Source organism: Barnesiella sp. An22 (assembly GCF_963931395.1).
GTDB classification, from domain to species: Bacteria; Bacteroidota; Bacteroidia; order Bacteroidales; family Barnesiellaceae; genus Barnesiella; species Barnesiella merdigallinarum.
This window is the reverse complement of sequence record NZ_OZ007014.1, coordinates 1,498,953-1,556,623: the sequence shown is the minus strand read 5'-3', so window position 1 is coordinate 1,556,623 and position 57,671 is coordinate 1,498,953. Positions and strand designations below refer to the sequence as shown.

41 protein-coding genes and 1 tRNA gene (1 of these 42 only partly in view) are annotated in these 57,671 nt (G+C 56.1%); 16 read left to right on the top strand and 26 right to left on the bottom strand.

Annotated elements, in window-relative coordinates; all coding sequences use genetic code 11:
• The 10 genes from ABGT88_RS06235 to ABGT88_RS06190 all read right to left on the bottom strand — a co-directional run.
• Positions 1-821, bottom strand: the 5' portion of a protein-coding gene (locus tag ABGT88_RS06235; protein ID WP_346701033.1) for an OstA-like protein. 784 nt of this gene lie to the left of the window's left edge; only the first 821 of its 1,605 coding nucleotides appear in the window; the start codon lies at positions 819-821; its stop codon lies beyond the left edge, outside the window.
• Between the two features lie 30 nt (positions 822-851).
• Positions 852-2,222: a peptidylprolyl isomerase gene (locus ABGT88_RS06230; protein ID WP_087407648.1), complete on the bottom strand. Its 1,371-nt coding sequence runs from the start codon at positions 2,220-2,222 to the stop codon at positions 852-854.
• Between the two features lie 12 nt (positions 2,223-2,234).
• Positions 2,235-3,125: a peptidylprolyl isomerase gene (locus tag ABGT88_RS06225; protein WP_087407649.1), complete on the bottom strand. Its 891-nt coding sequence runs from the start codon at positions 3,123-3,125 to the stop codon at positions 2,235-2,237.
• Between the two features lie 54 nt (positions 3,126-3,179).
• Entirely contained in the window at positions 3,180-5,120 is a 1,941-nt protein-coding gene (locus ABGT88_RS06220; RefSeq protein WP_346701031.1) for a peptidylprolyl isomerase, read from the bottom strand.
• Positions 5,121-5,270: 150 nt separating this feature from the next.
• Entirely contained in the window at positions 5,271-6,743 is a 1,473-nt protein-coding gene (gene guaB / locus ABGT88_RS06215; RefSeq protein WP_346701029.1) for an IMP dehydrogenase, read from the bottom strand.
• Positions 6,744-6,964: 221 nt separating this feature from the next.
• Positions 6,965-9,145, bottom strand: coding sequence for a DNA helicase RecQ (gene recQ / locus ABGT88_RS06210; protein ID WP_087407651.1), 2,181 nt, complete (start codon positions 9,143-9,145; stop codon positions 6,965-6,967).
• Positions 9,146-9,245: 100 nt separating this feature from the next.
• A complete protein-coding gene (gene clpX, locus ABGT88_RS06205; RefSeq protein WP_087407652.1) occupies positions 9,246-10,478 on the bottom strand; it encodes an ATP-dependent Clp protease ATP-binding subunit ClpX in 1,233 nt (410 codons plus the stop codon).
• Positions 10,465-11,160 carry an ATP-dependent Clp endopeptidase proteolytic subunit ClpP gene (gene clpP / locus ABGT88_RS06200; RefSeq protein WP_087407653.1) on the bottom strand — a complete coding sequence of 232 codons (696 nt, stop codon included), beginning with the start codon at positions 11,158-11,160 and terminating at the stop codon, positions 10,465-10,467. Before clpP ends, clpX begins: the two co-directional genes overlap by 14 nt.
• 331 nt (positions 11,161-11,491) lie before the next feature.
• On the bottom strand, positions 11,492-12,853 hold the full coding sequence (gene tig / locus ABGT88_RS06195) for a trigger factor (RefSeq protein WP_087407654.1): 1,362 nt from the start codon (positions 12,851-12,853) through the stop codon (positions 11,492-11,494).
• Between the two features lie 203 nt (positions 12,854-13,056).
• Positions 13,057-13,518: a hypothetical protein gene (locus tag ABGT88_RS06190; RefSeq protein WP_087407655.1), complete on the bottom strand. Its 462-nt coding sequence runs from the start codon at positions 13,516-13,518 to the stop codon at positions 13,057-13,059.
• Positions 13,519-13,991: 473 nt separating this feature from the next.
• Between ABGT88_RS06190 and ABGT88_RS06185 the strand changes: the two genes are divergently transcribed.
• The 12 genes from ABGT88_RS06185 (at position 13,992) to ABGT88_RS06130 (ending at position 28,537) form a co-directional block, all read left to right on the top strand.
• Positions 13,992-14,837 carry a prephenate dehydratase gene (locus tag ABGT88_RS06185; RefSeq protein ID WP_087407769.1) on the top strand — a complete coding sequence of 282 codons (846 nt, stop codon included), beginning with the start codon at positions 13,992-13,994 and terminating at the stop codon, positions 14,835-14,837.
• Positions 14,812-15,996, top strand: coding sequence for an aminotransferase class I/II-fold pyridoxal phosphate-dependent enzyme (locus tag ABGT88_RS06180; RefSeq protein WP_346701026.1), 1,185 nt, complete (start codon positions 14,812-14,814; stop codon positions 15,994-15,996). The genes ABGT88_RS06185 and ABGT88_RS06180 overlap by 26 nt, the downstream gene beginning before the upstream one ends.
• 13 nt (positions 15,997-16,009) lie before the next feature.
• Positions 16,010-17,074: a bifunctional 3-deoxy-7-phosphoheptulonate synthase/chorismate mutase type II gene (locus ABGT88_RS06175; RefSeq protein ID WP_346701024.1), complete on the top strand. Its 1,065-nt coding sequence runs from the start codon at positions 16,010-16,012 to the stop codon at positions 17,072-17,074.
• Between the two features lie 47 nt (positions 17,075-17,121).
• Complete coding sequence (locus tag ABGT88_RS06170) at positions 17,122-17,895, top strand: prephenate dehydrogenase/arogenate dehydrogenase family protein (protein WP_346701022.1); 774 nt, start codon at positions 17,122-17,124, stop codon at positions 17,893-17,895.
• Between the two features lie 269 nt (positions 17,896-18,164).
• Positions 18,165-18,344 (top strand): hypothetical protein, encoded by a 180-nt coding sequence (locus ABGT88_RS06165; RefSeq protein WP_087407659.1) that lies wholly within the window; start codon positions 18,165-18,167, stop codon positions 18,342-18,344.
• 27 nt (positions 18,345-18,371) lie between these two features.
• A complete protein-coding gene (dxs, locus tag ABGT88_RS06160) occupies positions 18,372-20,267 on the top strand; it encodes a 1-deoxy-D-xylulose-5-phosphate synthase (protein ID WP_346701020.1) in 1,896 nt (631 codons plus the stop codon).
• 26 nt (positions 20,268-20,293) lie between these two features.
• Entirely contained in the window at positions 20,294-21,628 is a 1,335-nt protein-coding gene (gene trkA / locus ABGT88_RS06155) for a Trk system potassium transporter TrkA (protein WP_087407770.1), read from the top strand.
• A gap of 11 nt (positions 21,629-21,639) precedes the next feature.
• Entirely contained in the window at positions 21,640-23,103 is a 1,464-nt protein-coding gene (locus tag ABGT88_RS06150; protein ID WP_258326980.1) for a TrkH family potassium uptake protein, read from the top strand.
• 385 nt (positions 23,104-23,488) lie between these two features.
• Positions 23,489-26,062, top strand: a complete 2,574-nt coding sequence (locus ABGT88_RS06145; RefSeq protein WP_346701018.1) for a DNA translocase FtsK — start codon at positions 23,489-23,491, stop codon at positions 26,060-26,062.
• Positions 26,059-26,697, top strand: a complete 639-nt coding sequence (locus ABGT88_RS06140; RefSeq protein WP_346701016.1) for a LolA-like putative outer membrane lipoprotein chaperone — start codon at positions 26,059-26,061, stop codon at positions 26,695-26,697. Before ABGT88_RS06145 ends, ABGT88_RS06140 begins: the two co-directional genes overlap by 4 nt.
• Before the next feature lie 23 nt (positions 26,698-26,720).
• Positions 26,721-27,668: a thioredoxin-disulfide reductase gene (gene trxB / locus ABGT88_RS06135; RefSeq protein WP_087407664.1), complete on the top strand. Its 948-nt coding sequence runs from the start codon at positions 26,721-26,723 to the stop codon at positions 27,666-27,668.
• 167 nt (positions 27,669-27,835) lie between these two features.
• Entirely contained in the window at positions 27,836-28,537 is a 702-nt protein-coding gene (locus ABGT88_RS06130; RefSeq protein WP_087407665.1) for a Crp/Fnr family transcriptional regulator, read from the top strand.
• A gap of 109 nt (positions 28,538-28,646) precedes the next feature.
• On the opposite strand, the gene ABGT88_RS06125 is transcribed toward ABGT88_RS06130, so the two are convergent.
• The 14 genes from ABGT88_RS06125 to tsaD all read right to left on the bottom strand — a co-directional run bounded on the left by ABGT88_RS06125 (position 28,647) and on the right by tsaD (position 44,551).
• A complete protein-coding gene (locus tag ABGT88_RS06125; RefSeq protein WP_346702833.1) occupies positions 28,647-30,818 on the bottom strand; it encodes a glycoside hydrolase family 3 C-terminal domain-containing protein in 2,172 nt (723 codons plus the stop codon).
• Positions 30,819-30,929: 111 nt separating this feature from the next.
• Positions 30,930-33,149, bottom strand: a complete 2,220-nt coding sequence (locus ABGT88_RS06120; protein WP_346701013.1) for a glycoside hydrolase family 3 C-terminal domain-containing protein — start codon at positions 33,147-33,149, stop codon at positions 30,930-30,932.
• Positions 33,150-33,337: 188 nt separating this feature from the next.
• Positions 33,338-34,357, bottom strand: a complete 1,020-nt coding sequence (locus ABGT88_RS06115) for an AMP-binding protein (RefSeq protein ID WP_087407668.1) — start codon at positions 34,355-34,357, stop codon at positions 33,338-33,340.
• On the bottom strand, positions 34,348-35,397 hold the full coding sequence (locus ABGT88_RS06110; RefSeq protein ID WP_346701011.1) for an o-succinylbenzoate synthase: 1,050 nt from the start codon (positions 35,395-35,397) through the stop codon (positions 34,348-34,350). Before ABGT88_RS06110 ends, ABGT88_RS06115 begins: the two co-directional genes overlap by 10 nt.
• Position 35,398: 1 nt before the next feature.
• Positions 35,399-36,223 carry a 1,4-dihydroxy-2-naphthoyl-CoA synthase gene (gene menB / locus ABGT88_RS06105; protein WP_087407670.1) on the bottom strand — a complete coding sequence of 275 codons (825 nt, stop codon included), beginning with the start codon at positions 36,221-36,223 and terminating at the stop codon, positions 35,399-35,401.
• Positions 36,224-36,256: 33 nt separating this feature from the next.
• Positions 36,257-37,942 carry a 2-succinyl-5-enolpyruvyl-6-hydroxy-3-cyclohexene-1-carboxylic-acid synthase gene (gene menD, locus ABGT88_RS06100; RefSeq protein WP_346701009.1) on the bottom strand — a complete coding sequence of 562 codons (1,686 nt, stop codon included), beginning with the start codon at positions 37,940-37,942 and terminating at the stop codon, positions 36,257-36,259.
• Positions 37,943-37,957: 15 nt separating this feature from the next.
• Positions 37,958-39,058, bottom strand: a complete 1,101-nt coding sequence (locus ABGT88_RS06095) for a chorismate-binding protein (RefSeq protein WP_346701007.1) — start codon at positions 39,056-39,058, stop codon at positions 37,958-37,960.
• 12 nt (positions 39,059-39,070) lie between these two features.
• Positions 39,071-40,381, bottom strand: a complete 1,311-nt coding sequence (gene rimO, locus ABGT88_RS06090; RefSeq protein WP_298663177.1) for a 30S ribosomal protein S12 methylthiotransferase RimO — start codon at positions 40,379-40,381, stop codon at positions 39,071-39,073.
• 77 nt (positions 40,382-40,458) lie between these two features.
• The gene (gene ftsY / locus ABGT88_RS06085; RefSeq protein WP_087407674.1) at positions 40,459-41,412 is read right to left on the bottom strand and encodes a signal recognition particle-docking protein FtsY; all 954 of its coding nucleotides are present in this window, start codon (positions 41,410-41,412) and stop codon (positions 40,459-40,461) included.
• A 131-nt stretch (positions 41,413-41,543) separates the two neighbouring features.
• Positions 41,544-41,696, bottom strand: coding sequence for a DUF4295 domain-containing protein (locus tag ABGT88_RS06080; RefSeq protein ID WP_087407675.1), 153 nt, complete (start codon positions 41,694-41,696; stop codon positions 41,544-41,546).
• 14 nt (positions 41,697-41,710) lie between these two features.
• Positions 41,711-41,899, bottom strand: a complete 189-nt coding sequence (rpmG, locus tag ABGT88_RS06075) for a 50S ribosomal protein L33 (RefSeq protein WP_008861764.1) — start codon at positions 41,897-41,899, stop codon at positions 41,711-41,713.
• Positions 41,900-41,902: 3 nt separating this feature from the next.
• Positions 41,903-42,157, bottom strand: a complete 255-nt coding sequence (gene rpmB, locus ABGT88_RS06070) for a 50S ribosomal protein L28 (RefSeq protein ID WP_087407676.1) — start codon at positions 42,155-42,157, stop codon at positions 41,903-41,905.
• Between the two features lie 121 nt (positions 42,158-42,278).
• Positions 42,279-43,520: a competence/damage-inducible protein A gene (locus tag ABGT88_RS06065; protein WP_258326987.1), complete on the bottom strand. Its 1,242-nt coding sequence runs from the start codon at positions 43,518-43,520 to the stop codon at positions 42,279-42,281.
• 11 nt (positions 43,521-43,531) lie between these two features.
• Positions 43,532-44,551, bottom strand: coding sequence for a tRNA (adenosine(37)-N6)-threonylcarbamoyltransferase complex transferase subunit TsaD (tsaD, locus tag ABGT88_RS06060; protein WP_087407678.1), 1,020 nt, complete (start codon positions 44,549-44,551; stop codon positions 43,532-43,534).
• 170 nt (positions 44,552-44,721) lie between these two features.
• On the opposite strand from tsaD, the gene ABGT88_RS06055 reads away from it, so the two are divergent.
• On the top strand, positions 44,722-49,404 hold the full coding sequence (locus ABGT88_RS06055; RefSeq protein WP_346701003.1) for a translocation/assembly module TamB domain-containing protein: 4,683 nt from the start codon (positions 44,722-44,724) through the stop codon (positions 49,402-49,404).
• Between the two features lie 53 nt (positions 49,405-49,457).
• Here the strand turns inward: ABGT88_RS06055 and ABGT88_RS06050 are convergent, their stop codons facing one another.
• Together ABGT88_RS06050 and ABGT88_RS06045 are read right to left on the bottom strand one after the other, a co-directional pair.
• Positions 49,458-51,386 carry an NAD(+) synthase gene (locus ABGT88_RS06050; protein WP_298663180.1) on the bottom strand — a complete coding sequence of 643 codons (1,929 nt, stop codon included), beginning with the start codon at positions 51,384-51,386 and terminating at the stop codon, positions 49,458-49,460.
• A gap of 248 nt (positions 51,387-51,634) precedes the next feature.
• Positions 51,635-53,542, bottom strand: coding sequence for a CocE/NonD family hydrolase (locus tag ABGT88_RS06045; RefSeq protein WP_346701000.1), 1,908 nt, complete (start codon positions 53,540-53,542; stop codon positions 51,635-51,637).
• A gap of 153 nt (positions 53,543-53,695) precedes the next feature.
• Between ABGT88_RS06045 and ABGT88_RS06040 the strand changes: the two genes are divergently transcribed.
• The 3 genes from ABGT88_RS06040 (at position 53,696) to ABGT88_RS06030 (ending at position 57,644) form a co-directional block, all read left to right on the top strand.
• Entirely contained in the window at positions 53,696-54,586 is an 891-nt protein-coding gene (locus ABGT88_RS06040; RefSeq protein ID WP_087407682.1) for an AraC family transcriptional regulator, read from the top strand.
• A 379-nt stretch (positions 54,587-54,965) separates the two neighbouring features.
• Positions 54,966-57,248: a carbohydrate binding domain-containing protein gene (locus ABGT88_RS06035; protein WP_346700998.1), complete on the top strand. Its 2,283-nt coding sequence runs from the start codon at positions 54,966-54,968 to the stop codon at positions 57,246-57,248.
• 319 nt (positions 57,249-57,567) lie between these two features.
• Positions 57,568-57,644: transfer RNA gene (locus ABGT88_RS06030), tRNA-Asp, on the top strand.
• The last annotated feature ends 27 nt before the right edge of the window (positions 57,645-57,671 follow it).

Sequence of the window (57,671 nt, the reverse complement as noted above, 5' to 3'; positions counted from 1 at the left end):
TTGAGCACCATGTTGCCAAAGACCTCGCCGAAGCCCGACCGGCGGTCGTAGTAGATGGTATCGCCCGTGAGGCTCTGCCCCTTCGAGGTGACCAGCGAGCGCTTCAGCAACATGGACTTGTCGGTCTCGGTGTTGTACCAGCCGGCGGTCGAATAGATGATGTTGCTGTCCGAGACGATGGTCGAAGGACCCACGATGTCGGCTATCTTGGTTTGGGTATTGTACTCGAGGGTATCGGAGTAGAGAGTGTACTTCTCGTTAATCAGCTGCACGTCGAAGTTGAAGACCGACTGCTTCGTGTCGGGCGAGTATTGTCCGTAGACCGACGAGAGTTCGTTTTGCGAGTCGACCAGCTTGCCCCCGTCGAAATAGTAGCCGATATTGGGTATCATCTCGTAGTTGAGACTATCGGTAAAGAGGGTCACGTCGCGGTTCTCCATGCGCACATTCTCGCGCAGGCGGGCTATCTGCTCGTTGCCGTTGTAGTAGAGCACATCGCCGTAGATAAAGAGGGTGTCGCCCTGCTCCATGTGCACGTTGCCGAAGGCATCGAGCGAGTTGTCCTTTTCATAAAAATAGGCACTGTCGCAATACATGTACATGCTGTCCTTGCGGAATACCACATTGCCCCGCAACACCCGGTAGTCGGCACTCTGCTCCTTGTCGAAGGTGAGTTCGTCGCTGTTGAGCAGATAGACCTTGTTAGGGTCGTCGCGCGGCGGCAAAGGCCGTTGCGGCGTAGTCGTAGCAGCCCACATACCAACAGCAAGCAGGCATAAAACACCTGCCAGCGTTTTATGCCTCTTACCTTGGTTATCCATATTTCTGTTCTTATCGTGCCCCATAGGCGCTTAATTCTTAATCCAACCGTCGTATTTAAATTCGCAGTTTCGCCACCCGTCCTTGATGCGGATGTAGGTTTCGTTCTGCTTCTTGGCCAGCCACTCGTTCAGGATTTCGGTTTTCTTCTTCTCCTCCACGATGGCCTTGAGGGTCTGATAGTCGTCCGACATGTTGGCCTTGTGTCCCTCGATGCGGCTCTTCAGTTTCACGATAGCCACCACCTCTTTGTTCTTACGCTCGTCGGTCATCACAAAGGGCTTCGAGATGTCGCCCACCTGCATGTCGGCCACCACCTTGGCGACATCCTGCGGGAGCTGCCCCATCTCGAACTTGGGGTTACCGGTCTGGGGATTCACCATCAACCCCTTGTTGTTGCGGGTATCCTTGTCTTGTGAAACAAATTGGGTAATCTCGTCGAACGAAAACTTCTTGTTGTCGACCAAGTCGGTACGGAGGGAGTCGAGACGTTCCAACGCATCGGTTATATCCTTTTCGGATACATGCGGACGCAGCAGAATGTGACGCACATTGATGCGGTCGCCCCGCTTCTCGATGAGCTGGATGATGTGGTAGCCGTACTCGGTCTCGACAATCTTCGACACCTTTTTCGGGTCGTTCAGGTTGAAGGCCACATCGGCAAACTCGGGCACCAGGTTACTCTTGCTCACAAAGCCCATCTCGCCGCCCATCATGGCTGTACCCCGGTCTTCGGAGTAGAGCACGGCCAGGGTCGAGAAGTCGCGTTCGCCGCGGTTCACCTGGTCGCTGAAGTCGCGCAACCGGGCCTTCACGTTGTCAATCTCCTGCTGGGGAACCTTGGGGTTGAGGGTAATAATCTGCACCTCGACCTGCAAGGGGATATAGGGGATACTGTCGGAGGGCAACTGGTTGTAGAAGCGACGCACCTCGGCGGGGGTAATCTTCACATCCTTGACCAGCGTGCGCTGTACCTCCTGCACCGTGCCCTGGTCGCGAATGATATTGGCCAGCTCTTCGCGAATCTCGGTAACGGGTTTCTTGAAATACTCCTCCATCTTCTCCTTGGAACCGATGTTGGCAATGAGGTAGTTGATACGGGCCTCGACCTGCTGGAAAACAGTGGCGTCGGGCACCGTAATGGTGTCGAGCTTGGCCTGGTGCAGGAAGAGTTTCTGCACGGCGAGCTGCTCGGGTATCACACAATAGGGATCGCCGTCGATACGCTGCCCGTCATATTGCATCTGGCGGTACTGCTCCTCGACCTCCGACTTGTAGATGGCCTCGTCGCCTACGACCCATACGACCTCGTCGATGACGTTGTCGTCGTCATCGGCAAAAACCGGCAGAGACACCGCTACTGCCAATACGAAAAACAAAAGCCAATCAGTAAGTTTACGCATAATTCAAAAATCTTATTTTATACTATCGTCTCGCAGAGATTGCTCTCGCGGATATAACCATTTTATTTCGCCCGATTTCTCGGCGTCGTTGTAGAGATTCTCCTCCAGTTCCCGGTTGAAGTCGAGCCGGTTGCTGTTGGCCAGAATCTCCTGTATCTGAGTCTTGGCAAAATCGTAGGGCATCACCTCGCCCGGAGCCTTGTACTCGGTAATGTTGAGCAGATACCAGTAGCCGTTCTTGTTGAACTCGAGCTTGCGGTGACTCTTCAAGAAGGTTTCGGGGTCGCCGAACTCGTAGGGGATATTGCTCACAATCTCTTCGAAGGGTACCCAACGATCGTAGAAGTAGTCGTAGATAACGACATTTTTCAAGGCATACTTCTCAATCTTCTCCACCCCGTCGGACTTGGGCGAACAATACCACTTTTTCAACTGCCCGATGTTGGGAGCATTCTCGGGGACCTTCAGAAAGAGACCTTTGAGAATAGCCTCGCGCAAGCGGAACATATCGGAGTTTTTCTCGTAATAGTCGAGCATCTCCTGCTCGTCGATCTCCTTGTCGGCCCGCTCGCTCAACAACCGCTTGCGGTACTCGAAGATGACCAGATCGCGACGGTATCGCTCGACCAGTGCGTCGATGCGCTCCAGGTCGGGCACATTCTTGCGAGCTACCTCGTAGAGCAGCTCGTCGTCGATCCAGCGGTGTATGTAACGCTCGGCAAACTCGGCACTATCGGCAGGCGAAAGTCCCTCGGGCATGGCCTCGACAACCTCGTGGCGCGACAGGATGGCATCGCCCACCTGCACCAGCGAATCTTCATCGGTCCGTAACCCACTTCGGCACGCCGTGAAAAGGCATGCCGAAAGGATTGCAGCGAATAGTGTTGTCGATACTTTATACATGTTGCCGAGCGCCGTGGTTAATCGTCTGCTAAAATACGACTAAATAACCACTTGCTATTGCTTGTTAACGGTTTTTAGAACATCTTCATTTATTTCTACCGGGTACTTCTTGTTGAGGTTTTCGACCCATACCTTCTCGAGATAGTTCTGATAATCGGCCGTCACCTGACCGCGTACGTCGGTATAAGCCTCGGGATATTTCTTCAACAGCTTGCCCGACACGAAGGCTACCGGCAGTTTCTCGTCGGCCTTGGCCGGAACGCCCTTGAATACCAGTTGGTCTACCCAACCATTCTCGCCCTCGACAAAGAGGCCGCGCTCTACCTTCACCCGGGTGAGCGAGTCGGTGTTGAACTCGCGGGTGAGTACCACGATTACCGAGTCGGCATCGAGTTTCTTCAACTGTTTCTTGATGGCCGTGGCGGTGGTATCGTCGCTACATTGGATAAGGAACCCTTTGTAGTGCGGTTTGTCCCATTTGTATTTTTTCTTGTTTTTCTTGAAGAACTTCTGCAGGCCTTCGGTATCTTGCGAAGCCTTCTCCCATACCTCACGGTTGCTCACTTCGAAGAGCAGCATGCCGTCGCGGTATTCGTTCATCAGGTTGCGGAAGTCGGGATATTTCTCCTCGAGACGGCTCTTCTCGTAATCGAGAATCTCGCGGTCGACCATGAAACCGACCATGGCCGAGATGTAGTCCGACACGTTGCGAGTCACGTCGCGACCCTTGGGCAAGAACTTGGCAAAGTCGGCTACGGTATAGGTGTGACCCTGGAACGAGAAGAGTTGGCTCTGGTCGTTGTGAATGGCTGCGATGTAAGACGAATCGACCTTACCCATCTCCTGGGCCAGCTTCATCAGTTTCTCCTGCTGAGCCTCGACCAGTGCGAAATTGTATTCGGTCTTCAACTTGGCCACCATGGCATTGCGAGCCATGCCGCCCCGCTCGTCGCGAGTCATCATGCGGGCAATCTCCGAACGCATCTGCTCAAAGGGCTTGATACCCCGCTTGTCGAGCAACTTGATGATGTGCCAGCCATAGGGCGAGAGCACGGGCTCGGAGATGTCGCCTTTGTTCTTGAGGGCAAAACCGGCATCTTCAAACTCTTTGACAAACTGACCGCTGCTTACCCAGGGCAACTCACCGCCGCGTACGGCCGTGCCTTTGTCCTCCGAGCGCTCCTTGGCCAGCGTGGCAAAGTCGGCCCCGGCCTTCAACTCGGCATAGATGGCACGAATCTCGGCCTCTTTCTGTTTCTTCACCTCGTCGGAGGCGTTGCGGGGAACCAGCACCATGATGTGTGCAAAGAGAAACTCACCGGGGTTGGGCCGGCGGCTGTGTACCTTGATGATGTGGTAGCCAAACTGGGTCTCCACCACGTCCGACACCTCGCCCGGCTGCAGGGCAAATGCGGCTTTCTCGAACGGATAGACGGTGCGGCCGCCACTGATGAATCCCAAATAGCCTTTGTTCTGGCGCGAACCGTCTTCGCTGTATTTCTCGGCCAGAGCACCGAAGTCCTGACCGTCTCTGATGCAGTTCAATATCGAGTCGGCTTTCTGCCGTGCGGCTGCACGCTCCTCGGGAGTGCGGGCATTGAGGCCGATAAGGATGTGGCTAACCTCTACATCCTCTTTCATGCGGTCGTAAGCCTCGCGGGCCAACTTCTCGTCGACCGACGAATCGATGAGATAGGGCTTGGCCAACTCGTCGCGATACCCGGCCAACTCTTTTTTGAAAGCGGCGGTCGTGTCGATGCCCAGAGCCTCGGCCTCGGCCACCTTGAGTTTATAGTTCTTAAATAGCGTAACGTATTCGTCGAGCGACTTCTGGTCGATTTGCTGCTGGCTGTTCTTGTTGTAGATATACTCGAACTCCGATTTGTGAATATCCTTGTTGTTTACTCTCATAATGACCGGGTCTACATCGGCAGCCAAGACCCAGGCCCAGGAATTACCGGCAAGCAAAGCCGCTACAAGCCATTTGTTTTTCATTGTGTTATGCGTTATGTTTTTATCGAGACCCTTGCGGGCTCAAGTTATCAAAAAAAATAATACACTATTTTAACGCTGCAACGATAGAAAAATTATATGGCAACCGCTAAAATAGTGTATCATTTTTTCGCAAAAATCTATTTCACTCCGTTATCCCCGGCTGTAATTGGGAGCCTCGCTGGTGATGGCCACGTCGTGGGGGTGACTCTCGGCTACACCGGCGTTGGTGATACGGGTAAATTTAGCGTTGTGCAGGGCTTCGATGTCCTTGGCACCGCAATAGCCCATACCGGCACGCAGACCGCCTACCATCTGGTAAACCACTTCGTAGAGCGAGCCTTTGAAGGGGACACGGGCGGCAATACCCTCGGGTACCAGCTTCTTGGTATCGGTTTCGTTGGCCTGGAAATAACGGTCTTTCGAACCCTTCTCCATGGCTTCGAGCGAACCCATGCCGCGGTACGACTTGTACTTACGGCCGTTGAAGATGATGGTCTCGCCCGGCGACTCTTCCACACCGGCCAGCATGCCACCCAGCATCACCGAGTAGGCTCCGGCGGCCAGCGCCTTGACAATATCACCCGAGTAACGGATGCCACCGTCGGCAATCAAGGGTACACCCGTACCTTTCAGAGCCTTGGCCACATCATATACGGCCGACAGCTGAGGCACACCCACACCGGCAATAACGCGGGTCGTACAGATGGAACCCGGACCGATACCGACTTTCACACCGTCGGCTCCGGCATCGACCAGGTAACGGGCGGCCTCGCCAGTGGCAATATTGCCCACAACGACATCGATGTCGGGATATTTGGCCTTAATATCTTTCAATACGCCAATAACACCTTTGGAGTGACCGTGTGCCGTATCGATGACGATAGCATCGGCACCGGCCTCGACCAGGGCGTCGACACGGGTCATCGAGTCGACGGTAACGCCCACTCCGGCAGCTACGCGCAGACGGCCCAGCTTGTCTTTGCAGGCAAACGGTTTGTCCTTGGCTTTGGTAATATCCTTGTAGGTTACCAGCCCTACGAGATGCCCCTCCTTGTCGACTACGGGCAACTTCTCTATTTTGTATTTCTGGAGGATGTCGGCAGCCTGTTGCAAGTCGGTCGACTGCGAGGTCGTAACCAGGTTGTCTTTGGTCATCACCTCGTCGACCAAACGGTCGAGATCGCGCTCAAACCGCAAGTCGCGGTTGGTAACGATACCCACCAGTATCTTGTTTTCGTTGACTACGGGGATACCACCGATGTGGTATTCGCTCATCATCGCCAATGCTTCGCGCACCGTAGAGCCGCAACGTATGGTCACGGGGTCGTAAATCATACCGTTCTCGGCACGTTTCACGGCGTGTACCTGCCGGGCCTGGGCCTCGATGCTCATGTTTTTATGAATCACGCCAATGCCGCCTTCGCGAGCGATAGCGATTGCCAACTGTGCTTCGGTAACGGTATCCATGGCCGCCGAAACTAAAGGAATATTTAATCGGATATTTCGTGAAAACTGTGTCGAGAGCTCGACTTCACGAGGGAGGACTTCGGAGTAAGCGGGGATTAACAATACATCGTCAAAGGTTAATCCGTCCATCACCACTTTTTCTGCAACAAATGACATAATGAAGTTCATTAGAATTTTATTGCATGCAAAGATAAAAATTTTTTGCAAGCTATTATAGAGCTTCGACAGATTTTTTTATTATTTATTGTTCGCTCCAAAGAGAGTCGGACAGGGTGCCCCGACCGCTCCCACCGACCGGCGCGAGCAGAGCCGGTACCGATACAGAAAGGGGCGGCCCGTGTATCGAGTCGCCCCTTTGTATCGTAACGCTGGTTATATCAATTTCCCATCTCGGAGAGGAACTTGATACGAATCAACCGTATCTCCTCCTCGCTGTATTCCATGCCAAACTCTTCGATGGCATCCTCGAGGCTGTCGCTCTCGCTCTCCTTGAAGTAGTTGAAAATGTCGTCGATGTGCTCGTCGTCCATAATCTCGCGCAGGAAGTAATCGATGTTAATCTTCGTGCCCGAGTAGACGATGGCCTCGATTTCGTCGAGCAGCTCGCTGAAGTCGAGCCCCTTCGACTCGGCCAGTTCGTCGAGGGCAATCTTGCGGTCGATGGCCTGGATAATCGAGACCTTCAGCTTCGACTTGTTGGCTACGGTGCGCACGCGCAGGTCTTCGGGACGCTCGATTTCGTTCTCCTCGACGTGAGCCTTGATGACCTTGATGAACTCCTCGCCGTATCGTTTGGCTTTGCCGGCACCCACACCCGGAATGTTCTGCAACTCCTCGAGGGTGATGGGATAGGTCGTGGCCATGGCTTCGAGCGACGGGTCCTGGAAGATGACGTAGGGCGGCAACTCGAGCCGCTTGGCAATCTTCTTGCGCAGGTCTTTGAGGATGGCGTACAGCTCGGGGTCTACCGCACAGGCGGCTCCGCCCTTCATGGGTACCTCTTCCTCCATCTCTTCGAAATCGACATCCTTCACAATCTTGAACGATACCGGATTCTTCAGGAATGCGTGTCCGGCTTTGGTCACCTTCAACAATCCATAGTTTTCAATATCCTTACTGATATAACCGGCTATCAATGCCTGACGGATTACGGCATTCCACGTACGCTCGTCTTCGCCCTGTCCGCTACCGAAGACCTCCAGGTCTTCGTGCTGATACGAGAGCACCTGGCTGGTCTCTTTGCCCAGCAGGACATCGATAACATATTCGGTTTTAAATTTCTCTTTCAGTGCAATGATAGTTTCAAGAACCGCACAAAGTTGATCTTTTGCTTCCACTTGTTTTTTAGGATTTAGGCAATTATCACAATTTCCGCAATTGTCTTCTTCATACTCCTCACCGAAGTAGTGCAGCAGAATCTTGCGGCGGCAGAGCGACGACTCGGCATAGGCTGCGGTTTCCAGCAGCAACTGTTTGCCTATCTCTTGCTCGGCCAGGGGTTTACCCTGCATGAACTTCTCGAGTTTCTGCAAGTCTTTGTTGATATAAAATGTTATACATTGGCCTTCACCTCCGTCACGACCGGCACGTCCCGTCTCCTGATAGTAGCCCTCGAGGCTCTTGGGTATATCGTAGTGTATGACATAGCGCACATCGGGTTTGTCGATGCCCATGCCAAAGGCTATCGTGGCGACGATTACGTCGATCTTTTCCAACAGGAATGCGTCCTGGTTTTGCGTACGGGTAGCCGAATCCATACCGGCATGGTAGGGCAACGCCCGTATCCCGTTCACCTGCAGTAGTTCGGCCAGCTCTTCCACCTTCTTGCGGCTCAGGCAATAGATGATGCCCGACTTCCCCTCCTGCGACTTGATATATTTGATTATATCCTTGTCGATATTCGCCGTCTTGGGGCGCACCTCGTAGTAGAGGTTGGGCCGGTTGAACGACGACTTGAAGACCGTGGCATCGAGCATGCCCAGGTTCTTCTGGATATCGTGCTGCACCTTGGGGGTGGCAGTGGCCGTGAGGGCGATAACGGGTTTTACCCCTATCTCGTTGATGATGGGTCGTATGCGGCGATACTCGGGACGGAAGTCGTGCCCCCACTCCGAGATACAGTGCGCCTCGTCGACAGCATAGAACGAGATGTTTACCTGACGCAAAAAGTCGATATTCTCTTCCTTGGTAAGCGACTCGGGTGCGACATACAGCAATTTGGTTTTTCCCGACAATATATCACTCTTGACCTGATCGATTGCCGCTTTGTTGAGCGAGGAGTTTATAAAGTGAGCCACACCGTCTTCGGCGCTGAAGTTGCGCATGGCATCGACCTGGTTTTTCATCAATGCAATCAAAGGCGAAATGACGACGGCCGTCCCGTCGAGAATCAGGGACGGTAGTTGATAACAAAGCGACTTACCTCCTCCGGTAGGCATCAATACAAAGGTGTCTTTCCCGGCGAGTAAATTTTTGATGATCGCTTCCTGATTTCCTTTGAAGGTATCGAATCCGAAATGCTTTTTCAGTTCCTCGGTCAAATTTACTTCTTTTGCCATACGGTTATTCTCTTTCTCGTTATTGGTTAGCCGATCTCTTATCGGTCTAACAAATTTATAAACAACTCTGCGTAATTACCAAATTTTAATGCTGCTTTTTTTATACGGCCAATAGTTTTGCTTTCTCTAATTTTTTCTCGGCATAGCTGCGGGTGATGTTCAGCTTCTTCTTCGCCGACGAGGGGGTCTCGTACATGGCATCCATCATCACCGTCTCGACAATCGAGCGCAGTCCGCGGGCTCCCAGTTTGAACTCGATGGCCTTGTCGACCACATAGTCGAGCATGTCGTCGTCGAAGGTGAGCTTCACGCCATCCATCTCGAACAGTTTGACATACTGCTTGATAATCGAGTTTTTGGGCTCGACCAGGATACGGCGCAGAGCGTCGCGATCGAGGGGATTCAGGTAGATGAGGATGGGCAGACGCCCGATAATCTCGGGGATGAGACCATACGACTTGAGGTCTTGCGGGGCAATGTACTGCAACAGGTTGTCGCGGTTGATGCGGTTGTTGCTGCCACCGCCGTTGAACCCTACCACGTGGGCATTGAGCCGCATGGCTATCTTGCGCTCGATACCGTCGAAGGCCCCGCCGCAGATGTAGAGGATGTTCTTGGTGTTGACCGGAATCATCTTCTGCTCGGGGTGCTTGCGCCCGCCTTGGGGCGGCACGTTCACGATAGAGCCTTCGAGCAGCTTGAGCAGCCCTTGCTGCACGCCCTCGCCGCTCACGTCGCGGGTAATCGAGGGGTTGTCGCTCTTGCGGGCTATCTTGTCGATTTCGTCGATAAAGACGATACCCCGCTCGGCAGCCTCCACGTCGTAGTCGGCCACTTGAAGCAGGCGGGTGAGAATGCTCTCTATATCTTCGCCCACGTAACCGGCCTCGGTGAGCACCGTGGCATCGACAATGGTAAAGGGCACCTTGAGCAGCCGGGCAATGGTCTTGGCCAGTAAGGTCTTGCCGGTACCCGTGGGGCCTACCATGATGATGTTCGACTTCTCTATCTCCACATCGTCGGCATCGTCGGTCGCATTCTGCATGATGCGCTTGTAGTGGTTGTAGACCGACACGGCCAGGTAGCGCTTGGCATCGTCCTGCCCGATGACGTACTGGTCGAGAAAGCTCTTTATCTCTTCGGGCTTGGGCAACTCCTCGCGCGAAATCGACCATTTCGAATTTTTCTTCCGCTTCTTGTGCAGATACTCTTCGGAAAGGAGGTAGGCCTGTTCGGCACACTCGTCACAGATGCAGCCGTCACGGCCGGGCATCAGCAACCGCACCTCGTTTTCACCTCGTCCGCAAAAACTACACTTCTCACCTTTCGCCATTGCTCAAATCGTTTTTCTTGGATTTAACCAATACCTCATCGATCATGCCATACTCTTTGGCCTCGATGGCAGTCATCCAGTAGTCACGGTCCGAATCTTTCTCTACCCGCTCGTAGGTGTTGCCCGAGTGGTCGGCGATAATGGTATAAAGTTCTTTCTTGAGTTTCTGTATTTCGCGAGCGGTAATCTCAATATCCGAGGCCTGACCCTGGGCGCCACCCATCGGCTGGTGAATCATCACCCGCGAGTGTTTCAGGGCAAAGCGTTTCCCCTTGGTACCGGCTACCAGCAGCACGGCTCCCATCGAGGCGGCCATACCGGTGCAGATAGTCGACACGTCGCAGCTGATAAACTGCATGGTGTCGTAGATGCCCAACCCGGCATAAACCGAACCACCCGGCGTATTGAAATAAATCGAGATGTCTTTACCGGGGTCGGCGGCATCGAGGTAGAGCAACTGCGCCTCTATGACATTCGAGGTATAATCGTCGATAGGTGTTCCCAGAAAGATCACACGATCCATCATCAAACGCGAGAACACGTCCATCTGAGTGACATTCAACTGACGCTCCTCCATAATGGTCGGAGAGAGGTAACTGCTGGTAAACTGTGCATACTGGTCCAAAGCCAGACCGTTCATGCCTAAATGCTTCACCGCATAATTTCTAAAATCGTTGGTCATGTTATACGTATTTAATTGTTTCTATCCCTATTTTCAATCCATGGTTGCGAAAGCCATAGCCAAAGTCAAACCGGGAAACAAAGATACTGTTTGACTTTGTCAAGACACATTCTATCTCATACAAAGATATAAACAAAAACAGTTATGCCCCAAATAAATTTGGGCGAGCCACCTGTTTTTTAGGACCTGCTTTCACAAAAAATAATATATACATCACAACCCGCCTGCCCCTCGAACCGGCAAAACTACCGGGCCGAGGTGACAAAAAGCCCCGAAAACAGAGGGTTCCGGGGCTTCGTGTGAATTTATATCGAATTACTATCGACTGGTCTTATTCTGCAGTTTCGAACAGCTTCTGGAAATTCTCCATCGATACCTCTTTGTGGTTGAGGGTTACCGATTCCTTGATAGCCGTTTGAATCTTCATCTCGGTAGCCTGGTTGATGAGACGCGAACGGGTATCCTTGTTCGAGAGCATCTCGTTGCCGTAGCGCTCGAGTACATCGTCGGGCACACCGGTCATGCCGTATTGGGCAAACTGGCTGGCGGCTACACGTTTGGCCATAGCCTTCAGGTCGTTGTCGTCGACATGAATATCGAATTGTTTTACGATTTGCTCCTTGATCAGTTGCCACTTCAAGTCGGGTACCATGCGCGAGTAGTCGTCGTCGATGGTCTCGGCCTTGCGCTCCTTGTCGGTAGCGAGCAACCAGCGTTTGAGGAATGCGTCGGGCAATTCGAAGTCGCCTACGGCTTTTTCGATGGCAGCACGCGAATCGAGCGAGAAGCGGTAGTCGCTCTCGGGAACCAGCTGGTGGGCAATCATCTCGCGGATTTTGGCCAGGTACTCTTCCTCGGTCTTCACGGTATCCTTACCGAAGATGCTGTCGAAGAACTCCTGATTCAACTCGGCGGGTTGCAGGTGGGTAATATCTGTCACTGTCATTTCGAAGTCGGATGTCACATTGGCAGCCTTCTCCTTGTCGGTATTGAGCATCGAAGCCAGTTCGGCTACCGAAGCGTTGCAGCTCTTCGAGGGGTTGAATACCACTTTGTCGCCCTTCTTCACGCCGGCAAACTTGGCCTTCTCGTCGTCGCTCTTGAAGTAGTTGGGCGAAACGATTGTGCTCTCTACCGTGATGCCGCCTTCGAGGGGAGTGCCGTCGCTCGAGAGCTCGACCATCGAACCCTTGATGAGGTCTTTCTCGTCGGTCGACTCGTCTACCGAAACCTGTTTGCCGAAGCGGGCACGGAACGATTCGTCCTGACGTTTTACCATATCGTCGTCGACCGTAATCGTGTAGTAGGGAACCGAAATCGACTTGTCTACCTTCACATTCAGTTCGGGGGCCAGAGCCACATCAAAACGGAAGGTGAAATCGTCCTGAGCATCCAGGTCGACCGTCATGTCTTCGGCCGTCATGGGCTCGCCCAGAATGTTGAGTTTGTTATCGCGGATATAATTGTACAAAGCCTCTGAAACCAAACGGTTGATCTCCTCTACCCGTACCGATTTGCCAAACATCTTCGTGAGGATGCTGAAGGGTACTTTCCCCTTTCTGAAACCGGGAATATTGGCTTTCTGCCCGTAGGCGCGAAGAGATTTATCAACTTTGTCCTGATAATCGGCTTTCGATATTTCAATCGAAATCACAGCGTTCAGGTTGTCGGTGTTTTGATGTGAAACGTTCATTCTTATGAATTTTATTAAATTAGACTCTTTACTGTTTTTACTCTCTATTGCCTACAAAAAGCGTGCAAATTTTGAGAGCGCAAAATTAGTGCTTATCTTTCGATAATCAAATTATTATTAAATTTTTTCTTTTTTCGGAACCGACAAACGAGGGGCTCCGAGGGTGCCCCTTCCCCCCTTCCGGTCGGTCGGGGACAGAGGTTCTACTTGGTATCGGCCATCAGCTGGTCGAAGAAATCGTCGAGTTCCTTGTCCATCTTTTCCCAGAAATCGTCGTGCAGATAGATATTCTCGTCGTCGATGGTAATGAGGTCGGCCACCGGCTCCATGTCGGCATTGACCAGCACCACCGAGAAGGGCGAAATAACATCCAGCGAGTGAATAGCCTGGCTCACCCGCTCATCGGCCAGTACCTTTCTCAAAAAGGCTATCAAGGCTGCATCCAGCTGGTCGCCATCGTGAGCCGTGCGCCACTCGTCGAGCTCATCGATGGTCGACTGGGCCAGCACGCCGTCACCGTCGTCGAAGACGGTAAAGAGTTGTTCGTCATACTTCACCTGCACATACATGTCGGTGAGCGACAGGGCCTCTGCACGGGCCTTCTCTACCGCTGCACAAAGGGTATCGCACAGGGTCGAGAAAAGTTTTTCTTCCGAAGCGTCCATAATCATTCTATTCGTTAAGTTGCGACAGTCGGCAACAGCCCTCCGAATCGAAGAGAAAGAGAGACTCTCCCCCACCCGACTTGGCCCTAATGCCTTCTATCTTTCACACAAAGGTAGTGAAAAAAGCAAGTATCGGCATCGACTCCATATCAAATTTTTCTTATTTCTTATATATGCCCGCACAATCATCGTGACGGCTACGATTCGAAAAGAATAAAAAAAATATCGTTTTATTCAAAAATTTATAGCGATTTGTTTGGAATCAAAAATGATTTCATTACATTTGCAACATCAAACTCGCAACAGAGAAACGATGAAGAACTTTGATTTTGCATATTACTTTTACTTTTATTTTTATTTTCGCCAAAATAAAAACGGGGTTTTATGCAATTAAGAGAATGTAAAACAGAACAACGACACGTATAGTAAAATCCCGTTCAACCACCGAACGGGATTTTTTTTATTTTCGACCTATGAAGAAGAGAGTCACCATACAAGGCATAGCCGGCTGTTACCACGAAGCCGCCGCCCGCGCCTACTTCGGCGAGGAGGAAATCGAGACCGTCGCTTGTGCCACCTTTGCCGAGATGTTCGACCGCATGGCACTCGACCACTCCCTGCTGGGCATCATCGCCATCGAGAATACCATCGCCGGCAGCCTGCTGCAAAACCACGAGTTGCTGCGCAAGAGCAATCTGAACATCGTGGGGGAATACAAGTTGCGCATCTCGCACGTACTGGCCGCTCTGCCGGGCGAGACCCTCGACGACATACGCGAGGTAAACTCGCACCCCATGGCCCTGATGCAGTGCGGCGAGTTTCTCAAGACCCACCCGCGCATGAAACTCGTCGAAAAGGACGACACGGCGGGCAGCGCCCAGGAGATAGCCCAGCACCACCTCACGGGGCATGCCGCCATCTGCGGCCGGCTGGCGGCCCAAATCTACGGTCTGAACATCCTGGCCGAGGGCATCGAGACCAACAAGCGCAACTTCACCCGGTTCCTGGTCGTGGCCGACCCGCTTTACAGCGACTGGCTCACCGCCGGCAAGCGCATCAACAAGGCGTCGCTCGTCTTCAGCCTGCCCCACACGCAAGGCAGCCTGTCGAAGGTGCTCACCATCCTCTCCTTCTACGACATCAACCTGTCGAAAATACAATCCATGCCCATCATCGGGCGAGAGTGGGAATACCGGTTTTACATCGACCTCACGTTCGACAACTTCACCCGCTACAAACAATCGCTCGACGCCATACGGCCGTTGACCAAGAACTTCAAAATACTCGGAGAATATGCAGAATTTGACAAACCCCTTTGACATACGGCCCGCCCACCGGGTAAACCAGGTGAGCGAATACTACTTCTCGCGCAAGCTCAAAGAGATTGCCGGGCTCAATGCCCAAGGACTCGACATCATCAGCCTGGGCATCGGGGGTCCCGACCGGCCTCCCCACGCCGATACCATCGAGGCGCTCTGCTCCGAGAGCCGGCGCCCCGACACCCACAGCTACCAGCCCTACGTGGGCATTCCCGCACTGCGGCAGGCCTTTGCCGACTGGTATGCCCGCTGGTATGACGTAGAGCTCGACCCCCAGCGCGAAATACAGCCGCTCATCGGTTCGAAAGAGGGCATCCTGCACATCAGCCTTGCCTTCCTCAACCCCGGCGACGGGGTGTTGGTACCCAACCCCGGCTACCCCACTTACAGCTCGGTGAGCCGGCTGGCCGAAGCCGAAATCTTCACCTACGACCTCGACGAGCAGAACGGGTGGCAACCCGACTTCAATCAGCTCGAGTCGCTGCCGCTCGACCGCATCAAACTCATGTGGGTCAACTACCCCAACATGCCTACCGGCGCCAACGCCTCGGTCGAGCTGTTTACCCGCCTGGTCGAGTTTGGCCGGCGTCACGGCATCGTCATCGTCAACGACAACCCCTACAGCTTCATCCTCAACGACCGGCCCCTCAGCCTGCTGTCGATACCCGGCGCCCGCGAGTGCTGCATCGAGATGAACTCGCTGAGCAAGTCGCACAACATGGCCGGCTGGCGCATCGGCATGCTGGCCTCGAACCCGCAGTTTGTCGAGTGGATATTGCGGGTGAAGAGCAACATCGACTCGGGCATGTTCCGCCCCTTGCAGAGCGCGGCCATCAAGGCACTCTCGTGCGGTCCCGAATGGTATGCCGAGGTAAACCGGGTCTACCGCTCGCGACGGACCGTTGCCGAGCAAATCATGCAGGCGCTCGACTGCAGCTACGACCCCTCGCAAGTGGGGCTGTTCCTGTGGGGGCGCATCCCCGACGAGGCCCGCGACGCCGAATCGCTGGCCGACCGCGTGCTCTACGACGCCCGCGTATTCATCACCCCGGGGTTCATCTTCGGCAGCGGGGGCAACCGCTACCTGCGCATTTCGCTCTGCGCCCCCGAAGAGCGAATGAAAGAAGCTTTACAACGTATCGAAAAAATGAAATCCTAAAATACTATTTGTTATGAACGACTTACAACCGATTACACTTCCCGGGGTCGACCTCAAGCGTCCCGTCATCATAGCCGGTCCCTGCAGTGCCGAGACCGAAGAACAGGTAATGAACACCGCCCGCCAACTGGCCGGGCAAGGCATCAAGATATTCCGCGCCGGGATATGGAAACCCCGCACCAAACCGGGAGGTTTCGAAGGCGTGGGCGTAGAGGGCCTGAACTGGCTCAAACGGGTGAAAGAGGAGACCGGCATGTACACCGCCACCGAGGTGGCCACCGAGCGACACGTGTTCGAAGCCCTCAAGCACGGCATCGACATCCTGTGGATCGGAGCCCGCACCACGGCCAACCCCTTTGCCGTACAGGAGATTGCCGACGCCCTGAAGGGGGTCGATATTCCCGTACTCATCAAGAACCCCGTGAACCCCGACCTCGAGCTGTGGATTGGCGCCGTCGAGCGCATCTACAACGCCGGCCTGCATCGGCTGGCTGTTATACACCGCGGCTTCAGCAGCTACGACAAGCACCTCTACCGCAATCTGCCCCAGTGGCACATTCCCATCGAGTTGCGCCGCCGCCTGCCCAACCTGCCCATCTTCTGCGACCCCAGCCACATCGGGGGCAAGCGCGAACTGGTGGCCCCGTTGTGCCAGCAGGCCATGGACCTGGGTTTCGACGGACTCATCGTCGAGTCGCACTGCGACCCCGACTGCGCCTGGAGCGACAAGAACCAGCAGGTGACCCCCGACGCCCTCCACTACATCCTGAACATGCTGGTGATTCGCGAGACCACCCAAACCACCGAGAACCTCTCGGAGCTGCGCAGCCAGATAGACCAGCTCGACCACCAACTGCTCGAACTGCTGGCCAAGCGCATGCGGGTTTCGCGCGAAATCGGCCAATACAAAAAGGAGCACAGCATGCCCGTTTTGCAGACCAGCCGCTACGACGAGATTCTGCAAAAGCGCATGGCCGAGGCCGTGGAGCTGGGCATGGGAGCCGACTTCATGAAAGAGATCATGCAGGCCATTCACGAGGAGTCGGTACACCAGCAAATGGAGATTATCAATAAATAAAAGGAGATTACCACTTAGCAATAAGATTACAAGTTGTCGCATTGTCTATGAAAATCGTTATTCTCGGAGCCGGCAAAATGGGGTCGTTCTTTGCCGACGTACTCAGCTTCGACCACGAAGTCGCCCTCTACGACGTCGACCCGCAACGGCTTCGATTCGCCTTCAACACCCTGCGCATGACCCGCCCCGAAGAGATAGGCGAGTTTGCCCCCGACCTGGTCATCAACGCCGCCACGGTCAAGTACACCATCGAGGCGTTCGAGTCGGTGCTCCCCTACCTGCCGGCCCGCACCATCCTGTCCGACATCGCCTCGGTCAAGACCGGTCTGCCCGAGTTCTACGCCCGGGCGGGACACCCGTTCGTATCGACCCACCCCATGTTCGGCCCCACCTTTGCCAACCTGAGCGACCTGAGCACGCAGCACGCCATCATCATCACCGAGGGCGACCACCTGGGCAAAGTCTTTTTCAAGGACATCTACCAGCGGTTGCGGCTCAACATATTCGAATATTCGTTCCGCGAGCACGACGAGACCATCGCCTACTCCCTGTCGATACCCTTCACCTCGACCCTGGTATTCGCCTCGATCATGAAGCACCAGGATGCCCCGGGTACCACCTTCAAGAAGCACATGGACATTGCCCGCGGCCTGCTCTCGGAAGACGACTACCTGCTCACCGAGATACTCTTCAACCCCAACACCCCGCAGCAGGTGCGGCAGATACAGGAGCAACTCTCGGTCCTGCTCGACATCGTCGAACAGAAAGATACCGACCGCATGAAAGAGTACCTCACCCGGGTACGGAAAAACATCGAGTGAAGACTCCCGTCGCCGCCACACCCGGCAACACCCCATCGAGATAGCGTGCCACCCTCCCCGGCGGTACGCTATCTTTTGTTTTTCACCCTTTCGACGCCCGCTTGAGAAAAGTCATCAATCGATTGATTATCTTATATTTATAAAATATCATCTTTTATTTACTCCGCGATTTTGGTATAATATTTTCTTTTCTTGCAAAAGAATATCTATATTTGTAGGTTGACTCAGGAGGTCGATACCCATACACTGAAAAAACAGGATTTTTTGATATGAGAAAATATAATGTGTTCCGCATTTCGTGTATCGCACTGCTATGGCTTTTTTGTGCCGTGACATTGATTTGGGCGAAAGGTATTGATGGGCAAGTGCTGTTTGCCATCATAGCCTCGGGAATCATCGTATTCGTGCCCCTCTACAAACAATGGAAACGAGAGAGCAACAACCAATGAGCCGCCAAGTCGATAAAATAGTTGAAAATGGAACCCGATAACATAGAACTACTCAAACAGATAAACTTCCCTGCCGACCTGCGCAAACTGCCGGTCGAGAAACTGCCCGAGGTGTGTGCCGAGATACGCCGTTTCCTCATCGGCTCGCTGGCCCACAACCCGGGACACTTCGGGTCGAGCATGGGGGCCGTCGAGCTGACCGTAGCCCTGCACTACGTATTCGACACCCCTTACGACCGCATCGTATGGGACGTGGGGCATCAGGCCTACGGGCACAAGATACTGACCGGCCGCCGCGAGCGGTTCGACACCTGCCGCAAACTGAACGGGCTGAGCGGTTTCCCCAATCCGGCCGAGAGCGAATACGACGCCTTCATCGCCGGCCATGCCTCCAACTCCATATCGGCCGCGCTGGGTATGGCCATCGCCACCCGGCTGAAACACGAGGAGAAGGAGCGCAAGGTGATTGCCGTCATCGGCGATGCCTCCATTGCCGGCGGGCTGGCCTTCGAGGGACTGAACAACGCCTCGATTAACCCCAACAACCTGCTCATCATCCTCAACGACAACGATATGGCCATCGACCATAACGTGGGCGGATTGAACGAATATCTGGTAAACATCACCACCTCGCGGGGGTACAACCGGCTGCGTTACGACGCCTACCGCACCCTGCGGCGGTTCAACCTCATCGACGAGGAGCACCGCGGCGCGATACTGCGCTTCAACAACAGTCTGAAGGCGCTCATCACCAAACAGCAAAACATATTCGAGGGGCTCGACATACGCTATTTCGGACCCATCGACGGCCACAACGTTATCAATATCGTCAACAAACTGAACGACATCAAGGATATGACGGGGCCTAAGATACTGCACCTGCGCACCATCAAGGGCAAGGGGTATGCTCCGGCCGAAAAAGAGCCTACCATCTGGCACGCTCCCGGCTGTTTCGACCCCGCTACGGGCCAACGCAAAAGCGAGCCCGAGGGCAACAAGCCCCCCAAGTTTCAGGACGTATTCGGCCACACGCTGGTCGAGCTGGCCGAGCAGAACGACAAGATTACCGTCATCACACCGGCCATGCCCACAGGCAGCTCGTCGTGTTTCATGATGGAGCGCTTTCCCCAGCGGTCGTTCGATGTGGGCATCTCCGAAGAGCATGCCGTCACCTTCGCCGCCGGACTGGCCAAAGAGGGGCTGCAACCCTTCTGCAGCATCTACTCCACCTTCCTGCAACGCGCATTCGACGAGGTGATACACGACGTGGCTATACAGAAACTGCCCGTCACCTTCTGCATCGACCGGGCCGGACTGGTGGGTGAAGACGGGGTGACGCACCACGGGGTATTCGACCTGTGCTACCTGCGCTGCATCCCCAACATGACCATCGCCGCCCCCATGGACGAGCACTACCTGCGCCACCTCATGTACACGGCGCAACTGCGCAACAACGGGCCCTTTGCCATACGCTATCCGCGCGGCAGCGGCAGCCAGGTCGACTGGCGCTGCCCCATGCACGAGCTGCCCATCGGCAAAGGTCGCCAGCTATGCGAAGGCGACGACATAGCCGTGCTCTGCGTGGGCCCCATCGGGGTCGATGCCCTGCACGCCGTGCAACGGGCACGCGAAGCGGGCGTGAAGGCAGCCCTCTACGACATGATTTTTGTCAAGCCCCTCGACGAGGAGATACTCCACGAGGTAGGCCAGAAATACAAGAGAGTCATCACCCTGGAAGACGGGAGCATCACCGGCGGATTCGGGAGTGCCGTGCTGGAATTCATGGCCGACCACGGTTACACGCCCCGCATCAAACGGATGGGCATTCCCGACCGGTTTATCGCTCAGGGCTCCGTCAAAGAGTTGCACCAGCTGTGCGGCATCGACGAAGAGAGTATTTACGCGACCCTCATGGGTAATTGAATATAAAGATACAAAGGGTATACATTATGAAAATCATCATCGCCGGAGCCGGAGAGGTGGGAACCCACCTGGCCAAACTGCTCTCCCGGGAAGAACAGGACATTATCCTGATCGACAACGACGAAGAAAAGCTAAGAGAACTCGACGCCAACTACAACCTGATGACGATTGTGGGAAACCCCACCGCCTTTATGACCCTGAAACAGGCCAAGGTGCACCAGGCCGACCTGTTTATCGCCGTCATGCCGTTCGAGACCCGCAACATCATGGCTTGCACCATGGCCTCGAAACTGGGAGCCAAGAAGACGCTGGCCCGGGTCGACAACTACGAATATCTGCTGCCCGAGAACAAAGCCTTCTTCGACAGCCTGGGGGTAAACGAACTCATCTATCCCGAAAAGCTGGCGGCCGAGGAGGTAATCACCGCCCTGCGACACACCTGGACCCGCAACTGGTTCGAGCTGTGCAACGGCGAGCTCATCGTCTTGAGCGTGAAGCTGCACGACAACGCCAAGATTCTGAACAAGAAACTCTACGAAGTCACCACAGCCGACAGCCAGTTTCACATTGCGGCCATCAAGCGCATACACGAAACCATTATCCCACGTGGTAACGACGAGATAAAGGTGGGCGACATCGCCTACTTCACCACCACGCCCAACCACATCGGGGAGATACGACAGCTCGCAGGCGAAAGCGAAGCCGAAATCCACAAAATCATGATTATGGGCGGCAGTCGCATTGCCATACGCATCTCGAGCTATGCCCCCGACGACATGGACATCAAGCTCATCGAATGCGACCGCCAGAAGAGCTACAAGCTGGCCGAGCGCATGCACGATGTCATCATCATCCAGGGCGACGGCCGCAACGTGGACCTGCTCAAGGAGGAGGGCATACGCGACATGGATGCCTTCATTGCCCTCACCGACAGCTCCGAGACCAACATTCTGGCCTGCCTCACCGCCAAAGAGCTGGGAGTGCAGAAGACCATCGCCGAGGTCGAGAACCTGCAATTCATCTCGACGGCCGAGCGGCTGAACATCGGCAACATCATCAACAAGAAGCTGCTGGCGGCCAGCCGCATCTTCCAGTTGCTGCTCGACGAAGACTCGTCGAACGCCAAATGTCTGGCCCTGTCGGATGCCGAAGTGATGGAGCTCGTCGCCAAAGAGAACTCCAAGATTACCAAAGCGCCGGTCAAAGACCTGAAACTGCCGTCGGACCTGACCATCGGTGGTCTGGTGCGCAACGGTCACGGTATGGTGGTGACCGGTAACACCTGGATACAGCCCAACGACCACGTCGTCATCTTCTGTCTCGACACGGCCCTGCACAAAATAGACAAGCTGTTTAATTAACGAGAGAGACTATGGCCAAAATCAATGTTCGTGTCATACTGAAATTTATCGGGATGCTGCTCTGTCTGGAGGCCATCCTCATGCTCGCGCCCTATATCGTTGCCCTCATCTATGGCGAAGGCGACGCCATGGCCTTCCTGTTGTCGATAGGGATAACGGCCATCACGGGAGGTGCGCTGTTCTACTTCTTCCGGAATGCCCGCAACGAAGTGGGCAAACGCGAAAGTTACCTGATTGTCACCTCCATCTGGCTCTTCTTCACCCTCTTCGGCATGTTGCCCTTCTGCTTTATGCCCAACTCTCTGAGTGTAGCCGATGCCTTTTTCGAAACCGTTTCGGGGCTGACGACAACCGGAGCCTCGATTATTCCCAACGTCGAAGCCCTGCCCCACGGCATTCTGTTCTGGCGCAGCTTCACCCATCTTATCGGCGGTATGGGTATCATCCTCTTGACCGTCGCCATACTGCCCATGCTCAACCACCAGGGCGGCCTGATTCTGTTCAACTCGGAGGTGACCGGCATTTCACACGAGAAACTGAAACCGAAGATTGGCGAGACCTCCAAAAAGCTGTGGTACGTATACATATCGCTCACCGCCATCCTGTGCCTGTTGCTGTGCGTAGGTCCCATGAAGCCGTTCGACGCCATCTGCCACGCCTTCAGCACCATGGCCACGGGTGGATTCTCGACCAAGCAGGCCAGCCTCAACCACTGGCACTCGGCCTATATCGACTATGTCATCACGATATTTACCTTTGTGGCCGGTATCAACTTCGCCCTGGTATACCGGGCCGTCACCGGCGACGTGAAGCGACTCTTCTCCAACGAAGAGACCAAATGGTATACCGTTATCGTCGTGGGAGCTACGGTCGTAGTGGTAGCCGGACTCTATGTGACGGGACAAAACAGTTCGTTCGAAGAGACCGTGCGGGTATCGCTGGCCCAGGTAGTCACCGTCATCACCAGCACGGGATACACCGTGGGCGATTACGTAGCCTGGGGACCCTTCTTCACTACCGTATTCCTGCTGCTCATGTTCTTCGGTGCTTGTGCAGGCTCGACCTGCGGCGGTGCCAAGATAGACCGTCTGGTAGTGCTGGCCAAGAATACCCGCAACGAGTTCTACCGGGTTATCCACCCCAACGCCATTCTGCCCGTGCGGGTCAACGGCAAAGCCATTTCGCACGAGGTGGTCTCCAAGATTCTGGCCTTCATCCTGGTCTATGTGATGGTACTCATTGCCGGCTCTATCGTGCTGACGGCACTGGGGCTCTCGATCGAAGAGGCCTTCGGGTCTACCCTCTCGTGTCTGAGCAACATCGGGCCGGGAGCCGGAGCCACGGGACCGGTCGGGAACTATGCCTTTATCCCCGACATAGGCAAATGGACCCTCTCTTTCATCATGCTCATCGGGCGTCTCGAGCTGTTCACCGTGCTCATCCTCTTTACCTCCTATTTCTGGAAAAACTCGTAGGACCGGCACACTCTCGTCAGCTCCACCAAGAGGGGATTTCGTGTAAAAATATCGGCTCATGCTCTGTTTTTACATACGACTTTGCCTATCTTTGCTACACGAATACAGGAGGCGGTTCAGCACAGCCAAACTTGAAAACTTCATTTTCGTTTGTCTCTGCCTTCGCCTTTCACTACCTTTGTAGAAGATAGGAGGCGGTTCAGCACAGCCAAACTTGAAAACTTCATTTTCGTTTGTCTCTGCCTTCGCCTTTCACTACCTTTGTAGAAGATAGGAGGCGGTTCAGCATAGCCAAACTTGAAAATTTCATTTTCGTTTGTCTCTGCTTTCACCTTTCACTACCTTTGTAACAATTTGTTTCAATCATATATCAGCTATTCCCAATATGCCCAAGAACCAAGAAGAAAACCCAATAAAACCGACACAACCCGAAGAGAGTGCACCTCAAGAGACTCCTCAGGAAGCACCACAAGAAGAGAAGAAACCTCACAAGGGATTGTTCAAGAACGAGCGTGTCAACTTCATCATCGGGGTGATTCTCATCATCTTCTCGATTTACCTGACCATATCGTTTATTTCGTTTCTGTTCACCGGTAGTGTAGACCAGAGCAAAATCGAAAATCTCTCGATTGGAGAACTCTCGTCGGTAAGCAACGACATACAAAACTGGACCGGAGCATTCGGAGCCTACCTCTCCAACCTCATGATCAACCGCTGGATGGGCATCTCGGCCTTCATCGTAGCGCTGTGGCTCTATGTGGTAGGGCGCCGCTTCATTCGGGTATCGCACACCCGCATGATACGGTTCACCATCACGTGCGCCCTCTCCATCATCGTCCTGTCGCTCTTCTTCGGCTTTATCTTTCTGCACAGCTACCAGGGCACCTTCCTCTACCTGGGCGGATACCACGGCTACTACGCCACCCAATGGCTCAACGCCTGGATAGGTCCCTGGGGTACCGCGCTCTTTATTGCGGCGCTCGCCATCATCTTGCTGGTACACCTCAGCTACAAGACCATCGACTACATACGTCGCGCCTCATCGGTCAACCTTACCGGCCGGGCCATCCAGTCGATTCGGAAGAAAGCCGACCAGTGGGCCAACAGCGGAGACCACGACAAACCCGAAAAAGAGGATGACGAAAAAGAGACAACCGTAACCCCGGAGGATGAGGATACCGTACCCGAAACTGCTCAAACGGAACCGACGCCCGATAAAATGTCCCAAACGGACATCAAACCAGAGGATACTCTCGCGGCCTCCGAAATGGACGACATCACGGCCGGATACCCCGACGATCTGGTAGAGCCACTCCCCTCGCCCGACGAACTGGAAGAGCCTGCACCCCACGACCACGAGGAGACCAAGCGCCTCACCATCGACACCGGCGACCCCTCGTTTGTCATCGAAACGGCCGAGACCGACGAGATGACCACCCAGGCTCCGCCCCTCGAGGACTACGACCCCACCAAAGACCTCTCGCATTACAAGCGCCCCACCTTCGACCTGCTCGACAAGCGCGAGAGCAGCGAGGTTGAGATAAACATGGAGGAGCAGGCGGCCAACAAGAAGCTCATCACCGAGACGCTGAAAAACTACAACATCGGCATCAGTTCCATCACCGCCACCGTGGGCCCCACCGTCACCCTCTACGAAATCAAGCCCGAGGCCGGCGTGCGCATTGCCCGCATCAAGAATCTCGAAAACGATATTGCCCTCAGCCTCTCGGCACTGGGTATCCGCATCATCGCCCCCATTCCCGGCAAGGGTACCGTGGGTATCGAGGTGCCCAACAAGGAGCCCAAGATGGTATCGATGTACTCGGTACTTGCCTCGCGCAAGTTCCAGGAGTGCAAATACGACCTGCCGCTGGCTCTGGGGAAAAGCATCACCAACGAGGTGTTCATTGCCGACCTCTGCAAGATGCCCCACATCCTGGTAGCCGGTGCGACAGGACAAGGTAAATCGGTAGGCCTCAACGCCATCATCACCTCGCTGCTCTACAAGAAACACCCGGCCCAACTCAAATTCGTACTGGTCGACCCCAAGATGGTCGAGTTCAGCATCTATTCGGTCATCGAGAAACACTTCATGGCCAAACTGCCCGATGCCGAGAAGGCGGTCATCACCGACAGCGACAAGGTCATCGCCACCCTCAACTCGCTCTGCATCGAAATGGACAACCGGTATGCCCTGTTGGCCAAGGCCAACGTGCGAACCATCAAGGAGTATAACGACGAGTTTATCCACCGCCGGCTCAACCCCAACAACGGACACAAGTTCATGCCCTATATCGTGGTGGTCATCGACGAGTTTGCCGACCTCATCATGATGGCCGGACGCGACGTCGAGATGCCTATCGCCCGTATCGCCCAGAAGGCCCGGGCCGTGGGTATACACATGGTCATCGCCACCCAGCGGCCCTCGACAACCGTCATCACGGGTAATATCAAGGCCAACTTCCCGGCCCGTATCGCCTTCCGCGTGATGCAGATGGTCGACTCGCGCACCATCCTCGACGCTCCGGGTGCCAATCAGCTTATCGGCCGGGGCGACATGCTCTTCACCGAAGGCGGCGAACTGAAGCGTATCCAATGCGCCTTCATCGACACCCCCGAGGTGAAACGTATCTGCGAATACATCAGCCATCAACAGGGATACCCCGAAGCCTACGAACTGCCCGAATACAAAAACGAAAACAGCGACTCGGGCAGCGGGGCCGACATGAGCAACCGCGACCCCCTCTTCGAAGAGGCCGCCAAGATGATTGTCGTATCGGGACAAGCCTCTACCTCGTCGCTGCAACGGCGATACTCCATCGGCTACAACCGGGCCGGCCGACTGATGGACCAACTCGAAGCCGCCGGTATCGTGGGCCCGAGCGAAGGCGGCAAACCCCGTCAGGTGTTAATCTCGGACATCATGGCTCTTGAAAACAAATTAGACCTAATGAAATGAAACTAAGTCGCATCCTTCTTTTCTGCGCTACTCTGCTCCTGGCCAATGCCCAGGTGGCACAGGCTCAAAACGGCACCGCCGCACTCGACCGGGTGGTCGAAAAAATACGCTGCTCGGGCGACCTGTCGGCTGCGTTTACCCTCACCGTATACAACGCCCTGAACGAACCGGTCGACAAACAGTCGGGCACCATAAAACTGTCGGGCGACAAGTTCTACTGGACAACCCCCGCCATGACCGTCTGGTACAACGGCCAACTGCAATGGGCCTATGTAAAAGCCTCCGAAGAGGTGAACCTTACCGAACCCACCCCGGCCGAAATTGCCTCGATCAACCCCTACACGCTCATCACCACCTACAAGCAGAATTTCAACGTCAAGGCCTTGAAGGCCAAGAACAGCCAGCAACGGGTGGCCGAGCTTACCCCCAAGAAGAAGGGAACCCAGATAGACCGGGTGGTACTCACCGTAAACGCATCGAACTGGATGCCCCAGTCGTTCCAGATCTATTACAGCGACCGCACGCACAGCACCATCGCCCTGTCGCGACTGGTCACCGGGCAGAACTTTTCCGATGCCACCTTTGTTTTCGACAAGAAACAATACCCCAAGGCCGAAGTCATCGATTTACGCTAATCACTTAAAAACGAAATAAAACTATGGAACAGAACGAACGAATCCGTTGCCTCATCATCGGGTCGGGACCGGCCGGTTATACCGCCGCCATATATGCCTCGCGGGCCAATCTGGCACCCGTCCTCTACGAGGGCATGCAACCCGGTGGACAACTCACGACCACCAGCGAAATAGAGAACTTTCCCGGTTACCCCGAAGGTATATCGGGATTCGACATGATGGAAGACCTGAAAAAACAGGCTGCCCGATTCGGTACCGACATTCGCCGCGGTATCGCTACCGCCGCCGACTTTTCGACCCGCCCCTACCGCATCACCATCGAGGGCGAGAAGGTGGTCGAGGCCGATGCCGTAATCATCTCGACCGGCGCCTCGGCCAAGTACCTGGGCCTCCCCGACGAGGCCAAATATGCCGGCATGGGCGTATCGGCCTGTGCTACCTGCGACGGATTTTTCTACCGTAAGAAAATCGTGGCCGTCGTAGGCGGCGGCGATACCGCCTGCGAAGAGGCCGAATACCTGTCGCACCTCGCCTCGAAGGTCTATCTGATTGTGCGCAAGAACTACCTGCGTGCCTCCAATATCATGCAACAACGGGTAATCGAAAACCCCAACATCGAAATCCTGTTCGAGACCCAGGCCGAAGGATTGTTCGGCGAGAACGGTGTAGAGGGCGTGCATCTGGTCAAAGGGAAAGATACCGACCACGAAGAGCGATACGACCTGGCTATCGACGGGTTCTTCCTGGCCATCGGACACAAACCCAACACCGATATATTCAAAGGTGCCATCGAACTCGACGAAAACGGCTATATCGTTACCAAGCCCTTCACGACCGAGACCAATCTGCCCGGTGTATTTGCCGCTGGCGACGTAGCCGACCCCCGTTATCGTCAAGCTATCACTGCCGCCGCCTCGGGTTGCAAAGCCGCCATCGATGCCGAGCGATACCTCATCAATAACAAATTGTAACAAGATTTGCCTGAGCGGCTCAAAAGGAGGGAGAATTTATTCTCCTTCCTTATTTTTTTTTATTCTAAAGCTCTATTTCTTATAAAATTAGATATTTTTCCTCTTTTAAGAAACGATATATCAATTTTTTAGTTACTTTTGTGCTGTAAAACATAGTTATAAGGCAAATGGTCAAGAAAAGCACACTGGAGTCTATACTACAAGAAGAGATGTCCGACTTTTGGGCGTTGCTCGAAAGTGAGGAAAAACGCATTATTGCCGAAAATTTCAAGATTCAGAATTTCAAAAAAAACGAAATCATATACAGCGAAGGCGAAACTCCCTCGCAACTCATGTGCTTATTGAAGGGGAAAGTAAAAATCTATAAGGACGGCGTGGGAGGCCGCAGCCAGATTATCCGGTTGATTCGTCCGGTTCAGTACTTCGGCTACCGGGCCTACTTCTCCCGCGAAGCCTACGTGACCGCCGCAGCCGCCATCGAAAGTTCTACCATCGGTTCTCTGCCCATGCCCCTGGTCGAGAAATATATCCGCCAGAACAACGGGTTGGCCTGGTTCTTCATCAAGGAACTCTCCAACGATCTGGGCATATCGGATGCCCGCACGGTGAACCTCACCCAGAAGCACATCCGGGGCCGGCTGGCCGAATCGCTGCTAGTACTCAAAGAGAACTACGGTGTCGAGGAAGACGGGCTCACCCTCAACATCTACATGGCCCGTGAAGACCTGGCCAACCTCTCGAACATGACCACCTCGAATGCCATCCGTACCTTGTCGAGTTTCACCAACGAAAAAATCATCACGGTCGACGGCCGCCGCATCCAGATTATCGACGAAGAGCGGTTACGCAAAATCAGCAAATTCGGATAAACACCACGACAATATCTTACCCTTATCATACAGAAGAAGCTGTCACCCCTGGACGGGACGACAGCTTCTTTTGTTATATCCACTCCGTATTGCGATACGGTACGGGAGACTATTTCAATTCAAATCCGGCACGCGAACGAATATCCTCGGCCGAAGCCCCGATGAGCACCTCGAAGCGTCCCGGCTCGGCTACCCACGCATGTTTCGCATCGTCGAAATACGAGAGACTCGTACGGTCGAGCACGAACTCTACCTCGCGGCTCTCACCCGGTTGCAGCATCACTTTGCGGAATCCCTTCAGCTCTTTGACCGGACGGGGCAGCGACGACTTCAGGTCCGATACGTAGAGCTGAACCACCTCGGCTCCGGCACGGCTACCCGTGTTCTTCACCGATACACACACCCGCAGGCTGTCGGCCTCCGTCATCTGCTTGCGGTCGAGCACCGCCTTGCCATACTCGAATGTGGTATAGCTCAACCCGTGACCGAAGCAGAAGAGCGGACGATGGCTTTTCTTCTGCTTGTCGCTCCAGCGATAGCCCACGAAAATATCGTCCTTGTATATCTCACGATGGTCGACTCCGGGGTAAACCAACGAGTCGTTCAGGGCATGCGCGTGATAATCTTCGAGGCGGGCACACATCGTGAAGGGCAGTTTACCCGACGGATTCACATCGCCCACCAGCACGGCGGCCAGAGCATTACCGGCCTCGCTGCCGCAATACCACCCCTCGACAATGGCACCTACCCGGTCGGCCCAGGGCATGGCCACACTGTTGCCCGAGACGAGCACCACGACGGTGCGGGGGTTGACCTCGGCCAAGGCCTCGATCAGGCGGTCCTGATTGTAGGGCAAACCATAGTCATAACGGTCGCCTCCCTCGCAATCCTGGTGACTGTTCTTATTGAGACCACCCACAAAAATCACGTAGTCGGCCTCACGGGCCAAAGCCACAGCCTCGGCCAGCAGTTCGTCGGCCGAGCGCGATTCCGACAGGTCTACCTTCGAAACCACACCATTATAGGAACCGTCGGTATTGCCTACATAACCACGGGCATATACCACCTCGGCGGCACTGCCCACTCTTGCCCGCAGGCCGTCCAGAGGCGAAACCTCGTACTGTGCCTTCAGCGACGAGCTGCCGCCGCCCACGGTCATCATCTTGATGGCATTCTCGCCTACGACCAATATCTTGCGGGTCTTTTCCAACCGAATAGGCAACGTATTGTCGCGGTTCTGCAACAGCACGATTCCCTCCTCGGCTATCTGCCGGGCAGCCTCGCCATGAGCCGGATCCTCGAACGAACCATAGGGACGGTTGGGATTCATCGTCGTGCGGAACATCATTCGCAGAATATTACGCACCTTACCGTCGACCACCGACTCGGGTATCACCCCGGCCTTTATCTGCTCGAGGAAAGGCCGGGCCAGGAAGTAGTGGTTATAAGCATCGCTCGCACTCACCGACAAGCCGTCGGTACCGGTACCGAACTCCATGTCGAGACCGTTATAGGCAGCCTCCCGGGTATTGTGAACGCCACCCCAGTCGGAGACAACGACGCCGTCGAAGCCCCATTCGCCCCGCAAAATATCATTAAGCAGATATTGGTTGTGACAGCAATGCTGCCCCTTGTAGCAATTATAAGAACCCATGATGGCCCATGCCTTGCCTCGCTGTACCGCCGCCTTGAAAGCCGGCAGATAGATTTCGTAGAGGGCCCGGTCGCTCACCTCGACATCGACACCAAAGCGGTCATACTCCTGGTTGTTCAGGGCAAAGTGTTTCACACAGGCGGCTACTCCGCACGACTGTACTCCCTGGATGTAGGGAACCACCATCTCGGAAGCCAGGTAAGGGTCTTCGCCCATATACTCGAAGTTGCGCCCGTTCAACGGCGTGCGGTAGATATTCACGCCGGGACCCAACAGTACATTCTTGTTCCGGTACCGGGCCTCCTCGCCTATGGCCCGACCATAACGCAGAGACATGTCGGGGTTCCACGTAGCGGCCAGACAGGTCAAGGCCGGGAAGGCCATGCACGAGTCGTTGGTCCAGCCGGCCTGGACCCATTCATCCCAAGCCACTTCGGGACGTATGCCATGAGGACCGTCGGTCATCCAGTTCTCGGGCAGACCCAAACGGGGGACTCCCGCCGAACTGAACTTCGATTGAGCGTGACACAAGGCCACTTTCTCTTCGAGGGTCATTCGCGAAAGGGCATCTTCTACTCGATCTTCGATGGGTTTCGAATCATCGAGATAAACAGGTGTTTGGGCCATGGCCGCCTGCAAAGGGAATAACAGCGCGGCAGCCCACAGGGGTTTTAGAAAAGATCTCATGATAATTATTTTGAAGGTTAATAACAAAAAGTCATATTCTTGTCGCAGAGACTATGGTTTCAATTCAAATCCGGCACGCGAACGAATATCCTCGGCCGAGGCGCCGATAAGCACCTCGAAGTGTCCCGGCTCGGCTACCCACGCATGTTTCGCATCGTCGAAATACGAGAGACTCGTACGGTCGAGCACGAACTCTACCTCGCGACTCTCGCCCGGTTGCAGCATCACTTTACTGAATCCCTTCAGCTCCTTGATCGGACGGGGAAGCGACGACTTCAGGTCCGACACGTAGAGCTGAACCACCTCGGCTCCGGCACGGCTGCCCGTGTTCTTCACCGATACACGCACCCGCAGGCTGTCGGCCGCCGTCATCTGCTTGCGGTCGAGCACCGCCTTGCCATACTCGAATGTGGTATAGCTCAATCCGTGGCCAAAACAGAAGAGCGGACGGCGGTCTTTCTTCTGCTTGTCGCTCCAGCGATAGCCCACGAAAATGTCGTCCTTGTACACCTCGCGATGATTGACTCCGGGATAGACCAGCGAGTCGTTCAAGGCATGAGCGTGATAATCTTCCAGGCGTTCACACATCGTGAAGGGCAGTTTACCCGACGGATTCACATCGCCCGTCAGCACAGCGGCCAGGGCATTGCCGGCCTCGCTGCCGCAATACCAACCCTCGACAATGGCACCTACCCGGTCGGCCCAGGGCATGGCCACGCTGTTGCCCGAGACGAGTACCACCACGGTGCGGGGGTTGACCTCGGCCAAGGCCTCGATCAGGCGGTCCTGGTCGTAGGGCAGACTGTAGCTCTTTCGGTCGCCTCCCTCGCAATCCTGATGCCCGTTCTTATTGAGACCACCCACAAAAATCACGTAGTCGGCCTCCCGGGCCAAAGCTACCGCCTCGGCCAGCAGGTCGTCGGCCGAGCGGTCGGTCTGCAACGAAGGGATGGTATACATGACACTCTTCGGCGGGTCGGGACTGGCATAGCCCCGGGCATACACCACCTCGGCCACATCGCCTATCCGGGCCCGAAGCCCCTCCAACGGCGACACTTCGTACCAGGCTTTCAGCGACGAGCTGCCGCCGCCCACGGTCATCATCTTGATGGCATTCTCGCCCACCACCAATATCTTGCGGATCTTCTCCAGCTGGATAGGCAACACGTTGTCGCGATTCTGCAACAACACGATTCCCTCCTCGGCTATCTGCCGGGCAACCTCGCCATGAGCCCGATTCTTGAACGAGCCGTAGGGACGGTTTCGGTTCATCGTCGTACGGAACATCAACCGCAGGATATTACGAACCTTCCCGTCAACCACCGACTCGGGGATGCTCCCCGACTTCAACAACTCAAGGAACCGACGAGACAGGTAGTAGTCGTCGTAGGCATTGTCGACACTGAACTCCATACCGTCGGTGAGAGAACCAAATTCCAAATCGAGTCCGTTATAGGCCGCCTCGAGGGTATTGTGCACGGCTCCCCAATCGGAGATGACCACCCCGTCGAAGCCCCATTCGCCCCGCAAAATATCGTTGAGCAGACGTTGGTTGTGGCAGCAGTGCTGTCCCTGGTAGCGATTGAACGACCCCATAATCGACCACACCTTTCCCCGCTGCACGGCGGCCTGAAAGGCCGGCAGATAGATTTCGTAGAGGGCCCGGTCGCTCAGCTCCACATCGACATAGTGCCGGTCTTTCTCCTGATTGTTGAGCGCAAAGTGTTTCACGCAGGCGGCCACACCGCACGACTGCACCCCTTGGATATAAGGTACTGCCAGCTCGGAGGCCAGGTAAGGGTCTTCGCCCATATACTCGAAGTTGCGCCCGTTCAACGGCGTGCGGTAGATATTTACGCCGGGGCCCAACAGCACGTTCTTGTTCCGGTAACGCGCCTCCTCGCCCAAAGCCCGGCCATAGCGCAGAGCCATATCGGGGTTCCACGTAGCGGCCAGACAGGTCAAGGCCGGGAAGGCCATGCACGAGTCGTTGGTCCAACCGGCCGGACTCCATTCGTCCCATAAAAGTTCGGAACGAATACCGTGCGGACCGTCGGTCATCCAGTTTTCGGGCAGGCCCAAACGGGGAACTCCCGGTGAACTAAATTTCGATTGAGCATGACACAAGGCCACCTTCTCTTCGAGAGTCATACGCGAAAGGGCATCTTCTACGCGATCTTCAACAGGCATTGTATCATCAAGGTAAACAGGGGGTTGGGCTACGGTTACAGCCGCGACCCATAGGAGCGTAACTCCTAATACATGTCGCATGTTCTTCATGTTTAAAATAGCAAATGTGACTGAATAACAAATATAATCGGGAATAAAGGTAGATATAAAATCTATTCCCGGCAACAGAACATGCTCAAATAACACTTTAAAACATTCCCTCCATCTCCATATATAGAAGGATAACAATCCGCCTCACGACGGAAACGGCTTTGCCAACCGACAGGAAATCACGGCAAACGTCGGATCACCTTACCCGACGAGGTCTCGGCAAAAGCGGGCAGATAGACCACCCGGCGCGGCATCTCGTACCGGTCGACCGCCTCGCGGATACGGGCCAGCAAGGCGGCTTCGTCGGCAGGCGACAACGGGTCGCCCTCGATGGCCAGGGCCACGCACTGCCCCCACTTCTCGTCGGGAGCGGCGGCTATGAAGAAGCGGCGGGTCAAGAGCCCGGCTATCTTCTGCTCGACCCGCTCGGGAAATATCTTTACCCCCCCGCTGTTAATCACATGGTCGTAACGACCTGTCCAGCGGAAGGTGCGCTCATCGACGAGCTCCACCACATCGTTGGTCACAAACTGCTTGTGTGTAAAATGGGGAGTATGGATAACCAGGCAGTCGCGGGAATCGACCGCAAAGGTGATGCTACCCAAAGCCCGGTAGAGCATGGTGGCATCGCCAATGCGACGCAGGGCCACGTGCGACACCGTTTCGGTCATGCCATAGGTGGCGTAAGCCCGAACCGGCAACCGGGTCAACCGGGCTTCGCATTCTGGCGACAGAGGTGCTCCGCCGATAATCAAGGCTCCTACCCGAGCCAGGCGGGCACGCTGGGCATCGTCACTTAACGACTCAACCACCTGCGCCGGAACCATCGCCGCAAAGTCGACCGGCTCGTCGACCGTCGCCAAGGGTCGGCTCGACGGCGGTACCACCAGCAGGTCGGCCCCCGAGAGCAGGGTGCGCACAATCATCATCTTCCCGGCAATGTAGTCGGGCGAGAGACAAAGCAGCATGGTCGTGTCCGCGGTGATGCCGAAGAAGTCGACCGTCAGCCGGGCCGACTCCTCCATATCCCGTTTCGAGAGCTTCAGCGGTTTGGGGGCTCCCGTCGAGCCCGAGGTGTGGCCCCACACGAAATCGGCCGGCGAAAACCATTCGTCAAGAAAGTCGGCCACCTGCGGGGTGGCTGCGGCCAGCACCTCGTCGCGGGTGCGGCACAGGCGATGATTGAGGGTTATCTCCATGACAGTTCCGAAAAATTCCACCCCCCGGCCGGGTTGTATCGCAACACCTCGCCCACCTGCTCGAGCGGCGAGGGTATATTGTTGGTATAGAGTGCACCGGTACCCAGCCCCTGCGGCATATTCACAGGCAGGGTAGCCGTAAACTGAGCGATGGCATTCAGCCCCACGTTCGACTCCAGAGCCGAGGTAATCCACCACCCGATACCCCGGGCCCGGGCGGCATCGATCCACTCTTGCGTACCCGAGAAGCCGCCGATAAGCGAGGGCTTCAGCACCACATACTGCGGTGCTATGGCTTCCAGCAAGTCGACCTTTGCGGCCACACCGCTCACCCCGATGAGCTCCTCGTCGAGGGCCACCGGCAGAGGCGAGGCTTCGCACAGACGGGCCATCGCCTCCCACTGTCCGGCCCGTATGGGCTGCTCGATGGAGTGCAGGTCGTAATCCGAGAGACGTTTCAGGCACTCCAGCGCCCGGTCGGGAGCAAAGGCTCCGTTGGCATCGACCCGCAACTCGATGGTGTCGCGGCCGTATCGGCTACGGATAAAGGCGAGCAGGTCGCACTCGTCGTCGAAGTCGATGGCGCCGATTTTCAGTTTGATGCACGAGAAACCCGCCGCCAGCTTCTCCTCGATACGGGCCGCCATGGTACGCTTGTCGCCCATCCATATCAGCCCGTTGATGGTGATGCCTCTCCCACCCGTCACGAAGTCGGAGGGGTATACGACCCGCCGGCCGCCGTTCTGCCAGTCGAGCAGAGCAGTCTCCACCCCGAACCGTATCGAACTCCAGGCCGAGAGGTCGAGGCTTTCGTAGCAATCCATCTCGCGGCACACCCGCTGCAACACGCTCTCGTATTCGGGGCGGTCGTCGGCACCGAGCCCCCGGAAGAGGGCACACTCACCCAACCCGTAGCGGTCGGGGGCGGCATCGTCCCACACCTTCACGAAGCAGGTCTCCTTTTCGGTGAGGATGCCGCGCGAGGTCCCACTCGGCACCTTGAAATGGAGCGTATACGGAGTATAACTGGCCTTCAGCATCTTATCCGGGGAATTTGGGGAACTTCTGGAAATCGGGGTCACGCTTCTCGAGAAAAGCATTCTTGCCCTCCTGCGCCTCCTCCATCAGGTAATAGAGCAGCGTAGCGTCGCCGGCAAACTCCATGAGGCCGCGCTGGCCGTCGAGCTCGGCATTCAGGGCCCGCTTGATCATACGGATGGCCATGGGACTGCGTTTCAAAATGGTCTGGCACCACTCGACGGTCTCCTCCTCGAGCCGGTCGAAAGGCACCACCTTGTTCACCAGCCCCATCGCCTCGGCCTCCTGGGCCGTATACTGGCGACAGAGGAACCAGATTTCGCGCGCCTTCTTCTGCCCCACGATGCGGGCCAGATAGGAGGAGCCGAAGCCTCCGTCGAAGCTGCCCACCTTGGGACCCGTCTGCCCGAAGCGGGCATTCTCCGAGGCAATCGTCAGGTCGCACACTACGTGCAGCACATGGCCGCCGCCGATGGCGTAGCCGTTGACCATGGCGATGACCGGCTTGGGTATGGAGCGAATGGCCTTGTGCAGGTCGAGCACGTTGAGGCGGGGCACACCGTTCTGGTCGATATAGCCGCCGATGCCCTTCACCTTCTGGTCGCCACCCGAGCAGAAGGCTTTGTCGCCGGCTCCGGTGAGCACCACCACGCCGATGTCGGGACGCTCGCGGCAGATGGCCATGGCGTCGAGCATCTCGTTATTGGTCTGGGGGCGGAACGCGTTGTAGACCTGCGGGCGGTTAATCGTTATCTTGGCGATACCGTCGTAGTAATCGAAGAGTATGTCCTCATACTCCTTAATGGGTTTCCAGTCAAACTTTTTCATATCGTGTCGTTTTTAAGATTCTGAATTTCAACATTACTGCCGGGCCCGGCGGAAGTATCCCCTCAACACCTCGGCATTGTAGAGGTGGGGCGTGTGCACCGCCAAAATGGCCGGTCGCTCGCTCTCGGCAAAGAAGCGGGGCAATACCTCGGCAGCCGATGCCTCGCTGTCGATTTCGAAGTAGCGCAGCCCGAAGAGGTCGGCATACTTCTCGACGGGAATATCGCGGTGCACCTCGAAGCAGCGCTCCAGCTCGGGCAACCCGGCCGTAGGCTTGATGAAGCGGAAGATGCCGCCCCCGCCGTTGCACATGACAATCACCTTGAACCGGGGCGAGAGATAGGCCGACGAGAGGCCGTTGGCATCGTACGAAAAGCTCATGTCGCCGGTAATGAAGAGCGTGGTCTCATCGCCCACACACGAGGCGCCGGCCGCCGTCGAGGTAGAACCGTCGATACCGCACACCCCGCGGTTGCAGTCGCTCCGGCTCACCTGCGGAGTATTGAAGAGCTGGGCATAGCGCACCGTGGTGCCGTTGGAGAGTTGCAGGGCGGTGCCGGCCGGGATAACCGGCAGAATCAGCGAGAAGGCCTTGAGGTCGCACCAACCGATGCGGGCTATATAGTCGTCGTGCAGGCGGGTAGCCAGCTGCTCCTTGTCGTGCCACAGGGCGACATAGGAGCTCTCGACGGGGGCCACCCGACGGGCCAAAGCCTCGAGCAGACGGGCCGGCGAGGCATCGATGTGGCGGGTGAGCGCCTGCATGGTATCGACCACGCGGTCGCCCTGCGAGATGCGCCAGTGGGCCTGCGGTTTATGCTGCCGCAGGAAGGCCTTGATCATGCGCGACACCAGCGAACCGCCCAGGGTGATGAGCAGGTCGGGGGCATAGTCGGGCCACTCGCTCTTGTCGATAACCGAATAGACCCGGTCGATGGTAGAGATGAACCGCTCGCCCTGCACATTGGCGATGGTCTCGGTGAGCACCACCACCTGCGGCAACTCGGCCAGTCGGGCCAGAGCCCGGCTCAACGCCTCGTCGGGCTGCATGAAGGCGGCCACGACAAGCACCTTGCGGGCCGACATGAACTCGCGGCTCAGGAGCGCGAGTGACTCTTCGTCGGGCAGACTTGCCGGAGCCATCCGCATAACCACCCGTTCGGGACGCGGAGTGACTTCGGTCTCGCCGGTGAGCGGCTCGGTAATGGAGAGGTTGATGTGCACCGGACCCTTCTCTCCCGAGAGGGCCGTGAGCAGGGCATCGTTCACACTGCGGTTGAAATACCAGCCGTCGGTCGGCAGGGTCCACTCGGCCCGCAGGTCGTACGACCGTTTCACAAAAGGAGCCAAAGCTCCGTATTGACGCAGGGTCTGCCCGTCGTCCTGGTCGATCCACTCGATGGGCCGGTCGCCCGAAATGACCACGAGCGGGATGTGCTGGTAGTAGGCCTCGGCCACGGCCGGAGCGTAGTTGAGCAGAGCCGTTCCCGAGGTACACACCAGGGCCACCGGCTCGCCGCTGCGCTGCGACATGCCCAGAGCCATGAAGGCGGCGGTACGTTCGTCGACCACCACATACGACTCGATAGCCTCGCACCGCGAGAATGCCATCAATACAGGCGCATTTCTCGACCCGGGCGAGAGAACCGCCCGTTTCACACCCTGCTTTACCAAAATCTCGACGAGGGCATTACACCCCTGTTTGTCTGTTGTCTTCATACGTTTCTTGTTTGATTAACCGTTTATGACCGAGAGCAGCGTCTGCGCCTTGGCCTCGGTCTCGCACCATTCGCTGGCGGGCTGCGACTGGGCCGTCAGGCCGCCACCGACATACAATCTCACATACCCATCGTCCACCTCCATGCAGCGCAGATTGACAAACAGGCGCATCCCGTCTGCCTGCACCGGGCCCAGATAGCCGCCATAGTAGCGACGCCGGTGTGGTTCCACGCGATCAATCCAAACTTTCGCAGCCTCTTTGGGATACCCCCCGACGGCTGGTGTCGGGTGCAAAGCACCTAAAATATCGTTCAGCTGGCTATCGGTCAAACGACCTTCGACCGTAACCGGCGTACACAAATGTTCGACCTGGGCCGCCACCTTGGTAAAACGGGCCCCCACCACCGGGTCGAGGCCACAACGCTCGAGAGCAGCCACAATCGTATCGGCCACAATCTGCTGCTCCTCCTGCTCCTTCGCGCCCCACTCGCCCGGAGTCCCGGCCTTGCGGGTCCCGGCCAATGCCATGGTCGACAGCCTACGGCCGTCGTAGTCGAGCAGCGTTTCGGGGGTGGCTCCTATCCAACGCCCCCGGCCGGGCAGATGTACCCAACTGACAAAGGCGGCCGGATATTTCGCGGCCAACCGCAGGAAAAGTTCGACATCGGAGAGCATCGGCCGCCGCAACGTCACGGTGCGCGAAAGCACCGCTTTCCGCAACTCGCCGCGGCGCATGGCCCCGATGAGGGTAAGGGCCTGCTGCTCATAGGCCGGGTAATCGCAATCGGTCTCCGGCATGGGCCCCTCGTCGGCTCTAACAGAAGAGTCGGCACAACGGTTCAACGCCTCCAGGTCGATAGCCTCGGCCCGCACGGGTTTTACCGGGAAAAAGAGTGAAGGGAATGCCCCGCTGTCGAAAGGGGCAAAGAGAAACCCCTCCCGCCCCTCGCCGGGGAGGGTACAACCCGCCAAGGTCTCCAGCTCATGGGCCGGACAGGCGCCCCAATAAAAGGCACTGTCGCCCGGCAACCTGAAGGCATAGGCGGGGAAACGGCTCTCGAGACTCCGCTCGAAAGCCTGCCTGAGACAAGATATGGCTGTCGTATTCTCACCCATGGCACGCGACGATTATCGATCCGACGGCAGTGGCTCGGCCATGAGTTCATAGGGCATGGCATCGACAATCTTCACGCGACAAAATTCGCCGACGGGCAAAGTGCGGGTTTTGGCAATGAGCACCTCGGGATCGACCTCGGGCGAGTCGTATTCGGTACGTCCCACGTAGTAATCGTCTTCCTCGCGGTCGACCATCACGTCGAACTCCTGCCCCACCTTCGAGCGGTTGCTCTCGAGGGCAATCTCCTCTTGCAGAGCCATCAGTTCGTCGAGCCGGGCCTGCTTCACCTCCTCGGGAATCGAGTCGGGGAAGTGTTTGGCGGCATAGGTGCCCTCCTCCTCGGAGTAGGCAAAGGCCCCCATGCGCTCGAAACGGGCATCGCGCACAAACTGCTTCAGCTCCTCGAAATCCTCGTCGGTCTCGCCGGGATAGCCCACCATGAGGGTGGTGCGTATATGGATACCGGGCACCTCGGCCCGTATGCGTTTCAACAAATCGTAGGTCTCCTGCTTGGTCACGTGGCGGCGCATATCGGTGAGGATGTGGTCGCTGATGTGCTGCAAGGCGATGTCGAGGTAGTTGCACACGTTGGCATGGCGACGCATCACCGGCAGGATGTCGTAGGGGAATTGCGAGGGATAGGCGTAGTGCAGGCGTATCCACTTCACACCCGGAATCTGAGCCATGCGGTCGATGAGCTCGGCCAACTTCTGCTCGCCATAGAGGTCGAGCCCGTAGGACGAGAGGTCCTGTGCAATAATCTGGAACTCCTTCACGCCGCGGGCTACCAGCGAGCGCACCTCGTCGAGCAGCTCGTCCATGGGATACGAGACGAAGCGCCCCGTGATGAGCGGTATCGCGCAGTAGGAACAGAAGCGGTTGCACCCCTCGGCAATCTTCACATAGGCATAGTGCGGGGGTGTGGTAAGGATGCGTCCGAAATCCTTATCATCGTCGTCGTTGCGGGCCCCCAGGTCGGTAAGCAGATTACCCCAGTCGAACTTCCCGTAGAACTTGTCTACCTCGGGAATCTCGGTCTCGAGCTCCTCGCGATAGCGTTGCGAGAGGCAACCCATCACGTAGAGGTGACGTATCTTGCGGGCCTTCTTGGCCTCGACCATCTGCAGAATCATCTCGATCGACTCCTCTTTGGCGTCACCGATAAACCCGCAGGTATTGACCACCACATATTCGCTCGACACCTTTTCGGGGTCGTGACGCACTTTGTAACCGGCTTCGGAGAAACGATGCAACAGCCGTTCCGAATCGACCAGATTCTTGGAACAGCCCAACGTAATAATATCGACGCTATTCTTTATCATCTTGACACTACATGAAAAAAAAGACGGCTACGAGAGTCGGTACCCGACTCCCCAGCCGTAAATACATTCTTGAAAAATCAATCGCCAAACAGAGAGTCGACAAACTCTTTGCGGCGGAATACCTGCAAGTCTTCCATACCCTCGCCCAGACCGATGTACTTGACGGGGATTTTGAAGTGGTCGGAGATACCGATGACCACGCCGCCCTTGGCCGTACCGTCGAGTTTGGTAATGGCCAGCTCGTTCACCTCGGTAGCCGCCGTAAACTGCTTGGCCTGCTCAAAGGCATTCTGTCCCGTAGAACCGTCGAGCACCAGCAGCACCTCGTGCGGAGCCCCGGGCACGATCTTCTCCATCACCTTCTTGATTTTGGTGAGCTCGTTCATCAGATTCAGCTTGTTGTGCAGACGGCCGGCGGTGTCGATTATCACCACGTCGGCGTTGTTGGCTTTGGCCGAGCTGAGGGTATCGAAAGCCACCGATGCCGGGTCGGCCCCCATCTTCTGCTTCACGACAGGCACACCTACCCGCTCGCCCCAAATCATCAGCTGCTCTACGGCAGCGGCCCGGAAGGTATCGGCGGCACCCAGATAGACACTGTTGCCGCGCTTCTTGTACTGGTAGGCCAGTTTCCCGATGGTGGTCGTCTTGCCCACACCGTTCACGCCTACGACCATAATCACATAGGGTTTCTTGTCGGCCGGCACGGTAAACTCGCCCGACTCTTCCACGCTGTTTTCGGTCAGCAGGGCCGTGATCTCTTCGCGAAGAATACGGTTCAACTCGTTGGTATTGATATATTTGTCGCGAGCCACCCGCTTCTCTATCCGCTCGATGATACGCAGCGTAGTCTCTACGCCCACGTCCGAGGTAATGAGCACCTCTTCCAAGTCGTCCAGAATGGCATCGTCGACCTGAGACTTGCCGGCAACGATACGGGCCAATTTGGAGAATACGCCCTCTTTGGTTTTGGAGAGACCTTTGTCGAGCGTCTCTTTTTTCTCTCTCGAAAAGAAATCAAAAAATCCCATATGTGAATATTTAATGTATCCGTGCGGGTCCCGCCGCACGTTATGCAAAGCTATAAAATTATCATGGTAAAAAAAAACTTCCTTACACATTTTGTATAAGAAAGTTTTCTTTATATTGCGCTAATTATGACTTACTTACTCAGTACGTCCTTCACCGAGTCGTTGGGAACCATTTCCTCTTGGAAAGTGTAAGCTCCCGTCTTCGGCGATTTCACCATTTTAATCACTTTCGAATAAGTACGGCCTTCGCCTTTTTGCAACGATGCAACTGTTTTCTTTGCCATGGTTCAATCCTTCCTTATTTTATTTCTTTGTGTACAGTAACTCTCTTCAGGATGGGGTTGTATTTTTTCAACTCCAAACGCTCTGTGGTATTTTTTCTGTTTTTGGTGGTAATATAACGCGATGTTCCAGGCATACCACTAGCCTTGTGCTCCGTGCACTCAAGGATTACTTGAACGCGATTACCTTTTGCTTTCTTTGCCATATCTTAATACAACATTTTTACTTCAGTTAAATACCCATTTCCGGCAGCTTGTTTGAGAGCTGCGTCTAATCCCATTTTATTGATTGTACGAAGACCGGCAGCCGACAGTGTAAGCGTAATCCAGCAATCCTGTTCTACCCAATAAAATTTCTTCGTAAAGAGGTTGACACTGAATCTTCTTTTCGTTCTTCTTTTCGAGTGCGAAACGTTGTTGCCAACCATTGCTTTTTTCCCTGTAATTTGACAAATCTTTGACATCGCTATCTATAATTTTATTTGTTTTTTCTTACTGCTTTCGCAAACAGAGTGCAAAGTAAAGCATTTTAAGAATAGCTTCCAAATTTTTAGCCGATTAAAATGGAAACTTTTTCTCTCCGACCTACTCGGTCATCAGCTGCACCAGCATGAGCAGAGCCGCCTGAGTGGCCCGTGCAATCACCTGTTCGCGGTCTCCCTCGAAGCGGAAACAGTCTACTTTGTCGCGGTTGCCATAGCGTGCGGCTATCCACACGGTGCCCACCGGTTTCTCGGGGGTACCTCCACCGGGGCCGGCTATGCCCGAGGTGGCTACCGCACAGTCGGTCGCGAGCAAGCGTTGCACACCGGCGGTCATCTGCAACACGGTTTCGCGGCTCACCGCCCCGCACTGTTCGAGTGTCTGGGGCGAGACATGCAGCACATGCTCCTTCACCTCGTTGGCGTAGGCCACCACACTGCCCTTGAAATAGACCGAGCTGCCGGCCACCCGCGTAATCTCGTGGGCTATGTTGCCGCCCGTGCAACTCTCGGCTGTGGCCAGGGTTTCGCCCCGGCGGGCCAACAGCAGCCCCAGCGCTCCGGCCAGCGTGGCATCGCTGTCGCAAAAGAGGTGCGGCCCCAGCAGGTCCTTCAACTTGTCGAACTGCCCGTCGATCAGGGGTTGCAACTGCGCCTCGTCGTCGCCGCGAGCCGTCAGCCGCAGGCGTATGACACCCGGTGTAGGCAAATAGGCCAGCTTGATGCAGGCGGGCAGTTGTGCCTCAAACCCGGTGAGCGACTCGGAGAGGCGCGACTCGGTGAAATCCTTCACCAGACAGGTGCGGTGCAGGATGGCCGAATGGTCGCCGAAGTGGCGGCGCAGCCGGTCGATGACCGAGGCCTGCATCACCGTCTTCATCTCGATGGGGACACCCGGCATCGAAACCAGCACCTTGCCCTCCCGCTCGAACCACATGACGGGCGCCGTGCCCACGGGGTTCTCGATGACGGTGCAGACGTCGGGTACATAGGCCTGGTCGTGCGTCGAGGTGTTCATCTGCAGGTGACGGCGGCGGAAAATCTCCTCGACGTGGGCACAAACGGTCTCGTCGAAAATCATCTTGCCTCCGAAGTAGCGGCAGAGGGTCTGCTTGGTAATATCGTCTTTCGTGGGGCCCAGACCACCGGTCATCAGCACCACGTCGACCCGGCCGAACGAGCTGTCGAGCGCGTCGGTAATCTCGCGCTCCCGGTCCCTCACGGTCGTGATTTCGGTGACCTCCCAGCCTATATGGTTCAACTCACGGGCTATCCACCCCGAGTTGGTATCGGTGACCTGCCCGATGAGCAGCTCGTCGCCGATGACAATAATCTCGACATTCATCTGTTTTGCATTTATAACTCGACCCGGGCAAAGGGTGCCTTTTCGACGCTGCAAAACTCTTTGTCCAGATACTTGTAATATCCTGTAATAGCCACCATGGCGGCATTGTCGGTCGTGAAGGAGAAGGGAGGCAGATAGACCGTCCATCCATAGCGGCGGGCATACTCCTCAAAGGCACCGCGCACCGCCGAGTTGGCCGACACGCCGCCGGCCACGGCCACATGCTTGATGCCCGTCTGTTTCACGGCCTTGTAGAGCTTGTCCATGAGTATGTCGACAATGGTCGCCTGCAACGAGGCGCACAAGTCGCACTGGTTCTTGGCAATGAAATCGGGGTCCTCCTTCACGCGGTCTCTCAGCAGATAGAGGAACGAGGTCTTCAACCCGCTGAAACTGTAGTCGAGCCCGGGGATGTGCGGCTTGTTCAAGGCAAATGCCTTGGGGTTTCCCTCCTTGGCCAAGCGATCGACAACCGGTCCGCCGGGATAGGGCAACCCCATCACCTTGGCGCATTTGTCGAAGGCTTCGCCGGCCGCATCGTCGATAGTCTGCCCGATAACCGACATCTTGTTATAGGCCTCTACCTTTATAATCTGCGAATTTCCACCCGAGACGAGCAGACACAGAAAGGGGAACGGAGGCCGCGTATCGTCGTCGGGCGAGCGTTTGATGAAGTGAGCCATCACGTGGGCCTGCAGGTGATTGACATCGACCAGCGGAATGTTGAGCGCCGTGGTGAATCCTTTGGCAAACGAGGTACCCACCAGCAACGAACCCATCAGACCGGGCCCGCGCGTAAAGGCTACCGCATTCAACTCTTCGGGTTTAACCCCGGCCCGCTTCAGGGCCTCGGAAACCACGGGGATGATATTTTGCTGATGAGCTCGCGAAGCCAGCTCGGGCACCACCCCGCCGTAGGCTTCGTGTACCGCCTGGCTGGCGATTACATTCGACAGCATCACTTCGTCGCGGATGACCGCAGCCGAGGTATCGTCGCACGACGACTCTATGCCTAAGATTGTTACACTCATATCGTATCGTTTAACTGTGTTATCGTTCCTCTTTCGAGGTTTGCAAAAGTACATATTTATAACCAAAAAGCGTTCGCCTTTACATTTTTTTTCATAACCACCGCCGAAAGAAAAGAGCCGATTCTATCGAAACTTTCAAAAGGATACACTATTTTTGTATCGTTTTAAATATGAGGAAATTCTATTCGGCATTTCGGCTATTTGTCCATATCGTTATCATTTCTGTCATAGCGATATACACGCTCTCCTATATCCTGCTGTCGGTCCCCGGCATCCAGGACCGGGCGCGTCGTATAGGTATCGAAGAGTTGTCGGCCCTGCTGGGCACCCGGGTAGACATCGACCGCATACAGTTCTCGCCCTTCAACAAGCTCGAACTCTTCGGGGTATACCTGCCCGACCAGCAGGGCGATACGCTCGTTTATGCCAACAAGCTCTCGGCAGGCATCGCCCTCGGCGACCTCGTATTCAACAAAGATCTTATTTTCACCAACATCCAGCTGTTCGGACTCGATGCCCGCATCTCGCAGGCCCGCCCCGATACGGTCACCAACCTGCAGTTTGTCATCGACGCCTTCAAAAGCAAATCGGACAAGCCCAAGGAGAAAATCAAGTTCAAAATAAACAACGCCATCATCCGCCGGGGCAAGATACGCTACGACCTGCTGTCGGCCCCACCGGCCGAGCCGGGACGGTTCGACCCGAACCACATCGGGGTGAAAAACCTCTTGTCGAAACTCTCGATCAAGTCGCTCACCGACGACTCGGTGAATGTCTCGATCAAGCGGCTCTCGTTCGACGAGCGGTCGGGCTTTTCGCTCAACCGCCTGCAATTCAAGCTCGAGGGTAACCGCCGGCAAGCTACGCTGAGCGATTTCAAGGTGCAGCTTCCCAGCAGCCACATCGAGATAAAACCCATAGTGGCCACCCTGCCCGACACGCTGTCGACCCGGAAGATTCTCGACGAGACCCGACTCTCGCTGCAGATACCCCAGGCCCGCATCGCCCTCGGCGACCTGGCCCCGTTCGCACCCCTGCTCGACGAGATAGAGACCTCGGTCGACCTGTCGCTCCACCTGTCGGGTACCCCCAACGACTTCTACGTGCACGCCTTCGATTTCGACTTTGGCCACGGCAGCATCACCGCCCACAGCCAGATTGCCGTCAAGCAGATAGCCGATGCCCGGCAGCGCAGCATCGTGTGCGACCCCATCACGCTACATGCCTCGGCCGAGGGGCTGGCCGATATTCTCCAGAAAATCCCCTCGCTTACCGACCAGCAACGCCACACCATAGCCCGCCTGGGTAACGTGCACTTCAGCGGCGACATCGCCAACCGGGGCCGTGACCTGACGGCCTGCGGTACCCTCACGACCGACCTGGGCACCATCCACTCCGACCTCTCGGCCAAGCAAAACGGCCAGGCCGGAACGATGCACTATGCCGGCCTCGTCGAGTCGCAGAAGTTCAACCTCAACGGACTGTTTGCCGAGGGGAACCCCTATGGCGAGATTGTCTTCAAGGTTGAGCTCGACAGCCGAAAGACTCGCCACCAGGCCCCCACCGGCAAAGTAGTGGGAACGGTCAACTACTTCGAATATAAGGGCTACCCCTACGAAAACATCGCCCTCAACGGTGAGTTCGGCGACAACCGCTACAACGGAGTTGCCCGCATCGACGACACTAACGGCCACGTCGAGGTCAAAGGTCTGGCCGTGCTGAAACAGCAGGAGTCGGAGTTCGACCTCACCCTCCAGGCCCGCGACATACACGTAGCCGAATTGCGGTTGATGCCCAGCTTCGAAGGGTCCAAACTGGGATTCAACGTCACCGCCCAATTTACCGGCAACAGCCTCGACAACGCCGAGGGAGCAGTCACAATCGACAGCCTCACCTTCACTACACCCAACGACCGCTTCACCCTCAACCGCTTCAGCCTCGAGGCACACAACCGCCACACACCACAGAGCATCGCCATTACCTCGGACTACCTGAACGGCTGGATCGAGGGGCAATACCGCTTCTCTACCCTGAAGGAGTCGTTGCAGAGACTCGTCGCCCAGACACTCCCCTCGCTGATGCCCCAACCCGAAGAGCCGAAACCGCACTCCCGTCGCAAAAACACGAAAAAGAAGAAAGCCGAAGAGCCGGCTCCGCTCAACAACTTCAAGTTCCGATTCACCATCGAGCCCACCCTGCACATGTCGCAGATATTCGCACTGCCCGTCACCTTCACCGACCGGGCCACCCTCGAGGGCGAGCTGAACAGCTCTCGGAATACGGCTACTGTCACAGGACAGATTCCACACCTGTGGTACAAGAAGCAGCACATCGAAGATGCCTACATCTCGGCCCGTAAAGATACCGCCGACATGTATCTCTCCGTCGAGACCAGCACCTACAACAAGAAGCAGGTGCGCACCATCTGGAGCCTGCGCAGCAAGGCCCACCACGACAACCTCGACGTGGTGCTCAACTGGAACAACGACACCCAGTCGACCTTCTACGGCGAACTGAACACCTCGACCGCCTTCTCGCGCACCGCCGACGAGGGGGCGCTGCTGATGCACACCCACATCAACCCCTCGACGCTCATCTTCAACGATACCATCTGGCAGATGAAACCGGCCGACCTCACCGTAGCCGACAAGCGGGTCGAGGTGCACAATTTCGAAATTTCGCATGCCCCCCAATACATTCTCATCGACGGGGTAGCCTCGGACCAGGAGAACGACCTGTTGAACATACAGCTCAACGACGTAGACCTCGACTACATATTCGGCACGCTCAACATCAAGCACGTGTCGTTCGGAGGCAACGCCACCGGCAATCTGGTAGCCTCGCACCTCTTCACACCGGCGCCCCGGCTCAGCACCGAGCAGTTCGACGTCAGGAATTTTGCCTACAACGGAGCCGTGTTCGGCGACCTGCACCTCTTCAGCATGTGGGACAACGACAACCAGGGCATCCTGATGAAAGGGTTTGTCGAAAACCCGGAGGAGAAACAGACCTATATCGACGGCTACATCTTCCCCACGCGCGACTCGCTCGCCCTCTCGTTCGACCCCGACCGGCTCAACATCGCCTTTCTGCAACCTTTCGTCGAAACGGTGATGACCGACGTTTCGGGTGTAGCCAGCGGGCACATCGACTTCTACGGCAACTTCAAGGCGCTGAACGTGACGGGCGACGCCTATGTCGAAAACTTCAACTTCGGCATCGGCTACCTCAACACCCGCTACACACTCACCGACAGCATTCACTTCTCGCCCACCCGCATCTGGTTCGACAATGTCACCGTCTATGACAAGCTGCGACACACGGCCAAGGGGTCGGGCTGGCTCTCGCACCACAATTTCAAAGACCTCGCCTACGACATCGCCATCACCGATGCCCGCGACTTCCTGTCCTACGACATGACCGAACGACAAAGCCCCACCTACTACGGTACCATCTACGGCACGGGATCGGCCCTCATCAAGGGCGAACCGGGCTACAACCGCATCGACGTGAACATGGCTACCGGCGACCAGTCGAACTTCACCTTCGTCTTGTCGGGCTCCGAAGCGGCCGGCGAATACGACTTCATCACCTTCACCAACTCGGCTCGCTCGATGGCCGAGGCCGATGAGAGCCAGGTCGACAGCACGGCTATCCTCAACAATGCCCGCATGATGGAGAGCAACCAGGCACAAGAGAACAGCATCCTGGCCCTCAACCTGCAAATCGAAGCGACCAACCAGGCCAAAATGAATCTGGTGATGGACAAATCGACCGGCGACATGATCAAGGCTACCGGCCGGGGCAGTATCCTGCTCGAGTACAACTCGATGGACGACGACATCAAACTCTATGGCTCTTACGTGCTCGAGAAGGGTAGCTACAACTTCAGCCTGCAGGACATCATCACCCGCGACTTCTCTATCAAGGAGGGGAGCCGCGTATCCTTCCACGGCGACCCCATGGCCACCAACCTCGACATATCGGCCATCTATTCACTCACGGCCAACCTGCTCGACCTCGACGAGAACTTTGCCAACGACAAGGAGCTGACCCGAACCACCGTGCCGGTGCAGACTATCCTGAATGTGGCCGGCGATGTGCGTCGTCCCGACCTCAGTTTCGACATTGCCTTCCCCACCCTCACGCAGGATATGGACCGCCGGGTGCGCAGCATCATCAGCACCAACGACATGATGAATCGCCAGATTATCTACCTGCTGGCCTTGAACCGCTTCTACACCCCCGATTTCATGAACATGGGGCAAAGCCGGAACAACGAGCTGGTGTCGGTGGCCTCGTCGACCCTCTCGTCGCAACTGGGCAACATCCTGGGACAGTTGAGCGACAACTGGAACATCTCGCCAAACTTCCGCAGCGAGAAGGGCGACTTCTCCGACATGGAGGTAGACCTGGCCCTATCGAGCCAGTTACTCAACAACCGGCTGATTTTCAACGGGAACTTTGGTTACCGCGACAATACAATCAACAACAATACCTTCATCGGCGACTTCGACCTGGAATATCTGCTCAACAAGAGCGGCACCATACGGCTCAAGGCCTACAACCACTACAACGACCAGAACTACTACATCAAGTCGGCCCTCACCACCCAGGGCGTGGGCATCATGCTGCGTCACGATTTCAGTCTCTGGAGCGACCTCTTCAAGCGGAGCCCCCGGCCCGAAGCGGCTGTCGACTCTGTCCGCACCACCCCGCAGAGCACTCAGCCCGAAGCTCCGGCCGATTCGACTCGTACCGTCCGACCCGAAACCCCGACCCTGCCGGCCGACTCTACCCGGGTTGTCTCACGACAACCGGCCCTCAAACCCGACGAGCCGAAAGAGAAATAGCTCTACTCCTCTCCCGGCTCGCCCGTTATCTTATTATATATATTGTACAGGAATTACAGCTCGTCGCACTCGCGCAGCCACATCGCGCTCGACGCGTCGCTGGGCATGCGCCAGTCGCCCCGCGGCGACAGGCTCACCGACCCCACCTTGGGCCCGTCGGGCAGGCAGGAGCGTTTGAACTGCTGGTTGAAGAAGCGACGGCAAAAGACCTTCAGCCACTTCTTGATTGTCGCGTCGTCGAACTCGCCATCGAAGGCATACCGGGCCAGACAGTAGAGCTTGGCCGGCGAGAATCCATAGCGCAGCATGTTGAAGAGGAAGAAGTCGTGCAGGTCGTAGGGACCCACCAAGTCCTCGGTCTTCTGCTTGATTTCGCCGTTTTCGTCGGCCGGAATCAACTCGGGACTGATAGGCGTGTTCACAATATCGAGCAGCGTATCGCGGGCCTCGCCCGTCAATTCGTTCTCGGCCACCCAGTGCACCAGATACTTGACCAGTGTCTTGGGAATGCTGGTCGACACGCCATACATCGACATGTGGTCGCCGTTGTAGGTGGCCCAACCGAGAGCCAGCTCCGACAGGTCGCCGGTACCTATCACGAGACCTCCCGTCTGGTTGGCAATATCCATCAATATCTGGGTGCGCTCGCGCGCCTGGGAGTTTTCGTAAGTGACATCCTGCACCGTCGCATCGTGCCCGATGTCGCGGAAGTGCAGCTCGCACGCCTCGCGAATCGAGATTTCGCGAATCGTAATCCCCAGGGCCTGCATCAGCGCTACGGCATTGCGATAGGTGCGGCCCGTCGTGCCGAAGCCCGGCATGGTCACCCCGATGATTTTCTGTCGGGGCTCGCCCAGCCGGTCGAGCGCTTTCACGGCCACCAGCAAGGCCAACGTCGAATCGAGTCCGCCCGAGATACCTATCACCGCACTCTGTGCCCGCGTGTGAATGAGCCGCTTGGCCAGACCTGCAGCTTGAATGGAAAGAATCTCCTCGCAACGGTCGTGCAGCGTGGCCGAGTCGGAGGGGACAAAGGGACGCGGCGACACCCGTCGGGTCAACCGCAACGGCACATCGGCCAATGCGAAGGGGATGCGACGCACGGGACGCTCCATCGACTCCGTGCCCTGGGCAAACGAGGTCTTGACCCTACGCTCGGTGCGCAGCCGCTCCACGTCGATTTCGCTCACCGCCAGACGGGGCGACTGTACAAAACGCTCGGTCTGCGCCAATATCGAGCCGTTCTCCAGCACGATGCCGTTGCCGGCAAAGACCAGATCGGTAGACGACTCGCCAAACCCGGCCGAGGCATAAACATATCCCGCCAGACAGCGGGCCGACTGCTGCTGCAACAGCGAGAGCAGATAGTGGTGCTTCCCGATGAGTTCGTTGGTAGCCGACAGATTGAGAATAATATCGGCCCCCTGCCGGGCCAGATGCGAGCTGGGCGGAATAGGCACCCACAGGTCTTCGCACAACTCGATACCCACCACGGCACCCGCACTCTCGAAGAGCAGGTCGACCCCGAAGGGTACCCGGCTGCCACACAGCTCCACAGTCTCGCCCGTGACCGTCAGGCCCGAAGCGAACCAACGCTCCTCGTAAAACTCCTTATAGTTGGGCAGATAGCTTTTGGGAACCACTCCCAGGATGCGCCCCTGCTGAAAGGCCACGGCGCAGTTGTACAGGCTGTTGCCCCACGCCACCGGCATGCCCACCACACACAGCAACGAGGTACGGGCGGTCGCCTCGAGCAACCCGGCCAGGGCTCGCTGTGTCTGCTCGAGCAGCAGGGTGTGGCCGAAGAGGTCGGCACAGGTATAGGCCGTCACCGACAGCTCGGGAAAAACGACAATCTGCACCCCCAGCCCCTCGGCCTCGGCTATCTGTTTTTCTATCTCCTTGACATTATGCGGGCAATCGGCCACCTCCACTCCGGGCACAGCCGCCGCCACTTTTACGAATCCGAAATTTTGTCCCATATCTTCACGGTTAATATCGACAAATGTAAACAAATTAACCGGGATTCAAAACTCCCGGCCCGCATATTCCGCCATCCTTTTTTTACAACTCGCCCCGGTCGACAAAAAAAAGGGAAACATCCCATGCAACTGAGACATTCCCCCTTTTCGATGATATGAAAAAGTTTTTCGAAAAAGCGCCGGCGGTGCGGATGCAGCCCGCGAAACAGGCTGCCATCCCGATGGCAAAGCACCGCCGTCACGCTTGGTTACTTCATGGTATTATCCGGTATCACGGGTACATAGAGGTAGCTATCGTACTCGCCACCGGTGTAAATGCGATGACGCCCGGCATTGTGCGTGGCCGGCGAAACAACCACCTCGGCCGGGTCGGCACACTGGGTGGCGTTGCCCCCGACGGTCATCATCTCGACCGGCTGCCCCGGCATATAGGTGAACCAGTCGCGCGGAACCGAAATCGAAGCCGAGCCGAAGGGAATGGCCGCATTGGCCGGCTGATAGGCCCCCACGGTGAGTTGCAGTATTTCGCCCTCGTCGAAGTAGAGCCCCATGGGCCATATCTCAATCTCGACGGGAACAATCTCGCCCGGTTTCAGTTTCTGTTCGGTGGTAAAGGTGTAATAAGGTTCGGCCTCGGTCGAGCGAGCCTCGTCCAACTGGCGCATCGACACCCGCATCAAGCCCGTGGCGGCAATGAGGTTGCCCGTGCGGTCGGGGAGCGGCTGGCCGTCGCGCGAGAGTTTCTCTACCCGCACGGCCAGGTCCATGTCGTCGTGGTCGGGGGCCGATACCCACAGGTGCAGCTTCATGTAGCCGGTAATCTCGGTAGGCCGCTCCATGCGATAGCGGTAGGTCACCTCGTGGCGGGCACTGTCCGACTGATATTCACTCACGGCCTGGTCGGCAGGCAACGAGGTGAGCAGGGCACTGTCGGCAGCCGACAGATAGAGTTTGTGGTACTGGGTACGGGCCAGCGGGAAATCCTCCTCGGCACGGCCCACGATGTCGGTACCCCCGGGATTCAACACCGACAGGCGTACCCGCGGTGTCTGCTCCCAACCGTTGTCGATACCCTTCAGGTAGTGGTCGAAGAAGCGGCGCAGATCCTCCACATTCTCGGGCGTGTAATAGTCGAACCACTCGCTGGTGTTGTGCACCCGCAGCCACTTCTCTTTCGAAGCCATGCGGCGGAACCCGGCAAAGGAGCCGTGTGTGTGCACCGAGTTGGTATAGCTGGCCACGACATAGGCCGGAATCTCGATATTCTCGACCCGGGCCGCCTTGTCTTCCCAATAGTCGCACATGAAGGGGCGCTCGACAATCATGCGGGGCTGGTCCTCGAGCATGCCGTGGGCCGAGGCAAAGGTCTCGGCAATCATCTCGGGAAACTCGGGAGCCGGTATGCCGCCCCGCGTACCCGACTCGCGGTAGTGGTCGCAGAATCCCTCCCAGGGAGCGATGGCAGCCAGATGCTCGGGACGCTCGGCTGCAATGAACCATTGCGATACGGTGAGCCACGAGTTACCCGTCATGCCCACCTTGCCGTTGCTCCACTTTTGCGAAGCTATCCAGTCAATCACATCGCACCCGTCAAGAGCATCCTCGTGCCCCCAGTAGAGCAGATTGCCCTCCGACATGTAGGCACCCCGTTTGTCGGGGTTGACAATGGCATAGCCATGAGCCACCCAATAGGCCGGGTCGGGACCTTCGAACTTCTCCAACCCCGAGGTGGCCGACAAGGGCACCCCCGAACGCATGGGCACATCGTCGAGCATCTGCCCACCTATCTCCTTGCCATAGGGACTCCACGCCAACAGGGCGGGGCAAGCCTCGTCGCCCACGGGGCGGAACACATCGGCATAGATGGTCACGCCGTCGCGCAGCCGGATGGGCACATCGCGCTCGAGCAAAATATCGCACGGCAGCGGCATGGCACCTTCGCGGCGCACACTGCCGGCCTTCAAAATCAGAGTATCGGGATTGAACCCCGGATAGCGCACCCGCGGTGCATCTACCGGTAAAGCCTTGCGAAGAGGAACTTTCATCTCTCGCCCCTGGGCATCGTGCAGCGTAACCTCCTGACGGGCCGGCACACCGCACTGCGTGCAAAGGGCCATCAGCGCCAAAGCGCCTGTATACATCCATTGCCTGGTCATATCGTAATCCTTTTTATCGGTTAAACATTTCGCTCTTTTGTGAGGCAAATTTCGTCAATCTTTCTCGGTTGCCATTGTTAAATCAAGAGCCGAAATTGGTTAAATACTGAACATTTCCTATCTTTAGCCGCATCAATCTTACCACCCTGAGCCATGACCGAAAAAATCATACGACTGAGCGAACTTACAGAATACCACCAGGTAAAAGAGGTATACGAAAACAGCCTGGCCTGCTTCGAGATGAACAGCCATTTGGTAAACATCGACACCATACCGCCGGTATTTGCCGACATCTTTTCGGTAGTGTTGATTCGGCAGGGGTCGGCCACCTTCTCGCTGAACTATCGCGACTACACCGTGGGCAAGGACGACATGCTGCTCTTCTGGCCCAGCCTGCTGGTATCGCTCACCCGGCAGAGCCCCGACTTCGTGGCCCTGCATCTGCTGTGCGAGCGCACCCTCTTCGAACGGCAACTGACTACCGACCCGGCCTACCAGCAATACTCGCTCTTCTTTTTCCAAGCTCAGTCGCCCATCCTTCACCTGCCCGACCATCTGGCTCAAAATCTGGCCGACGACCTGCGGCAGCTCGCCCGCCACATCGTTACACCGGGGCCCTACCAGGGTAACAGGCTGCAACACCTGCTGCACGTCGTGATGCTGCAAGTGCTCGAGCGGATTGCCCATCGGACCGATGCGGCTACTCCACTCTCCCACCCCGAGCGGCTGTTCCAGCAATTCATCACGCTGCTCACCCGCCACTACAAGCGCGAGCACACCATCGACTTTTACGCCCGCAGCCTCTCCATATCGCCCTCTTACCTCTCGCGCATCATTCGCCAGACCACCCACAAGACGGCCGGCTACTTTATCAACGGGCTGCTCTATGCTGAGGCGTGCCGCCTGCTGCGACACACCGACCGCACCATACAAGCCATTGCCGATGAACTGAATTTTTCGGACCAATCGGCCTTCGGCAAGTTCTTTAAGACCAATGCCGGACTGTCGCCTCTGCGATACCGAAACCGAAGCGTAAAATCATAGGCACAAACAACAATCTATTTTACAGAAACTTAACAAAGCATGTCACAGCAGAAGCCCCTTCTGAAAATCTTTTTCACATTGCTAAAAATAGGTTAAACCAACCTGTTAAAAAACAATAAAAAGAATATATGCTTTTATGTTTTTCGTAAAAGTGTATTCTATATTTATCCCCCCAAGAGAAAATATATAGAATAGTTAATCGTATAACTCACTTTTTATGCAAAAAATCTACTCGACCCAAGGGGATATGTATTCCGTAAAAAACAGCGGTTTCACCCCAACACATACCATCCGATAAAAATCATCCATATTCTAATTTCTAACCGTATGGAGGGGCCTTGACGTCGGGTTCTTCCCTACCTTTAACTCACTTTTTTTTATGAAAAAATTACTATTACTCCTCCCCCTGTGGCTGCTGGCTACCAGCACTTTTGCAGCCGACGAGATGTTATCCAACCCGGGATTCGAAGACTCCTCTCCCAACTTCTTCCTTGGAACCACCTTCGACGAATGGAGTGCCACAGGAATCACCGTGGATGTAGAATCTACCGACAAGGTCGAGGGTGAACAGGCCCTGAAAGTTACCAAAGCTACGCGAGACGAAAGCTATTTGAGCCAAGAGATTGCCGGCAACTTCGAGCCGGGAGCCACCTACCGCCTGCGTATCAAGTACAAGGTGCTGACTTCGCAAAACGGCAGCGACGTCAAACTGAACTGCTATTGGGAATCGCCGCGCGACGGTGAGCTCGAACACGACAGCGACAAGCTGAAAACCGACTTCTTCACCGCCGACTCCTGGACCGAAAAAACCGTCGAAACGACCTTCCCCGAAGGGGCTACCCGTTTCTACTTCAACGTGATGGTGGCCAAGAATGCCTCTGTGCTGTTCGACGACTTCAGCTTCCAGAAGACCGAAGGCAGTGCACCCGTCCCCACCGAACCTACCCTAACGGTATCGCCCACCACCTTTACCGAGCTGTCGACCCAACTCAACAAGTCGGTCGACTACCCCACCGTCACCATCACCCAGGCCAACCTCGACAAGCCGGTGACCATCACCCTCACGGGTAAGGACGCCAAGCACTTCAGCGCTTCGGTACAATCGACCACCGAGCCCTCGCAAGCCGTAGTCTTCACCTACAACCCCACGGTTATCGGCCGCCACACGGCCACGGTCACCATCGAGAGCGCCGGCCACTACGAGCTCACGCAGACCTTCCAGCTGAAGGGCTACTGCATCGACCCCAACAACCCGCCCTCGATCTCGATCGAACCGGCCACCATCCCGGCCTTCACCGCCAAGGTCGACGAGAAGAGCACCGTAACGGCTACCCTCAACAGCCAGAACTGCATCGACTATGTGCGCGCCTCGATCGAACATATCGAAGGGGCAGCCTTCAGCATATCGAGCACCCTCTTTGTCAAGAACATCCCCAACACCGTAGTCTTTACCTTCGCCCCCAAACAGGCCGGTAAGTTCCACTCGAAGATTCACTTTACCACTCTCGAGGGCAAAGAGCTCGTTGTCGACCTCAACGGTACGGCTACCGCTGGCGATACCCCCGTCGAAGAGCCGCTGGTACGGAACTTCAACTGGGACATGAGCAACCCGCGCGAACAACTGTTCGAAACCTTCGACAGTGCCGTCAAGAACGAAAACCTGCAACTCGAAGGCTGGCAGAATGTGACCCGCGAAGGGAACCGCCCCTGGTGGGGATACGAAATCGACGGCGAAAAGATGGCCAAGGCCTCGGGCTACGTATATCAGGAACAAAGCGACGACCAGGTAGAGATGTGGATTGTAACCCCGCCGCTGAGCTACAAGACGGCCGGGAAGACCTTTACCTTCCGCGTCATGGGCGAAAACATCTTTGAGAACTGCCCCACCAAACTCGAGCTCTACTACATCGACACGATACCCAACACGCCCGTATTCTTCCAACCGCTGGAGGTAGGCATACCCGCATCGCCCGACCAAAACGGCGAATGGAACGAGCTCCATGTCAATCTGGAGGGACAGAACATCAGCGACGTCTTCTTCATGGCCTTCAAATATACCGGCCGCTGGGGCAATGAAAACGCCGTGACCTACTACATCGACGATATTGGCTGGGGCCGTACCGACCTGCCCGAGATGACCAGCGACTCGACCCACGTGTCGATGATAGCGGCTCAGGGCAAAGACCAGGTGAGCGGGAAAATCACCGTCTCCACCAAGAATCTGACCGAGCCCATCAAGCTGTCGCTCGGCGGAGCCAACCCGAGCAAATTCAAGCTCTCGACCCAATCGCTCCCCACTACGGGCGGCTCGTTCACCGTATCGTTCAACAGCAACAATCTGGGCGTGCACGAAGCCTATGTGAAGCTCGCCTCGCGTGGTGCAGCCGACAAGTATATCCCCCTGTCGGTTCTCGTCAAGTCGGCCTCGGGTATCGACGATACCCACAGCCAGCCCGTCACCATCGTCCAGACGGGACAACGCCTCCACATCCAGGCCGAAGGGCTGCAACACGCGGCTCTCTATTCGATTGCGGGTGTACTGACAGGCCAATTTGCGGCCGAAGGCGAAACGATACAGACCCCCGAATTGCCCCGGGGTGTCTATATCCTCCAGGTAACGACAACAGCCGGTAAAACGACCCACAAGATTGTACTCCGCTAAAGTGTAAAAGGAGATACTGCGGCTCCCCCCGAGGAGCCCGGTATCGCTCCCGATAACCCTATCCGGCCCCGGCGCGCGACCAGTTCCACGCCGGGGCCGCTCTTTTAAAAGGGCTCGACGAGCATCACAACCATCCCTACCCTCCCCGCAGGTACCCCCGCAAAAAGTTTTTCAAAAAAAAACAGCCAGGCCAACAAACAGGTAACTATTTGTTTCCTTGAAAGATAAAACGGCACTCGATTTTTTTTGAAAAAATTCTTGCCCGATATGTTGTGTAGAAAGAAAAAATGCCCTATCTTTGCCGTCGCAAAACCAAAATGGTGCGGTAGTTCAGCTGGTTAGAATACATGCCTGTCACGCATGGGGTCGCGGGTTCGAGTCCCGTCCGCACCGCCAGTAAAGCGAGGATGACTCCTTTACGAA

Excerpts from the sequence above, each read along its gene's own strand:
- ABGT88_RS06080 (WP_087407675.1), bottom strand. The coding sequence starts at position 41,696 with ATGGCAAAGAAAACAGTTGCATCGTTGCAAAAAGGCGAAGGCCGTACT.
- ABGT88_RS06165 (WP_087407659.1), top strand. The coding sequence starts at position 18,165 with ATGAGAAAATATAATGTGTTCCGCATTTCGTGTATCGCACTGCTATGG.
- clpX (WP_087407652.1), bottom strand. The coding sequence starts at position 10,478 with ATGGCGAAAGGTGAGAAGTGTAGTTTTTGCGGACGAGGTGAAAACGAG.
- trkA (WP_087407770.1), top strand. The coding sequence starts at position 20,294 with ATGAAAATCATCATCGCCGGAGCCGGAGAGGTGGGAACCCACCTGGCC.
- tsaD (WP_087407678.1), bottom strand. The coding sequence starts at position 44,551 with ATGAGTGTAACAATCTTAGGCATAGAGTCGTCGTGCGACGATACCTCG.
- rpmG (WP_008861764.1), bottom strand. The coding sequence starts at position 41,899 with ATGGCAAAGAAAGCAAAAGGTAATCGCGTTCAAGTAATCCTTGAGTGC.
- rimO (WP_298663177.1), bottom strand. The coding sequence starts at position 40,381 with ATGATAAAGAATAGCGTCGATATTATTACGTTGGGCTGTTCCAAGAAT.
- ABGT88_RS06040 (WP_087407682.1), top strand. The coding sequence starts at position 53,696 with ATGACCGAAAAAATCATACGACTGAGCGAACTTACAGAATACCACCAG.
- ABGT88_RS06175 (WP_346701024.1), top strand. The coding sequence starts at position 16,010 with ATGAACGACTTACAACCGATTACACTTCCCGGGGTCGACCTCAAGCGT.
- ABGT88_RS06095 (WP_346701007.1), bottom strand. The coding sequence starts at position 39,058 with ATGGGTGAGAATACGACAGCCATATCTTGTCTCAGGCAGGCTTTCGAG.
- menD (WP_346701009.1), bottom strand. The coding sequence starts at position 37,942 with ATGAAGACAACAGACAAACAGGGGTGTAATGCCCTCGTCGAGATTTTG.
- ABGT88_RS06225 (WP_087407649.1), bottom strand. The coding sequence starts at position 3,125 with ATGTATAAAGTATCGACAACACTATTCGCTGCAATCCTTTCGGCATGC.
- ABGT88_RS06055 (WP_346701003.1), top strand. The coding sequence starts at position 44,722 with ATGAGGAAATTCTATTCGGCATTTCGGCTATTTGTCCATATCGTTATC.
- guaB (WP_346701029.1), bottom strand. The coding sequence starts at position 6,743 with ATGTCATTTGTTGCAGAAAAAGTGGTGATGGACGGATTAACCTTTGAC.
- ABGT88_RS06145 (WP_346701018.1), top strand. The coding sequence starts at position 23,489 with ATGCCCAAGAACCAAGAAGAAAACCCAATAAAACCGACACAACCCGAA.
- ABGT88_RS06110 (WP_346701011.1), bottom strand. The coding sequence starts at position 35,397 with ATGCTGAAGGCCAGTTATACTCCGTATACGCTCCATTTCAAGGTGCCG.
- ABGT88_RS06230 (WP_087407648.1), bottom strand. The coding sequence starts at position 2,222 with ATGCGTAAACTTACTGATTGGCTTTTGTTTTTCGTATTGGCAGTAGCG.
- ABGT88_RS06115 (WP_087407668.1), bottom strand. The coding sequence starts at position 34,357 with ATGGAGATAACCCTCAATCATCGCCTGTGCCGCACCCGCGACGAGGTG.
- ABGT88_RS06045 (WP_346701000.1), bottom strand. The coding sequence starts at position 53,542 with ATGACCAGGCAATGGATGTATACAGGCGCTTTGGCGCTGATGGCCCTT.
- recQ (WP_087407651.1), bottom strand. The coding sequence starts at position 9,145 with ATGGCAAAAGAAGTAAATTTGACCGAGGAACTGAAAAAGCATTTCGGA.
- ABGT88_RS06125 (WP_346702833.1), bottom strand. The coding sequence starts at position 30,818 with ATGGCCCAAACACCTGTTTATCTCGATGATTCGAAACCCATCGAAGAT.
- rpmB (WP_087407676.1), bottom strand. The coding sequence starts at position 42,157 with ATGTCAAAGATTTGTCAAATTACAGGGAAAAAAGCAATGGTTGGCAAC.
- ABGT88_RS06065 (WP_258326987.1), bottom strand. The coding sequence starts at position 43,520 with ATGAATGTCGAGATTATTGTCATCGGCGACGAGCTGCTCATCGGGCAG.
- trxB (WP_087407664.1), top strand. The coding sequence starts at position 26,721 with ATGGAACAGAACGAACGAATCCGTTGCCTCATCATCGGGTCGGGACCG.
- ABGT88_RS06180 (WP_346701026.1), top strand. The coding sequence starts at position 14,812 with ATGCAGAATTTGACAAACCCCTTTGACATACGGCCCGCCCACCGGGTA.
- menB (WP_087407670.1), bottom strand. The coding sequence starts at position 36,223 with ATGAAAAAGTTTGACTGGAAACCCATTAAGGAGTATGAGGACATACTC.
- ABGT88_RS06035 (WP_346700998.1), top strand. The coding sequence starts at position 54,966 with ATGAAAAAATTACTATTACTCCTCCCCCTGTGGCTGCTGGCTACCAGC.
- ABGT88_RS06140 (WP_346701016.1), top strand. The coding sequence starts at position 26,059 with ATGAAACTAAGTCGCATCCTTCTTTTCTGCGCTACTCTGCTCCTGGCC.
- ABGT88_RS06185 (WP_087407769.1), top strand. The coding sequence starts at position 13,992 with ATGAAGAAGAGAGTCACCATACAAGGCATAGCCGGCTGTTACCACGAA.
- ABGT88_RS06120 (WP_346701013.1), bottom strand. The coding sequence starts at position 33,149 with ATGCGACATGTATTAGGAGTTACGCTCCTATGGGTCGCGGCTGTAACC.
- ABGT88_RS06150 (WP_258326980.1), top strand. The coding sequence starts at position 21,640 with ATGGCCAAAATCAATGTTCGTGTCATACTGAAATTTATCGGGATGCTG.
- ABGT88_RS06130 (WP_087407665.1), top strand. The coding sequence starts at position 27,836 with ATGGTCAAGAAAAGCACACTGGAGTCTATACTACAAGAAGAGATGTCC.
- clpP (WP_087407653.1), bottom strand. The coding sequence starts at position 11,160 with ATGACCAACGATTTTAGAAATTATGCGGTGAAGCATTTAGGCATGAAC.
- dxs (WP_346701020.1), top strand. The coding sequence starts at position 18,372 with ATGGAACCCGATAACATAGAACTACTCAAACAGATAAACTTCCCTGCC.
- ABGT88_RS06170 (WP_346701022.1), top strand. The coding sequence starts at position 17,122 with ATGAAAATCGTTATTCTCGGAGCCGGCAAAATGGGGTCGTTCTTTGCC.
- ABGT88_RS06220 (WP_346701031.1), bottom strand. The coding sequence starts at position 5,120 with ATGAAAAACAAATGGCTTGTAGCGGCTTTGCTTGCCGGTAATTCCTGG.
- ABGT88_RS06190 (WP_087407655.1), bottom strand. The coding sequence starts at position 13,518 with ATGGACGCTTCGGAAGAAAAACTTTTCTCGACCCTGTGCGATACCCTT.
- ABGT88_RS06050 (WP_298663180.1), bottom strand. The coding sequence starts at position 51,386 with ATGGGACAAAATTTCGGATTCGTAAAAGTGGCGGCGGCTGTGCCCGGA.
- ftsY (WP_087407674.1), bottom strand. The coding sequence starts at position 41,412 with ATGGGATTTTTTGATTTCTTTTCGAGAGAGAAAAAAGAGACGCTCGAC.
- tig (WP_087407654.1), bottom strand. The coding sequence starts at position 12,853 with ATGAACGTTTCACATCAAAACACCGACAACCTGAACGCTGTGATTTCG.